Source organism: Pannus brasiliensis CCIBt3594 (assembly GCF_036688125.1).
Taxonomy (GTDB): Bacteria; Cyanobacteriota; Cyanobacteriia; order Cyanobacteriales; family Microcystaceae; genus Pannus; species Pannus brasiliensis.
In genome coordinates, this window is the sequence record NZ_JBAFSM010000010.1 from 57,672 (window position 1) to 115,342 (window position 57,671).

51 protein-coding genes, 1 tRNA gene and 1 pseudogene (1 of these 53 only partly in view) are annotated in these 57,671 nt (G+C 52.8%); 27 read left to right on the plus strand and 26 right to left on the minus strand.

Features of this window, described 5'->3' with window-relative positions; translation table 11 throughout:
* The first annotated feature begins 568 nt into the window (after positions 1-568).
* Positions 569-2,425, plus strand: a complete 1,857-nt coding sequence (locus tag V0288_RS06710; protein WP_332864280.1) for a polysaccharide deacetylase family protein — start codon at positions 569-571, stop codon at positions 2,423-2,425.
* A 7-nt stretch (positions 2,426-2,432) separates the two neighbouring features.
* Here the strand turns inward: V0288_RS06710 and V0288_RS06715 are convergent, their stop codons facing one another.
* The 5 genes and pseudogenes from V0288_RS06715 to V0288_RS06735 form a co-directional block, all read right to left on the minus strand.
* The gene (locus V0288_RS06715; protein WP_332864281.1) at positions 2,433-2,843 is read right to left on the minus strand and encodes a type II toxin-antitoxin system VapC family toxin; all 411 of its coding nucleotides are present in this window, start codon (positions 2,841-2,843) and stop codon (positions 2,433-2,435) included.
* Positions 2,840-3,049, minus strand: a complete 210-nt coding sequence (locus V0288_RS06720; RefSeq protein ID WP_332864282.1) for a hypothetical protein — start codon at positions 3,047-3,049, stop codon at positions 2,840-2,842. Before V0288_RS06720 ends, V0288_RS06715 begins: the two co-directional genes overlap by 4 nt.
* A gap of 87 nt (positions 3,050-3,136) precedes the next feature.
* Positions 3,137-3,349, minus strand: a pseudogene (locus V0288_RS06725) (anhydro-N-acetylmuramic acid kinase); the annotation flags it as partial.
* A gap of 14 nt (positions 3,350-3,363) precedes the next feature.
* Entirely contained in the window at positions 3,364-4,512 is a 1,149-nt protein-coding gene (locus V0288_RS06730) for an anhydro-N-acetylmuramic acid kinase (RefSeq protein WP_332864283.1), read from the minus strand.
* A 402-nt stretch (positions 4,513-4,914) separates the two neighbouring features.
* A complete protein-coding gene (locus V0288_RS06735; protein WP_332864285.1) occupies positions 4,915-5,319 on the minus strand; it encodes a response regulator in 405 nt (134 codons plus the stop codon).
* An 82-nt stretch (positions 5,320-5,401) separates the two neighbouring features.
* On the opposite strand from V0288_RS06735, the gene V0288_RS06740 reads away from it, so the two are divergent.
* Genes V0288_RS06740 through V0288_RS06750 form a run of 3 tightly spaced genes read left to right on the plus strand, consistent with a single transcriptional unit; the run spans position 5,402 to position 10,299 of the window.
* Positions 5,402-8,113 carry a DNA gyrase/topoisomerase IV subunit A gene (locus tag V0288_RS06740; RefSeq protein ID WP_332864286.1) on the plus strand — a complete coding sequence of 904 codons (2,712 nt, stop codon included), beginning with the start codon at positions 5,402-5,404 and terminating at the stop codon, positions 8,111-8,113.
* A gap of 49 nt (positions 8,114-8,162) precedes the next feature.
* Positions 8,163-8,870 (plus strand): YdcF family protein, encoded by a 708-nt coding sequence (locus V0288_RS06745; protein WP_332864287.1) that lies wholly within the window; start codon positions 8,163-8,165, stop codon positions 8,868-8,870.
* 16 nt (positions 8,871-8,886) lie between these two features.
* Positions 8,887-10,299, plus strand: coding sequence for a carotenoid oxygenase family protein (locus V0288_RS06750; RefSeq protein WP_332864288.1), 1,413 nt, complete (start codon positions 8,887-8,889; stop codon positions 10,297-10,299).
* 107 nt (positions 10,300-10,406) lie between these two features.
* Here the strand turns inward: V0288_RS06750 and V0288_RS06755 are convergent, their stop codons facing one another.
* Positions 10,407-13,673, minus strand: a complete 3,267-nt coding sequence (locus tag V0288_RS06755; protein WP_332864289.1) for a PAS domain S-box protein — start codon at positions 13,671-13,673, stop codon at positions 10,407-10,409.
* A gap of 242 nt (positions 13,674-13,915) precedes the next feature.
* On the opposite strand from V0288_RS06755, the gene V0288_RS06760 reads away from it, so the two are divergent.
* Positions 13,916-14,425 (plus strand): MAPEG family protein, encoded by a 510-nt coding sequence (locus tag V0288_RS06760; RefSeq protein WP_332864290.1) that lies wholly within the window; start codon positions 13,916-13,918, stop codon positions 14,423-14,425.
* 10 nt (positions 14,426-14,435) lie between these two features.
* Positions 14,436-15,269, plus strand: a complete 834-nt coding sequence (locus tag V0288_RS06765) for a class I SAM-dependent methyltransferase (protein ID WP_332864291.1) — start codon at positions 14,436-14,438, stop codon at positions 15,267-15,269.
* A gap of 72 nt (positions 15,270-15,341) precedes the next feature.
* Here the strand turns inward: V0288_RS06765 and V0288_RS06770 are convergent, their stop codons facing one another.
* Positions 15,342-16,118: a DUF1350 family protein gene (locus V0288_RS06770; RefSeq protein ID WP_332864292.1), complete on the minus strand. Its 777-nt coding sequence runs from the start codon at positions 16,116-16,118 to the stop codon at positions 15,342-15,344.
* A 194-nt stretch (positions 16,119-16,312) separates the two neighbouring features.
* Between V0288_RS06770 and V0288_RS06775 the strand changes: the two genes are divergently transcribed.
* Positions 16,313-17,527, plus strand: coding sequence for an ABC transporter permease (locus V0288_RS06775; RefSeq protein ID WP_422661922.1), 1,215 nt, complete (start codon positions 16,313-16,315; stop codon positions 17,525-17,527).
* Between the two features lie 27 nt (positions 17,528-17,554).
* Here V0288_RS06775 and V0288_RS06780 read toward each other — a convergent pair whose 3' ends face one another.
* Positions 17,555-20,185, minus strand: coding sequence for a replicative DNA helicase (locus tag V0288_RS06780; protein ID WP_332864294.1), 2,631 nt, complete (start codon positions 20,183-20,185; stop codon positions 17,555-17,557).
* A gap of 374 nt (positions 20,186-20,559) precedes the next feature.
* Here V0288_RS06780 and V0288_RS06785 point away from each other — a divergent pair, with 374 nt between their 5' ends.
* Genes V0288_RS06785 through V0288_RS06800 form a run of 4 tightly spaced genes read left to right on the plus strand, consistent with a single transcriptional unit; the run spans position 20,560 to position 26,758 of the window.
* A complete protein-coding gene (locus tag V0288_RS06785; RefSeq protein ID WP_332864295.1) occupies positions 20,560-23,802 on the plus strand; it encodes an ATP-binding protein in 3,243 nt (1,080 codons plus the stop codon).
* Between the two features lie 44 nt (positions 23,803-23,846).
* On the plus strand, positions 23,847-25,301 hold the full coding sequence (locus V0288_RS06790) for a hybrid sensor histidine kinase/response regulator (RefSeq protein WP_332864296.1): 1,455 nt from the start codon (positions 23,847-23,849) through the stop codon (positions 25,299-25,301).
* Positions 25,298-25,690 (plus strand): response regulator, encoded by a 393-nt coding sequence (locus V0288_RS06795; RefSeq protein WP_332864297.1) that lies wholly within the window; start codon positions 25,298-25,300, stop codon positions 25,688-25,690. Before V0288_RS06790 ends, V0288_RS06795 begins: the two co-directional genes overlap by 4 nt.
* Positions 25,691-25,696: 6 nt before the next feature.
* Entirely contained in the window at positions 25,697-26,758 is a 1,062-nt protein-coding gene (locus tag V0288_RS06800; protein ID WP_332864298.1) for a diguanylate cyclase domain-containing protein, read from the plus strand.
* Here the strand turns inward: V0288_RS06800 and V0288_RS06805 are convergent.
* The gene (locus V0288_RS06805; protein ID WP_332864299.1) at positions 26,747-28,666 is read right to left on the minus strand and encodes a S9 family peptidase; all 1,920 of its coding nucleotides are present in this window, start codon (positions 28,664-28,666) and stop codon (positions 26,747-26,749) included. The two genes, V0288_RS06800 and V0288_RS06805, sit on opposite strands and share 12 nt — an antisense overlap.
* A gap of 288 nt (positions 28,667-28,954) precedes the next feature.
* On the opposite strand from V0288_RS06805, the gene V0288_RS06810 reads away from it, so the two are divergent.
* Positions 28,955-32,110, plus strand: coding sequence for a PAS domain S-box protein (locus V0288_RS06810; RefSeq protein WP_332864300.1), 3,156 nt, complete (start codon positions 28,955-28,957; stop codon positions 32,108-32,110).
* On the opposite strand, the gene alr is transcribed toward V0288_RS06810, so the two are convergent.
* On the minus strand, positions 32,084-33,274 hold the full coding sequence (alr, locus tag V0288_RS06815) for an alanine racemase (protein ID WP_332864301.1): 1,191 nt from the start codon (positions 33,272-33,274) through the stop codon (positions 32,084-32,086). The two genes, V0288_RS06810 and alr, sit on opposite strands and share 27 nt — an antisense overlap.
* A gap of 280 nt (positions 33,275-33,554) precedes the next feature.
* Between alr and V0288_RS06820 the strand changes: the two genes are divergently transcribed.
* On the plus strand, positions 33,555-34,052 hold the full coding sequence (locus V0288_RS06820; RefSeq protein ID WP_332864302.1) for an HNH endonuclease: 498 nt from the start codon (positions 33,555-33,557) through the stop codon (positions 34,050-34,052).
* Here the strand turns inward: V0288_RS06820 and V0288_RS06825 are convergent.
* Both V0288_RS06825 and V0288_RS06830 read right to left on the minus strand, forming a co-directional pair.
* Positions 34,049-34,378 carry a hypothetical protein gene (locus V0288_RS06825; RefSeq protein WP_332864303.1) on the minus strand — a complete coding sequence of 110 codons (330 nt, stop codon included), beginning with the start codon at positions 34,376-34,378 and terminating at the stop codon, positions 34,049-34,051. The two genes, V0288_RS06820 and V0288_RS06825, sit on opposite strands and share 4 nt — an antisense overlap.
* Before the next feature lie 119 nt (positions 34,379-34,497).
* A complete protein-coding gene (locus tag V0288_RS06830; protein ID WP_332864304.1) occupies positions 34,498-36,807 on the minus strand; it encodes a transglutaminase TgpA family protein in 2,310 nt (769 codons plus the stop codon).
* A 105-nt stretch (positions 36,808-36,912) separates the two neighbouring features.
* Here V0288_RS06830 and V0288_RS06835 point away from each other — a divergent pair, with 105 nt between their 5' ends.
* Positions 36,913-37,650 (plus strand): phycocyanobilin:ferredoxin oxidoreductase, encoded by a 738-nt coding sequence (locus tag V0288_RS06835; protein WP_332864305.1) that lies wholly within the window; start codon positions 36,913-36,915, stop codon positions 37,648-37,650.
* Between the two features lie 145 nt (positions 37,651-37,795).
* Positions 37,796-38,023: a type II toxin-antitoxin system HicB family antitoxin gene (locus V0288_RS06840; RefSeq protein WP_332864306.1), complete on the plus strand. Its 228-nt coding sequence runs from the start codon at positions 37,796-37,798 to the stop codon at positions 38,021-38,023.
* A gap of 44 nt (positions 38,024-38,067) precedes the next feature.
* On the opposite strand, the gene V0288_RS06845 is transcribed toward V0288_RS06840, so the two are convergent.
* Together V0288_RS06845 and V0288_RS06850 are read right to left on the minus strand one after the other, a co-directional pair.
* Positions 38,068-38,472, minus strand: a complete 405-nt coding sequence (locus V0288_RS06845) for a DUF1622 domain-containing protein (protein WP_332864307.1) — start codon at positions 38,470-38,472, stop codon at positions 38,068-38,070.
* Between the two features lie 2 nt (positions 38,473-38,474).
* The gene (locus tag V0288_RS06850) at positions 38,475-39,062 is read right to left on the minus strand and encodes a Uma2 family endonuclease (protein ID WP_332864308.1); all 588 of its coding nucleotides are present in this window, start codon (positions 39,060-39,062) and stop codon (positions 38,475-38,477) included.
* Between the two features lie 161 nt (positions 39,063-39,223).
* On the opposite strand from V0288_RS06850, the gene ftsY reads away from it, so the two are divergent.
* Positions 39,224-40,642, plus strand: a complete 1,419-nt coding sequence (ftsY, locus tag V0288_RS06855; RefSeq protein ID WP_332864309.1) for a signal recognition particle-docking protein FtsY — start codon at positions 39,224-39,226, stop codon at positions 40,640-40,642.
* 247 nt (positions 40,643-40,889) lie between these two features.
* A complete protein-coding gene (locus V0288_RS06860; protein WP_332864310.1) occupies positions 40,890-41,639 on the plus strand; it encodes a metal ABC transporter ATP-binding protein in 750 nt (249 codons plus the stop codon).
* Positions 41,640-41,676: 37 nt separating this feature from the next.
* On the opposite strand, the gene V0288_RS06865 is transcribed toward V0288_RS06860, so the two are convergent.
* Positions 41,677-41,856: a BrnA antitoxin family protein gene (locus V0288_RS06865; RefSeq protein WP_332864311.1), complete on the minus strand. Its 180-nt coding sequence runs from the start codon at positions 41,854-41,856 to the stop codon at positions 41,677-41,679.
* Positions 41,857-42,238: 382 nt separating this feature from the next.
* Here V0288_RS06865 and V0288_RS06870 point away from each other — a divergent pair, with 382 nt between their 5' ends.
* Positions 42,239-42,679, plus strand: coding sequence for a hypothetical protein (locus V0288_RS06870; protein ID WP_332864312.1), 441 nt, complete (start codon positions 42,239-42,241; stop codon positions 42,677-42,679).
* A 266-nt stretch (positions 42,680-42,945) separates the two neighbouring features.
* Here the strand turns inward: V0288_RS06870 and V0288_RS06875 are convergent, their stop codons facing one another.
* Positions 42,946-43,113, minus strand: coding sequence for a hypothetical protein (locus tag V0288_RS06875; RefSeq protein WP_332864313.1), 168 nt, complete (start codon positions 43,111-43,113; stop codon positions 42,946-42,948).
* A gap of 105 nt (positions 43,114-43,218) precedes the next feature.
* Here V0288_RS06875 and V0288_RS06880 point away from each other — a divergent pair, with 105 nt between their 5' ends.
* The 3 genes from V0288_RS06880 (at position 43,219) to V0288_RS06890 (ending at position 45,620) form a co-directional block, all read left to right on the plus strand.
* The gene (locus V0288_RS06880; RefSeq protein ID WP_332864314.1) at positions 43,219-43,632 is read left to right on the plus strand and encodes a papain fold toxin domain-containing protein; all 414 of its coding nucleotides are present in this window, start codon (positions 43,219-43,221) and stop codon (positions 43,630-43,632) included.
* A gap of 31 nt (positions 43,633-43,663) precedes the next feature.
* The gene (locus V0288_RS06885) at positions 43,664-44,008 is read left to right on the plus strand and encodes a hypothetical protein (protein ID WP_332864315.1); all 345 of its coding nucleotides are present in this window, start codon (positions 43,664-43,666) and stop codon (positions 44,006-44,008) included.
* A 340-nt stretch (positions 44,009-44,348) separates the two neighbouring features.
* Positions 44,349-45,620 carry an HhoA/HhoB/HtrA family serine endopeptidase gene (locus V0288_RS06890; protein WP_332864316.1) on the plus strand — a complete coding sequence of 424 codons (1,272 nt, stop codon included), beginning with the start codon at positions 44,349-44,351 and terminating at the stop codon, positions 45,618-45,620.
* A gap of 174 nt (positions 45,621-45,794) precedes the next feature.
* Here V0288_RS06890 and rplA read toward each other — a convergent pair whose 3' ends face one another.
* The 6 genes from rplA to rplS all read right to left on the minus strand — a co-directional run bounded on the left by rplA (position 45,795) and on the right by rplS (position 48,493).
* The gene (rplA, locus tag V0288_RS06895) at positions 45,795-46,505 is read right to left on the minus strand and encodes a 50S ribosomal protein L1 (RefSeq protein WP_332864317.1); all 711 of its coding nucleotides are present in this window, start codon (positions 46,503-46,505) and stop codon (positions 45,795-45,797) included.
* Positions 46,506-46,558: 53 nt separating this feature from the next.
* Positions 46,559-46,984 carry a 50S ribosomal protein L11 gene (rplK, locus tag V0288_RS06900; RefSeq protein ID WP_332864318.1) on the minus strand — a complete coding sequence of 142 codons (426 nt, stop codon included), beginning with the start codon at positions 46,982-46,984 and terminating at the stop codon, positions 46,559-46,561.
* Positions 46,985-46,994: 10 nt separating this feature from the next.
* On the minus strand, positions 46,995-47,627 hold the full coding sequence (gene nusG, locus V0288_RS06905) for a transcription termination/antitermination protein NusG (protein ID WP_332864319.1): 633 nt from the start codon (positions 47,625-47,627) through the stop codon (positions 46,995-46,997).
* Entirely contained in the window at positions 47,624-47,866 is a 243-nt protein-coding gene (gene secE, locus V0288_RS06910) for a preprotein translocase subunit SecE (protein WP_332864320.1), read from the minus strand. Before secE ends, nusG begins: the two co-directional genes overlap by 4 nt.
* Before the next feature lie 113 nt (positions 47,867-47,979).
* Positions 47,980-48,052: transfer RNA gene (locus V0288_RS06915), tRNA-Trp, on the minus strand.
* A gap of 78 nt (positions 48,053-48,130) precedes the next feature.
* Positions 48,131-48,493 carry a 50S ribosomal protein L19 gene (gene rplS / locus V0288_RS06920; protein WP_332864321.1) on the minus strand — a complete coding sequence of 121 codons (363 nt, stop codon included), beginning with the start codon at positions 48,491-48,493 and terminating at the stop codon, positions 48,131-48,133.
* Between the two features lie 288 nt (positions 48,494-48,781).
* Between rplS and glgA the strand changes: the two genes are divergently transcribed.
* The 6 genes from glgA (at position 48,782) to V0288_RS06950 (ending at position 54,850) form a co-directional block, all read left to right on the plus strand.
* Positions 48,782-50,260, plus strand: coding sequence for a glycogen synthase GlgA (gene glgA / locus V0288_RS06925; RefSeq protein WP_332864322.1), 1,479 nt, complete (start codon positions 48,782-48,784; stop codon positions 50,258-50,260).
* A gap of 79 nt (positions 50,261-50,339) precedes the next feature.
* On the plus strand, positions 50,340-50,468 hold the full coding sequence (locus V0288_RS06930) for a hypothetical protein (RefSeq protein ID WP_332864323.1): 129 nt from the start codon (positions 50,340-50,342) through the stop codon (positions 50,466-50,468).
* Positions 50,469-50,510: 42 nt separating this feature from the next.
* Complete coding sequence (locus V0288_RS06935; protein WP_332864324.1) at positions 50,511-50,984, plus strand: hypothetical protein; 474 nt, start codon at positions 50,511-50,513, stop codon at positions 50,982-50,984.
* A gap of 435 nt (positions 50,985-51,419) precedes the next feature.
* The gene (locus V0288_RS06940) at positions 51,420-52,238 is read left to right on the plus strand and encodes an alpha/beta fold hydrolase (protein ID WP_332864325.1); all 819 of its coding nucleotides are present in this window, start codon (positions 51,420-51,422) and stop codon (positions 52,236-52,238) included.
* Positions 52,235-53,149, plus strand: a complete 915-nt coding sequence (locus tag V0288_RS06945) for an alpha/beta hydrolase (protein ID WP_332864326.1) — start codon at positions 52,235-52,237, stop codon at positions 53,147-53,149. Before V0288_RS06940 ends, V0288_RS06945 begins: the two co-directional genes overlap by 4 nt.
* A gap of 30 nt (positions 53,150-53,179) precedes the next feature.
* Positions 53,180-54,850: a phosphatidylglycerol lysyltransferase domain-containing protein gene (locus V0288_RS06950; protein ID WP_332864327.1), complete on the plus strand. Its 1,671-nt coding sequence runs from the start codon at positions 53,180-53,182 to the stop codon at positions 54,848-54,850.
* Positions 54,851-54,904: 54 nt separating this feature from the next.
* Here the strand turns inward: V0288_RS06950 and V0288_RS06955 are convergent, their stop codons facing one another.
* The 4 genes from V0288_RS06955 to V0288_RS06970 form a co-directional block, all read right to left on the minus strand.
* Positions 54,905-55,318 carry a nuclear transport factor 2 family protein gene (locus V0288_RS06955; protein WP_332864328.1) on the minus strand — a complete coding sequence of 138 codons (414 nt, stop codon included), beginning with the start codon at positions 55,316-55,318 and terminating at the stop codon, positions 54,905-54,907.
* Between the two features lie 143 nt (positions 55,319-55,461).
* On the minus strand, positions 55,462-56,112 hold the full coding sequence (locus V0288_RS06960) for a cupin domain-containing protein (RefSeq protein WP_332864329.1): 651 nt from the start codon (positions 56,110-56,112) through the stop codon (positions 55,462-55,464).
* 63 nt (positions 56,113-56,175) lie between these two features.
* Positions 56,176-57,183 (minus strand): pyridoxamine 5'-phosphate oxidase family protein, encoded by a 1,008-nt coding sequence (locus tag V0288_RS06965; protein ID WP_332864330.1) that lies wholly within the window; start codon positions 57,181-57,183, stop codon positions 56,176-56,178.
* Positions 57,184-57,329: 146 nt separating this feature from the next.
* Positions 57,330-57,671: the 3' portion of a glutathione S-transferase family protein gene (locus tag V0288_RS06970; protein ID WP_332864331.1), read on the minus strand. It continues 258 nt past the right edge of the window; 342 of the gene's 600 nt are visible here — the last part of the coding sequence; its start codon lies beyond the right edge, outside the window — the gene reads right to left on this strand; its stop codon occupies positions 57,330-57,332.

Consider the following 57,671-nt stretch of genomic DNA (forward strand, 5'->3'; position numbering starts at 1 on the left):
AAGTCCGAAAATGTCTTTCCCGTAAAAGATCCTTAAAATCACTCCCGTTCCTATCATAAAGGATAGTGTCCGTAGAGAGAAATTAAAATCAAATTCGTTAGCTTGTGTAAGAATTTTTTCCTGAAAAATTATCGTCATCGATCGCTAGGAAGAGAAAGTTTAGTGAGAAGAAAAATTTTCCGATAAGCGCGGTAGATGAGAGAAGCGATGACGGCGATCGAGAGATTATAGAGGGGTATAGAGCCAAGAAAAACGAGATCGATCGCCAACCTTTTCTAGAATAATGAAAAAAATTTTATCCGGTATCGTGGGTTGGGTTGACGCTAGAAAACCCAACCAACCGAGGTTTCGTCGATCGACCGAAAAATCTTCTCGCGGTTTTCGCGGGGAAAGAAGTGAAACCCAACAGCCAAGGGGTGTCGTAGTGGGTTTCGCCACCTCGACCCAACCTACCCTTTTACTCCCTCACCTCCCCATCTCGCGCTTTCTCGAATCGAGATCTTGACAAGTGAGCGGATCGCGGAGACACTCAGCTTTGGTAGCTTTTGTGAGGTTTTGAATTTTTGGTATGCGTAAGCACGTTCGACAGAAATCTCCCCTTCTTTCCCTACCCGTTTTGAGCGCCCTGGTATTGTTCGTCGGCTGTCTGCTGATCGTGGCGAACTCGGGGTTATGGATAGGGAATCAAGGGAACGAGCTAGAGCTTCCACGAGCTTTTTCTAAAATTTCTCTAGAATGTGCCGATCCCGTCCGAGAAGATCGTTCTTTTAAAGATATATCTACAGTTTTCGATTGTAAACAGTATAAAAATCTCTCGAATCGGGTGATTCCCTCCCTGGGGCTGAAAAAAGAGGATATTAGTCTCGATAGTCTGGAAAATACCGATATTCCCCCGATCGAACTCGCTCCCTGGCCGGAAATCCACCCGCGCGCGACGGTCGCGAGAGTTCCCGTGATGATGTATCACGATATAGTAGCTGAAAAGGAAGTTTTCTTCGATGTCACCCCGGAAGAACTCGAAGCCCATTTTCAACTGATCCGAGAACAGGGCGCGACCCCCATCAGCCTCGACTGGCTGATCTCTCACCTGCGGACGGGAATCCCGCTACCGGATAAACCCGTTTTACTGACGTTCGATGATGGGTACGGGGGCCATTACGAGTATGTTTACCCTTTATTGAAAAAGTACGAGTATCCCGCCGTTTTCTCGATTTATGTTAATAAAATGGCTCAAAAGACGGGCAGAACGAGCGTTACCTGGGATCAACTGAAAGAAATGGCCGCCGATCCCCTCGTCTCGATCGTCTCCCATAGTGTCAGTCACCCGCGGGATTTACGTCTTCTATCCGACGAGGATTTAAAACGGGAAGTCGAGGAGTCGAAACAGATTTTAGAAAGGGAACTCGGTATCCCGATTACCTATTTCACCTATCCGGAGGGGAAAGCGGACGATCGGGTGAAAGAAGCGGTCAAAAAAGCCGGTTATCGGGCGGCTATATCCATGAACGATGCCGATGAACATTTCGCGGGACAATCCCCCGATTTACTCACGATCGGACGTTTCGGCCAATCCCGTACCGCCGAGATCGTTCCACAAGCCTGGGGAGGCGAACCCCTACCCCGTACCGATGGCGGTTTCACCTTCGCCACCGCGATTGTGAAGCGAGAGGTCGAATTTCCCAATAATAAGCTGATTTTAATCAGTGGCGGTATCCCGAAAACGATTCACGCGCCCAAACGCGGACAGGTTCCCGATATTATCGAGGGAACGGGGGCGATCGCGGCGGTAGACGGGGGCTTTTTCTCCCTCAAGGATTTAGACTCGAATACGATGATCGGCCCGGTTTTCAGTCAGAACGGCGAATTTATTCCAGGATATCGGGGAGATACGGTTAGATTAACGAATCGGCCGCTGGTGGTGATCACCGATCGCTGGGTGAAGTTTATTCCCTTCGATCCCGATCTCCACAATACTCTAGAAGGAATTAAAGCCGAAGCGATCGACGGTTCGACCGTTAGCGACGCGTTCGTGGCGGCCGCGTGGTTAGTCCGGGACAATCAACCGCAACCGACGGAATCCTTCGGCGATCTCTACGGTTTTGACGCGTACCGTCACCGCGCTTTCTGGGGCATCAATCAGGCAGGACAACCGGTGATCGGGGTAACGCGCGAACCCGTTGATTCGGTGGGATTGGGGGAACTTCTCGTCGAGGCGGGATTCCGCGACGCGGTGATGCTGGACTCCGGCGCGAGTACGTCCCTAGCCTACGAAGGAGAATCCCAAGTCGCGTACACCCCGCGGCCGGTTCCCCACGTTGTCGCCCTTTTTCCGGCGCCCCCTCCCTATCCCGTCCCCTTCTCTCACGTCGGCCTTCCCTGCGTGATCTTCCAAGATACCTGCGATCCGGCGGGAGTGGGTAGTTAGGAAAAGGTTACGGTCGCTTCTGAAAGCCCGCTTGCAGGAAATGATGGTCTAGGGTTAGCGCGACGGCGATCGCTCGTTGTTCCATGACGATAAAAGACAAACAATCGGTAAAAGAGTAGGATTTATCGTCATATTTCTGGAAATATTGCCAGCCGAGATCGAACAGATCTCGATCGATCTCGATTAGTTCTATATCGGGGCTATTCAGTAATCGATCGCCGATTTCCACCGCTTTTCTCTGTAAACCCCGGCTGTTGAAAAACGTGACCACTTCATCGAAGATGTAGGTCGTGGTGACTAAAAAAGGTCTCGATCGAGATAGCGTTAACCAGTTCGCTAGAACGGATTGATGTCTATCTTCGTTAACGATTTCCAACGCGATAATATAGCTAGTATCGAGAAAATAAATCTCGTTCATTGTCCGTAAAGATAGCGATCGGGATCGCTGGCCGCGCCGGTAACATCGCATTCGACGGGATTTTTTCCTAGATCCCAGATCGAGGGAGTATCGCCGGTCGGAGTAATAATAATTCGATCGCCCTGAAAGGAAAGTTCAACCTCGTGGCTTTTGCCGAGTAATTCTTTCGGAATTAGCAGTCCTCGGTCGGTAACTTGTAACTTCATAACCCGTATCGATCGAATACTAAGAATAGGTTAATTATAGTCGATCGCTAAAAGATACCTAACCGTGAGCGTTCGCGAAAACACCCCTCACACCGCGGGAAAAGCGTGAATTTCCCCCAACAATACCGGCCCCGGCGCGCCCGTGACCGAGGGTAAATTCCCCGAAAACCCGTTAATTCGCCAGTACGCCAAGACCGCGAAGGCGATCGCCTCTTTAAAATCCCCGTTTAATCCTACCTCGTCGGTCGTTAATATCTTGACTTTTTCACCTAGGTATGATAATAGGCGTTGGCGTAAATAGCCGAAAACACCCCTCACACCGCGGGAAAAGCGTGAATTTCCCCCAACAATACCGGCCCCGGCGCGCCCGTGACCGAGGGTAAATTCCCCGAAAACCCGTTAATTCGCCAGTACGCCAAGACCGCGAAGGCGATCGCCTCTTTAAAATCCCCGTTTAAACCTACCTCGTCGGTAGTTAATATCTTGACATTTTTGCCCAAATATGATAAAAGGCGTTGACGTAAATAATCGTTGCGCGCGCCGCCCCCGCAGAGTAACACCTCGTCCGGGAGTCGCGGTAAGAAGGTTCGGTAACTGTGGGCGATCGAGGCGGCGGTCAGATCGGTTAAGGTCGCCAACCAGTCCGCCGCGCTTAAATCGTATCCCCGCGCGTCTTCCCTCGATCGCTCTAGATACGCGGGACTAAATAACTCTCTACCCGTCGATTTCGGCGGCGATAGGTGAAAATAGGGATCTTCCAGCCATCGATCGACCAATTCCCGACAGGGGGTTCCCGTGGCCGCCCATTCCCCGTTTCGATCGAATGTTCTCTCCCCGTCGGTTAACAACTGTACGGCTAAATCGATCAGCACGTTTCCCGGCCCCGTATCCCAACCGAATACCCGCGATTCCCAGTCCTCACCTTGACGGGGAGGGAGATACGCCACGTTACCGATACCGCCGAGATTCTGCACGCAACGGGTTTTCGTCGGGTGAGAGAGAAGATACGCGTCGATTTTCGGCACTAACGGCGCGCCATGCCCGCCGATGGCGATATCCGCCGCGCGAAAGTTACTGACGGTTTCAATTCCCGTAATTCTGGCGATCGATTCCCCGCGTCCCAACTGTACGCTATAGCCCAACTTTTCCCCGTCCGGCGGCCGGTGGAATACCGTCTGTCCGTGGGAACCGATGATTTCCGCGCGCGGTTGTCCCTGTTGGATTGCCATCGCGGCGCGGGCGAACGAGAGGGCGATCGCGTCGTCGAGATCCGCCAATTCTTCCACCGATAACGCCTTTCCCGCACAGATCTCCAGAATTCTCTCCCGTAGTTCCTCGGGATAGGGATAGGTTTCCCCCGCGAGTAATTGCACCCGCGGATGATTCACATCCCCATCGATCTCGACAAAAGCGGCATCGATACCATCTACAGACGTACCACTGATTAGGCCGATCGCTAACATAAGACCTCTTGCGGAATTCAAAAATTGTCGTGTGGTTAGGGAGACAGGAGACAGGAGACAGGAGTTAGAAGTCAGAATAAAGAATTTTATAGATAAAAATCGCAAAAAATCCCTATTTAACTTGTAAAATTTTAGTTTTTGAAGTTTTTAGCCCGATAAGAACGAATTGTGCAAGAGATCTATCTAGATTAGATTTCCTCGTGACGTGGGGAGATGGGGGGATGGGGCTGTAGGGGTGGAGTTTAAGCGCCCGGAGGGGGGAGTGGGAAATCAATTTAGAGAAGATATAGTTTCGGGAAAAAATGGAGGGTTTCGAGAAATTTATTCCTCTACTCCCCACTCCCTACTCCCTACTCCTAACTCCTGTAAATACTGATATACTAGCCACAGGATTCTCAACGCCTACACCGTCCCGCTACCGGCGACTTCGAGGACTTGATTGACGAAGGCCTGATGATCGACGACGGGTTTGGAGATGTAACCGTCCGCCCCGCTTTGTTTAAGGAAATTCTCTCGATCGCCTTCCATCGCGTGCGCGGTCACGAGAATTACCGGTAGAGTGGCGGTTTCCGGGCTAGATTTGAGGATTTGGGTGATCTTGATACCATCGACCGATTTTCCCTGATAGACGCTCCGGGAGAGGGAAACATCCATCAGGATCACGTCCGCCTCGCGGGTACGGGCGACGCGAAGCACTTCCTCCACGTCTTCCGTCCCTTTGACCTCCAGGCCCCCCCGTTTGGTCAAAATTTTAGCGAACACGCGAAAATTAATCGGGTCGTCTTCTACAATCAGAACGGTTGTCATAGGGATCGATAAGCGGTAAGAGGATTATAACGATCGAGGCACCCCATCGTTTACGATTAGATCGACTTAAAACGGGAGACTCATGGCAAAACAACTCGATTTTTTGGCGCGCGGTCAAATTATCCCCACGGCTTTACATCAAGAGATGGAACGCTCCTATCTAGAATATGCCATGAGTGTCATCGTGGGGAGGGCGTTACCGGATGTGCGGGACGGGTTAAAACCGGTTCACCGACGCATTCTCTACGCCATGCACGAACTCGGTTTAACGCCCGATCGACCGTTCCGGAAATGCGCGAGAGTGGTGGGGGACGTGTTGGGGAAATACCATCCCCACGGCGATCAATCCGTGTACGAGGCGTTAGTTCGCATGGTACAGGATTTTTCTAGCCGTTATCCCCTATTATCGGGTCACGGGAACTTCGGTTCGATCGATAACGATCCCCCCGCGGCGATGCGCTACACGGAAACGCGCCTGGCGGAAATCGGCGATCGCTCTCTCCTCGCGGGGATTAGCGATACGATTGTCGATTTTACGGGGAATTTTGACAACTCCCAGCAGGAACCCGTCGTTTTACCCGCCCAACTGCCGATTTTAGTTCTCAACGGTTGTTCGGGAATCGCCGTGGGGATGGCGACGAATATTCCCCCGCATAATTTAGGGGAAGTGGTGGACGGGTTAATCGCGCTGATCGATCGACCCGATCTCGATGACGAGAAATTACTGGAAATTATCCCCGGCCCGGATTTTCCCACCGGGGGCGAAATTCTCGATACCGCGGGGATTCGCGACGCGTACCGTACCGGTCGCGGTTTGATTCCTACGCGGGGGATCGCCCGTATCGAGACGCTACGCATCGAGGCAAAGCGCCGCAAGGAGAGAACGGCGATCATCGTCACGGAACTGCCCTATCAGGTGAATAAAGCGGCGTGGATCGAGAAAACGGCAGAATTAGTCAATCAGGGAAAGATCGAGGGCATCGCCGATATCCGCGACGAAAGCGATCGGGACGGTATCCGCGTGGTGATCGAGTTAAAACGCGAAAGCGATCCGCGGGCGATTTTAAATACTTTATACCAACAAACCGCCCTACAAACGAATTTCGGGGCGATTCTCCTCGCCTTAGTCGATAATATACCCCGTCAGTTATCGTTACGGGAATTATTACAGGAATTTCTCCGGTTTCGCGAGGAAACCTTAACCCGGCAATACACCGACGAGTTAGGACAGGCGAGCGATCGCCTACATTTAGTAGAGGGGTTATTACTGGCGCTGGAAAATATCGATCGGGTCATCGACATTCTACGACACGCGCCGGACGGAACGATCGCGAAATACCGCTTTCAAGAGGAACTCGGCTGTAGCGAAACGCAGGCCGATTCGATCCTCGCCATGCCCCTACGCCGTCTGACGGGGTTAGAACGGGAGAAATTACAGAACGAAGCGGAAGAACTGCGCCAAAAAATCCAAAATTTACAAACTCTCCTCGAAAATCGCCCCGAATTCCTCAAAGCCCTGAAAAAAGAACTCCGGGGATTGAAGAAAAAATTCGGCGACGCGAGACGGACGAAAATTCGCGGACGGGAATCTGTCGGCGATAAGCGGGAAGAAAGCGGTAAAAAAGAGGCGGTAGACGGCAAAAAAGCCGATATTGAACCCCGTAAAGGTAAAGTTTCCCCGTCCCCGGAAAGTCCCGCGGCCGGGAAAGATTCGGGAGAGAAAAAACGGGAAACGACAACCCGTAAAAGTGAGGTTTCTGCGTCCGGGGGAAGTCCCGCGGCTGTAAAAGATTCGGAAGAGAAAAAACCCGAGGGAGAAGTTAAAAAACGGGAAAGAAAGGCGAAACCAGTTGTAGAAGAGACGGAAGCCCCGGTTTTAAGTTTGTTCACCCCGCAGGAACCGCCGGAAAACGCCATTCTCGTCCTAACCGACGACGATCGCATTAGTTGGACGACTCCGGACGATCGATCGCTTGTAAACGAGAATATCCTCTACCGCGAACCGATCCGACAACGGGAAAACTTCATCGTCATCCTCGATACCGGAAAAGCCTACCCCATCCCCGTCCGCGAGGTTCCCCCGAAACTCAGTCAACCGATCTACCTATCCAGCCTCCTCACGAAAACCGCTCAGAAGGAATCAGATCGCGTTTTAAACCAGTTCTTTTTATCCGAGGGTCAAAAAAATCAAGATCTGCTTTTCCTCAGCCAACAGGGTCGAATTAAGCGGCTTCCCCTCGCCGAACTGGAAGGCTTAGGGAACCGGGGATTATCCCTCATCAAACTCAAGGAAGACGATCGACTCGCTTTCGCCGTTTTCACCCGCGAGGGGCAGGATCTGGCGCTCGCCACCAGTAGCGGACGGGTTCTGCGCTATCCCGTCCGCGACGAGATGATCCCGCTTACCGGCCGCGTCACTCAGGGAAATCCCATCATCCGACTCCGCTACGGGGAACAGATCGTCGGTTGCGCGCCGATCGAGCGATCGGGTAATCTCCTCTTACTCTCGCGCGCGGGTTACGGCAAACGAATGGCGATCGATAGCCTCCGACTCTCTCAATTAGGCGATCTCGGTTCTCCCGCTCTACAATTTAGCCAGAAAACCGATTCTCTCGTTACAATGGTCGCCGCGCGTCCGAATAGCTCTATTTCTCTCCGTACCGATCGCGATCGGACACTGATCCTCGCGGTGGAAATGGTGAGACTACAAGGAAAAGATGGAACGGGCGATCGGGTGGTTCCCCTCAAAAACGACGAACGGATCGCGACCGCTAGAGTCCTCTATAATGAATGATTTACAGGGCGCGGATTCGAGATCGATCGCTTATTGACATCTTTCAATCGTGAAGAAAAGAAAAACGAATCATCGGAAACGCGACCCTCTCTGGCAAAGGGGAACCCGTTGGCTGAAATGGTTTCTCCTTGTCATTGGTGGCTGGACGCTCGTTAGTCTCGCGGTCAATCTCGCGATCCGTTTACCCGCGAACGAGAGAGGTCCGGTAGACGCGATCTTCGTTCTCGGTGGCAGTATCCGCCGGGAAATTTACGTCGCCAATCTCGCTGATCGATATCCCGATATTCCCATCCTTATCTCGCAGGGTTCTAAAGATCCCTGTATTCTCCTCCTGTTCCAGCGAGAGAAAGCCCGACAAAGTAACGTTTGGCTGGAAAAATGCGCCAATTCCACTTTCGGTAACTTCTTTTTCGGCGTACCGATCCTACAAGATTGGGGCGCGCGGAAAGTCCGGGTGATCACTTCCCCCACCCATTTACCCCGCGCCGAGTGGTTGGCGAAAATCCATCTCCAATCGCGGGGAATCGCGGTAGAAATGGATATTACCCCGGAAACCGGCGTACCGGGTAATCATGAATCCCGGCGAAAAACCGCGCTAGATGTCGCGCGTAGTCTGATCTGGGCTGTTTTCGGACAGGTGATCCGTCCTCCCTGCTGGAATGTGACCGCACTGGAAGACGTGGATTTAAAGACCTGGCAAGAGGAGGGGTTTGAATGCGAGTATCAAGGAAGGATTAAAATACCGGATTTTCACTAAGCTCTAGGGGGAAGCGATGAAGACTTGGGCGAAAGCGCTCGAAAAACCGGCGATCGAGTTTCCGAAAACCGATCTACCGGTCATATCCGGCTCGATTCCCGACGGTTTGCGGGGAAGTCTCTACCGCAACGGGCCGGGACGATTGGAAAGGGGAGGCCGAAAAGTCGGCCACTGGTTCGATGGCGACGGGACGATTCTCGCGGTACATTTTACCGAAACGGGAGCGAGCGCGGTTTATCGCTACGTGAAGACTTCCGGCTATCAACGCGAAACGGAGGCGGATCGCTATCTCTTCCCGAACTACGGCATGACCGCGCCGGGATTTTTCTGGAACAATTGGGGGAAAGAGGTAAAAAACGCGGCGAATACCTCGGTTCTCGCCCTGGAAGATCGCCTATTAGCCCTCTGGGAAGGCGGTTTCCCCCATCGGTTAGATTTACAGACCCTAGAAACTTTCGGACTCGACGATTTAGAGGGATTACGCGCCGATGAACCGTTCTCGGCCCACCCGAAAATCGACCCGCTAACGGGAGAGATTTTTAATTTCGGGGTTACACCGAGCGCGGCTACGAGGTTGAATCTCTATCGATCGAACGCGAACGGAACAATTCTACAAAAAAACACGTTCCCGCTCGACGGTCTCTCGTTACTACACGATTTCGTCCTCGCGGGGCAATATCTCGTCTTTTTCGTTCCCCCGGTACGGGTGGATCTTCTGCCGATGTTGTTCGGTTTCCGGAGTTATAGCGACGCGATGAAATGGAAACCGAATCTAGGGACGCGGATTCTGATTTTCGATCGATCTACCCTATCCCTAGTCCGGGAAACCATTACCGACCCCTGGTTTCAATGGCATTTCGGCAACGGCCGCGTTACCGGGTCCGGTACGATCGAGATCGCTTTCGTCCGGTACGAGGATTTTCAAACCAATCAGTACCTGAAAGAAGTGGCTACCGGAGAGACGCGAACCCCCGCGAGAGGAACCTTATGGCGGATCGAGATCGACCCTCGATCGGGCGAGGTCGTTAGTACGGAAAAACTACACGATCTCGGTTGTGATTTTCCCGTGGTGTCCCCCGCTCTCGTCGGTCGATCCTGGCGATATACCGCCTTAGCCGTCCACCGTCCCGACGCAATCGATACCACCTCGGAAATTCTCGGTTTACCCGCGGTTTACGATCATCAAACGGGCGATCTCTCGATCGTGGAGTTAGAACCCGACGAGTACGCGTCCGAACCGATTTTCGTGTCCGACGGTTCCGATCCCGAACGCGGCTGGCTGATCGCGGTGGTTTACAACGGGAACCGTCATAGTAGCGAGGTGAGAATCTATAACAGTCCGCGGCCGGGGGAAGCTCTCTGCCGTTTACAATTACCGAGTGTCATTCCCCCCGGATTCCACGGCACTTGGAAAGGGGAAAAAGCATAACTCCTTGTTAGAGGAGGCGGGAGGGTAAAGGTGAAAAGCGTAAGAAAGCTCTTTTCCCTTTCCCCCTTCCCCATTTCCCCAAAAACTCCCCCATCTCCCTCACCCTCTCACACGCAATACTGATTCCGTCCCTGTTGTTTCGCCCGATAGAGGGCCCGATCGGCCGCGTCGATGAGAGAGGCGGGGGTGACATCCGCGGTCGGGATCACGGTGGCGACCCCGATACTCAAGGTAATGCACGGGGCGATCGGCGAGGCGGCATGGGGATAGCGAAGCTGGCGTAGAGCTTGCTGGAGGTTGCGGGCGACCCGGATCGCGCCGTAACTATCGGTATTGGGGAGAACCACGGCGAATTCCTCTCCGCCGTACCGGGCGACGAGATCGGTGGCGCGTCGGGTGGTTTGTTTCAGGATACGCGCGACCTCCTGTAAACAGCGATCGCCGGCGGGATGACCGTAGGTATCGTTATATTGTTTGAAATAATCGATGTCACAGAGCAGGAGAGAGATGGGGGCGCGCTCGCGACCGAGGTGGGGCCATTTATAGTCGAGATAACCGTCAAAACAGCGCCGATTGGCGATATCGGTCAGTTCGTCCACGAGAACTAGGTCTTGTAGATCCTCGTTGATCTGTTGTAGGTGGTGGTAGAGTTCCGATTGTTGGATAGCGATCGCTAACTGGGCGGCCAGTCGATCGAGCGAGTCCGCCTCCAAATCCTGCCAGTGCCGCGGCCCGCGACAATGATGGGCGATCAACAGCCCCCAAACCCGTTCCTGTTGGAAAATGGGAACCACCAGCACCGCGCGCACCTGTAGTTGTTCCAGTAATTCCAAATGGTACGCCGCTAGATCCGCCTCGCGAATATCGGGAATCGTCTCGACTTTTCCTTCCCGGTAGTTCCCGTCGTCGGTTCGGACGAAATCCGCGGACGGGATCTGTCGATCGAGAATCGTCATCTGACCCGGCGCGACCGATTCCGCCACCACCAGACCGCCCCCGCTCGCTTGAAAACGGTAAATAATCACCCGATCGGTTCGCAGGAAATCCCGCACTTCCGAGACGGTGGTATCGAGAACGGTTTGCAGGTCGAGGGATTGACGTAGGTGTTGAATGATGGTATTGAGTCGCCGTTCCCGTTCGGTCTGTTGCTGGCGCAGACTCTCGGCCCGTTTCCTCCGGGAAATATCGACGACCACCTTGAGAACGTATTGTAAGTTCCCCCGATCGTCATAGATCGGCGAGGCCGTCACGTTCACCCATTGCACTCTCCCGTCCGCGCGCGAATAGCGTTTCTCGCTGGATACCGTCCCGATCTCTCCCCGCCACAGTCGCTCGTTAGCCATCTGGCTCGCGGGCCGATCGTCCGGGTGGGTCAGGTCGAGATAGGTCATGTTCTGAAGTTTCGCCTCGCTATAACCGACTAGCTCCTGAAATCGCTGATTAATCTTAATAAATCGCCCCGAAACGTCTAGAACCCCGATTCCCGCCGTAGACTGCTCGAATAACCCCCGGAACATGGCCTCGCTACTCTGTAATTCCAGTTCCAAACGTTTTCGGGCGGTAATATCGGTAAAGGAGGTGACGGCCGCGTGGGGCCGATCGAAGTCGGCGGTTAACAACGGCTGGGAGTTAATCGAGATCCAGGTTAGATGACCGTCCGGTTTATACACTCCCATAATGACGTTCGAGAGCGGTTGGCCGGTTCGCAGGGTGACGATCGCCGGATGCTCCTCCGGGGGGAAGGGGGAACCGTCCTCGCGGATCGATCGCCAATGGGGATCGAGGGAACCGCGTCCCATCATCTGCTCGCGCGTGAGTCCGAGAATTCTTTCCGCGCTGGGATTACAGGCGATAATTTTCCCGTCCGCGTCCTGAAAGACGATTCCCTCGGCCATCGCCGCGATCAGCGATCGATAGCGTTCCTCGCTCTCTAATAGGGCTTCCTCGACCCGCTTGCGTTCGGTAATATCGAGAATATACCCGTGCCAGAGAATACTGCCGTCGTCGAGGGGTTCCGGTTTCGAGTTCACTTCCAACCACCGTAACCCCCGTCGCGGCAGGATCACCCGGTACTCGTCCCGATAAAGTTCTAGGGTTTTGGCGGATTGTTGGATACTGGCGATCACGCGGGGTAAATCGTCCGGGTGTAACCGTTGTAGGACGATATCCGCGTCTTTCTTCAGTTGGTCGGGGGTATACTCGTAAATCGCGTCGATTCCCTCGCTCGCGTAGGGGATCGTCTTGTGACCGTCCGGATGGATACGGAATTGACAGATCGCGCCGGGAACTTGCTCGGTGAGTTTCCGCAAAACCCTTTCGTACTCCTGTAGTTCCCGGTTCACGCGTTCGCGTTCGGTAATATCTTCAAAAATATACAGCCGACCGAAGTAGCGATCGTCCGCTTCCCGGATCTGGCAGGAGAAGCGACGGATGATCCGACCGTCGGTAAAGGGGATCTTATCCTCGACGATCACCCGATTCTCTTCACTCTGCAAGGGTTTACAGGATTCGACAAAGGCGGGAAGATCGGCGAGTCGGGGAATACAATCGGGGATAACGTCGTTATTTTTTAATTCTCCCAGTTTCATGCGGGCTTCCAGATGTTCTAATCCCCAGATCTCGCAAAAACGATGATTGAAGTACAGGATCTCGTCGGTACGGTTATCGACGACAAAAAACGCCAGCGGGGAGGTATCCGTCATCGATCGCAGGAGCGCTTCTTTCCAGCGTAATTCCTCGCTCTCCCGATAACAGGAGCGTTCTAAAAAATCCTGACGCTCCCGCATCTCCCGCTCGCGCTCGCGGGTTTCGCGTTCGAGGCGCTCTTGCCAGAGGGATCGATCGAGGACGATACCGGCCTGAACGGCGATATGATTCGCGAGTTGCTTCTCTTCCTCCGTCCACTGTCGGGGGGAGCGGCACTGGTGCGCGATCAGCAGACCCCACAGCAACGGTTCCCGAGAATTATCGACCAGAACGGGAACGACGAGATTGGCTTTTACCTGAAGGGGTTCGAGTAATTCCCGATAACAGGGGTGAATCGGATTGGTTTCCAGGTCTTCGATCGCCCCGATCCGTCCATCACGGTAATATTCTTCGCATTTCTCCTGAAAACAGGGATCGTGAATCGATCGGCCCGATAGGGAACTCCATTCGCTATCGACGGACTCGGCCGCGATCACCCCGTCTCCTTCGGGTAGGAATCGATAGACGATCGCGCGATCGCACGACAGGATTTCCCGCGTCGCGCTCGCGGTTCGATCGAGAATTTCCACTACATCCGTAGCTCGATGTAGTTGGATCGCGAGTTCCGTCACCCGTTCCAACCCGGTTTTCGCGGTCGATCCGGAATCCCTCGGCGATAGTTTTTCCATAGATTTACCGAAAGATTCCGACCGTAACTCGCGCTGGCGAGAATTCTTCAAATCTCTTCATATATTTGTAGGATATCCCCCTCCCGTCACCCGATCGCTTACTATTTAGAATACCCTTAATGCCCTCTCGGAATTGCCACGCGAACCGCGAAATTCCCCGTCGAAGAAAAAAATCGCTCTCTCGATCGAGATACACGATCGCCATTCCCCAACCTATCCCCCGAAAAGACGAGTAAACGTTCATGAACGCTATCGTACCGATCTCCACATTATTTATCGGAATTAATGGCTTTATCGCCTTCTTTCTCTCCTATCTCGTCGTGATGGAGCGATCGAGTACCCGAGTCTGGCACGGCGAATCGAGCGCGGACGTGGCGAAACAGCCGGATTATCGGGAAAATCCCAATCCCGTGGCCGCTGTTGTCGAGAGTTTCCTAGAAAAGTCCGTCCCGAAAAAATCGATCGATGACGGTATCCTCCAGCGAAAGGTTCGAGCGTTCGGCAATTTTATCGAATTCGTACCGATCGCCCTACTTATCATCCTCGTTCTAGAATTCGCCAACGCTCCCGCGGCTTTACTCTGGTTATTAGGGAGTGCCTTAACGAGCGGTCGCGTCGCGCACGCGTGGGGACTGATTACAACTTACGGCCCCTCTCCGGGACGCGCCATAGGTTTTTTCCTAACTTGGTTCGTGTATCTACTGGGTTCCGGCGCTTGCGTTTACTATGGACTTACGGGAGTTTTAGGGTAACGAGTCGATTATGTCCGCTCTGGAGAATTCGATCGCCGAGTACGCGAAAACCGCCCTAGAGCGGCGGAAAACTTGGTATTCTTCCGTAGCGGGGGATTATCACCAGGTAAGACCCCGTTACCCGCGGGAAATTATCCGTCAGGTCATCGAGATAACGGGATTGTCCGATCGATCGAACGTTTTAGAGATCGGCTGTGGGCCGGGTACCGCGACGCTAGACTTCGCGAAATCGGGTTGTTCGATGACTTGTTTGGAACCCAACCCGGATTTTTATCGATTCGCGAGCGAGAATTGTCAACCCTATCCGCGGGTGAAAATTCTCAATACTTCTCTAGAGGAATGGCCGATCGAAGTCGGAGCTTTTTCCGCGGTGATCGCGGCGAGTTCCTTTCACTGGATACCGAAAGAGATCGCCTATCCGAAATCCGCGGACGCGTTAGAAGAAAACGGTTTTTTAATCCTTTTATGGAATACACAATTACAACCGAAATACGAGATCTATCAACGTTTAGCGGCGGTTTATCAACAGTACGCGCCCTCGCTCGATCGCTACGAGGATAACGCCACGCGAGCGGGGATCTTTCGGGAATTCGGGGAAGCGATCGAGAACTCCGGACGATTTCAAAAAGCGATTTACGGGCAAATAGAATCGACCGTTACCTACTCGATCGAGGATTATATCACCCTTTTAAAAACGTACTCGCCGTATATGAAATTAGAGGAGCGATCGAGAGAGGATTTATTTGACGGGATAAGGGATTGTCTCGATCGAGAGTTCGAAAAAAATCTAGAACTCTCCTTTATTTCCGCTTTTCAAATCGCCCGAAAAAGTGAGAACGATTAGCGGGAAGATAATCGGTTACTCATGGCAAACTACCGCTTCGATTTTGCCTCCCGCCTCCCGCCTCCTGAACCGTTAACGATTCGATCGAACGGGATTCAACCAGTGTAAGATCTCCTCTTTCAAGCGGGAATTATCGCGCGATAAACCCTGCTTAATCCACTGGCCGAGCGCGTCGAGAGGGGTAAAAATCTCGCCGGTTTGCCACTCGATATCTTGACTCAGAGGGGTGAGATGATTTCCCGGTAGGGTACGCAGGGCGATCAGGTCGTTAAAGCGTTTTTTCAATAAAGGATTTAATACCAGCGTCTGATCGATCGAGTCATCTTGAAAACGGATTAAAAGATTCCGACGGATCGCGTAATCCTGATAGATAATCTCGTTGGTTTCTTCCGGGGAAGGGGTGAATTCTAGATTAAACGTCGTATCGATCTGTAGGGGTTCGAGAAAAGGAATCGCGCGACGGACGGGATAATTATTAAAAGAAATCAGAATATTTCCCGCTCGATCGACCTCGTACAAACTGCCGATCAACAGGTGTAACTTACAGCCCATACTGTGGCCGATACCGTACACCGGGAGATATCCCCCCGGCAGGAGATGACGCGCGCGCAGACGTTCCAGTAAATTCTCGAATCGGTTCAGAACGCTTCTGGCGATCGAGCGGTGGTCGAGAGTATTGACAAAAGGGGTGGCGACGATCGCGTAACCGGCCGAGCCGAGATTTTCCAATAACCAGCGATAGGTGACATTCGGGGCCGTGGCCACGAAAGCCCCCCCTAAAAAGTGGATAATACCGATCGGTTGCCGGGGAATCCAGACCCAATTTCCCGAAATCTCTTGCCAGTTCATGCCCGGTGAATCTCTTACAATTAATACATATTCAATTATCTCGCGGTTTTTTCGGACCCGGTTATGACCTTACTCGATTCTGGCCAAATTAGCGCGGTAGCTTTCGCGGTGGGAACCCTGGTTTTCACCGGAGTCCTTGCCTGGGCGGTCTGGTTCGCGCTTAGAATGAAGTAGCCGATCGGGAAAAAACAACTATGGAGCTTGGCGAAAACCTAAAAATGGCTTTTTCGGCCTTGATGGCCAATAAACTTCGCAGTAGCCTGACGATGTTGGGAATCGCTATCGGTAACGCTTCGGTGATCGCGATGGTCGGGGTCGGTGAGGGGGCGCGAGATCTGGCGGCCCGGCAATTCGAGTCCCTCGGCCCCAACGTTTTATTCGTCTCCACCACGCCTCGGAATCTCCGTCGGACGATTCCCAATTCCCGGCCGTTAACCTACGACGACGCGCGGGCGATCGCCACTCAAGTTCCCTCGATCGAGGCGGTTTCTTCGGAAATTCACCGACAATACGTTTTATCCTCTCCAGAAAAAACAAGTTTTAACACGATAATCGGAGTTAGCCCGCAATATCTAGCCGTTCGGAACTATAAATTATCCAGAGGTCGATTCATCCTGGAATCCGACCTTCGGCGGGATAATCGGGTGATCGTGCTGGGAGCGGAACTCGCACGGGATCTCTTCGGCCGTCGCGATCCCGTCGGGGAGATCGTGCGCGTTCGCAACCTAAGTTTTCAGGTAATCGGCGTTTTAAAGGCGAAAGGGTCGTTATTCGAGGCGAATCAGGACGATCGGGCTATAATCCCCCTGACCACGATGGCCAATCAGGTGATCGGACGAAAATCGATTTACGGTATCGCGCTCACCCAGATCGCGGTTCTGGCTAGAGATCGTCAGAGTATGAACGCGGCCCGGTTTCAGGTGGATAATCTGCTGAGAATGCGCCATCAGGTGAAAGAGGGGGGATACGTGCGAGTTATCCCGCAAACCGCCATTTTAGAGATGACAGAAGAAACGAATAACGGATTAACGAGAATGTTGGCCTCGATCGCCAGTATTTCCCTATTGGTCGGGGGGATCGGGGTGATGAATATCATGCTCGTCTCGGTGACGGAGAGAACCCGAGAGATCGGGTTACGAAAAGCCCTAGGCGCGAGAGAGAGCGATATTCAAGGGCAGTTTCTCATCGAATCGGTGATTTTAGCTACCAGTGGCGGGATTATAGGGATAGTGATCGGAATTCAAGGGATGTGGCTGGCGGGAATTTTCGCGACGCTGACGACCGGTATTTCGATCCCGGCGATCGTCGTGGCGATCGGGGTTTCCAGCACCATCGGTCTGATTTTCGGGGTGATTCCGGCCCGACGCGCCGCGAAGTTAGATCCGATCGTCGCCTTGCGAGAAATGTAGGGACGGTGGGGGAAAAAGAGCGGCGATTTAATAATTAGAATGACTTTGTTTCATATTCAGAAACTTGGTAAATTCCGGCTGGAATAGTAGTTTTACCGTTCCCGTCGGGCCGTTGCGGTGTTTGGTGATGATCGCTTCGGCAACGCCCCGATCGGGGCTATCCGGATTGTAATACTCATCTCGGTATAACATAATAATTAAATCCGCGTCCTGCTCGATACTATTGTGAACGATAATATTATTGGCGATAAAATTGTGATGAGTATCGACCGTTAAATCATAGACCTCGGTTTCTCCATCCGGCTCGATGGAGATAATTTCATCCCAGTAAACATCACTGGTGGCTAGGGATTGAATTTCGGGAGAGCGAACCAGTTGACCTACTCGCGCGGCCCTCTCGCGACTTACATTCGATCGATAAAGAGACGTACCACAATATTGAGTTTCTAAGTTCGCTTGCATTTGTCGCGATGTTAACCCGTATTTTTGCATAGAAGGAACGACATAAAGCCGCCAAATATCGTTGGGAATTACATCTCGATTAGGATTGCTTTGAGAAATTTGAATATAATCGGAAATTTCTTGTAGAGATTGTTTTTTGTAATTGCCAACCGCACCGACGAGGGTAATAAATCTTTCAATGTCTGGTTTCCCGGTTATTGTTACATGATACTGATCTCGTCCTTTTCCGATTTGTGGCGATACGGATAAGCGCGCGTTAATTTCCAATCGAAGCAAAAGGGATTGTACATCTTTAGCTAATCGTATACTACTACTGCTGTAGTAAGCGATCGGTCGAAAAGATTTACTTTGAGATTTACCTTTCAGTAATTTGAGACAACCATCGGTACTCCAAAGATGACGTAAGAAAACAGCGATCGTGTCTTTAGACTGCTCGAAAACTCGATCGGGGATAAATTTTTCATACGATCGTAATCCAAAAATCCCCAATTCTTCTAACCAATTTGTAATCGGATTTTTGATTTTGTGAGTCAGGGGATAATTCGCAGTTAAATACACCTGATACCATTGACGCTCGCTATTAATCCGAGGGATCAGTCGTTCACCGAACACTTGAATAGCTAAATCAGACACTAACTCTGCTAGATCTAATTCTCTAGTCGTGTACTGAATAGTATGATGGGGTAACGTACATCCATCCCCGATTAAATGACCTAATAAAGCCACCTCCGCATTGTTCATAGTCGATGATCCTGTACTCGGTAAACAACGAGGTAAGGCGATAGCTTCTCGAATCGCTAACTCGTCCAATCGTTTCCAACCGTGAAGGGTTAAAAATTGATGGTTTGCCGTCGCTCGGATCTCGCGTCCCAATCGAGTGATTAAACGGAAAACCGGTTTCACTCCCGTGGAAAATGCCTTGGTAATGATCGCTCGTTCTAATTTCATCGTTTCTAAATTGAGAGCGAAGACCTCAAAATTCGATCGGCCGACTAAATCGCGGATCTGGACTTTCGCGCGCGTGTCGGCTAGTTCGATCAAACTATCCCCGCATAAACAACCCGATTCTCTTAAATCCGACATCATCGGTCGTTTATTATTGCGCGATTCCACGGTACGACTTAACTGGGACAGCGCGATCACCGGGGCGTGAATTTCTCTGGCTAAACCTTTCAGACTCCGGGTGATTTTCGAGAGTTCCTGAACCCGATTATCTCCTCCCCCTTCCATTAACTGCAAGTAATCGATTAAGACTAACCCTACCTGTCCCTTTTTCTCCGCTTGTAGACGACGTACCTGGGAACGCATTTGCATCACGCTAGAGTTCGAGTTATCATCGATATAAATCGGTAAACTCGATAATTTCTCCAATCCGTTGAGGAGCTTTTCCATATCGTTTTGGGGGATTCTTCCCGAACGGATTAAGTTGCTGGCGATATTCGTCTCGCTCGATAATAATCTCTGGGCTAACTGCTCTTTCGACATCTCTAGACTAAAGATAGCCACGGGCATATTTTGGCGGGCGATATTGTGAGCGATATTGATCGCGAAAGAGGTTTTTCCCATCGAGGGACGACCCGCGATAATAATCAGATCCGAGGGTTGAAAACCGCTGGTCATCGCGTCGAGATCGTAAAAATTGGTGGCGATCCCCGGAAGCGTTGTTTGCTCCTGTAATTTCTCGATTTCATTAAACGTGTCGATTAACGTGTCGCCGAGAAAAATTAATCCATCCTGCGGTCTTTTTTGGGTGAGACGGAAGATCTTTTGTTCCGATTCGTCGAAAATGTTTTCTAACTCCATCGTGGTGTCCCGCGCCAATTCGATAATCTCGCCTCCCGTGGAGATTAACTGACGGCGGACGTACTTATCCATCACCAATTCCGCGTAGCGATCGATATTCGCCGCCGATACCGTTCGATCGACCAATTGTAATAATCTCGGAATCCCCCCCACCTCGTCGAGCAGGTGATGATCCTGTAACCAACTACTCACCGTCATTAAATCCGCGGGCTTCCCCCGCGTTACCAGCGCGATCGCGGCCCGGTAAATTTCCTGATGGGAACGCACGTAAAACGCGTCGGGAACGAGAAAGTCCACGATCCGCCCCATCGCTTTCGGATCGAGTAAAATACCACCTAGGATAGATTCTTCCGCTTCGATATTCTGCGGGGGGAGAGACGGATCGCTAATCATTAGACATCTGCCCGGAATTCAAAAATGGTCGTGTGGTTACGGAGTCAGGAGTCAGGAGGGAAAGAATTTTATCGCTAAAAAGCTCGAAAAATCCTTATTTATCTCGTATAATCTTAGTTTTTGAAGTTTTTGCCCCTAAAAACGGATCGTGCTAGAGGTCTATTAAACCTCGAACGATAAACAATAACGGAAATCGATCGAGCGAAGGACGGAGCAAAGATAAGAGAGGCGGGAAAGATGGGAAAGATGGGAGAGACGGGATGATGGGGGAGGTGAGGAAAGAATTTCTAGAGATATATCCTCCTGGCTCCCGCTTCCTGCCTCCTGACTCCTACCTCACCTCTCGGCGTTTATTTGTACTTATCTATTCTAGTATGTTCGGGAAATCTCTCCAGTTACTGTTCGCCCGCTCGATCGGGAAAATGCCCCTCGCCGCGATCTTATCCCTCTGTTTTCTGGCGCAGTTGGTCGCCATCGTCGGTGTGGTGGGCTATCTTTCCTACCAGAACAACCGATCGACGATCGAGCGGTTCGCGAATAAAGTCAGCGGGGAAACGAGCCGGCGCGTGCGCGATCATTTAGATAATTTCCTGATAAGTTCCGTGAAAATCGCCCAGAACAACGCCGAGGCGGCACAAATCGGACTCTTACCGCTGGACGATTTTTCCCGAACGGGAAAGTATTTTTGGAAACAACTCCAGTCTTTCCCGTTCGGTTATATCAATTACGGTAGCGTCGAGGGCGAATTTCTCGGGGTCGAACGTCTCGATGACGGCCGGATCGTGATTAACGAGGTCACGAAAACCAAAGGATTAAGTAAACGGCACGTTTACGAAACCGATGCCGAGGGGAACCGAACCCGCAGGATCACCACGAAAAACGCCGATTTCCAGCAGGAAGCCTGGTATTTTGAAACCGTGAACGCTCGAAAACCGATCTGGAGTTCGATCTATCAGCGGGCCGATCGACCGGATGTGCTGTCGGTCTCGATTAATTATCCCCTGTTCGATCGGGAGGGGGAAATTATCGGCGTATTAGGGGCCGATCGGGTTCTCTCCCAAATCAGCGATTACTTACACCGGCTAGATCTGAGCCGGCGGGGGCGAGCGTTTATCGTCGAGCGGAACGCGCTACTGGTCGCCAGTTCCGTCCCCGAACCCCTGATGGGCCGTCGGGACGGGAAAAACGTTCGGGTTAACGCCGCCCTGGCCGACGATCCCGACATCCGGGCGATCACCCGCGCCCTGATCCACCAGTTTACGGGACTCGGATCGATCCGTTTCCCCATGCTCGGGAAATTTCAGATCGGTGGAGAGACAATTTTCGTGGAGGTGACTCCGTGGCAAGACCCGATGGGTTTGGATTGGCTGATCGTGGTCGCGATTCCCCAATCGGACTTCACGGAGGAGGTGAACCAAAATACCCGGAACGTGATCTTACTGTCCCTCGCCTTTCTCGGTTTGGCGATCCTGACCACCACCCTCACGGCCCGTTGGCTGATCCATCCCATCTCCAAGTTAAGCGAGGCCAGTCAGCACTTACAAACGGGCGATTTTCAAGCCGTGACCGTTTCCGGCAGTCGGGAAACCCGCGAACTGGCCCGCGCTTTTAACGAGATGGCCCGGGAAATGTCTTTCTCGCGCGAGCAGTTGGAATATTATTCCCGATCGCTAGAAGCGAAAGTCCGACAGAGGACGCGGGAACTAGAACGGGAAATCCAGGAAAAAGCGCTGGCCGAAACCCGATATCGGGGGATTTTCGATAACGCGGTCGAGGGCATTTTTCAAACCACCCCCGACGGCCGCTACCTACGCGTCAATCCCGCCCTGGCGCGGATGTACGGCTACAATTCCCCCGCGGAACTCCTGCGGGTACAACCCAACGCGAACGGCCGTCTCTACGTCGATCCCGATCGCCGGCAAGCCTTTCAAGCCGCGTTCGGCGAGCGGGAAACGATCGCGAATTTCGAGTCGCGCATCTATCGCAAGGATGAAAGTATTATCTGGATCGCCGAACACGCCCGCGCCGTTCGGGACGAGCAGGGCAATATCCGGTATTACGAGGGATTCGTCGAGGACATCACCACCCGCAAGACCGCGGAAGAAACCTTACGACAGGCGAAAGAAGCCGCCGAAGCCGCGAACCGGGCTAAAAGCACCTTTATCGCCAATATGAGCCACGAATTCCGCACCCCCCTCAACGCGATTCTAGGATTCTCGCGCTTGATGTTGCGGAACGCTCGACTGGGCGAAGAGGAGCGGGAAAATGTACAGACCATCGTTCGGGGCGGCGAGCATCTGCTCGCCCTGATCAACCAAGTGCTCGATCTCTCGAAAATCGAGTCCGGCAAGGTTTCCGTCGATCCCCGGAATTTCGACCTCGATCGACTCCTGAGCGACCTAGAGGATATGTTCGCCCTCAAAGCCGTTGAAAAAGGCTTACAGCTATCGATCGAAACCTTAGACCGCGTTCCCCGCTACCTGCGCGCCGACGAGATCAAACTCCGCCAGATCCTAATCAACCTCCTCAACAACGCGATCAAATTCACCGAACGCGGCGGTGTATCGCTCGTGATCGGGAGGCGGGAGGTACAGGAGGCGGGAGACAAGGGGCGGGAGCGGGAGAATACCGAGGAAACCATCTCTCCCCTATCCCCCCCGTCCGCCCCCCTCCTCACCTTCCGCGTCGAGGACACGGGGGCGGGCATCTCCGAGGAAGAGATCGCCAATCTATTCCAGGCTTTCGTGCAGACGGGTTCCGGGAAAAACGCCGGGGAGGGAACCGGGTTAGGACTGGCGATCTCGCGGAAATTCGCCCGGGTGATGGGGGGCGATCTCCGGGTCGAGAGCGTTTTAGGACGGGGAAGTGTTTTTTCCCTCACTATCCCGATCGCGGCGGTGGACGAGAGCGAGGTCGAGCGACCGCGGATCGAGCGCCGGATCGTCGGGATCGCCAACGATCGCCCCCCCTATCGCATTCTCGTCGTGGACGATCGGGCGGAGAATCGTCAAATTATCCAGAAGCTCTTGACACCGATAGGGTTCTGTGTGATGGACGTGGCGAACGGTTTGGAGGCGATCGATCTCTGGCGCGACTGGCAACCCGACCTGATCTGGATGGATCTGCGGATGCCGGTTCTCGACGGTTACGAGGCGACCCGAAGGATCAAAGCGCTCGATCGAGACCGGAAAACGGTGATTATCGCCCTAACCGCCAGCGTTTTCGAGGAAGAAAAAGCGAGCGTTCTGAGCGCCGGGTGCGATGGTTTCCTCCGGAAACCGTTTCGGGAATCGGAGATTTTCGAGATCCTGGGACAGTACCTAGACATCGAGTACCGCTACGAGGACAATTCCCCGGACAAGGCCGTAACCCATCCCGGAGAAAGTGATACATTGAGGGAAGAATCCTTAGCGGACTTATCCCGCGAACGGATCGAAGCGTTAATTCGAGCGGTGCGTCACGCGGATCTGCGATCGATCGAGCGGTCGATCGAGGAAATCCGGGCAGAAAACGCCCCATTAGCGGCAACCTTACAAAATCACGTTCATAATTTCGAGTACGAGTTACTACTAACCTTTTTATCCTCCGGTCTCTCCCTAGAGGAAAAAAACCTGTAGCGAGCGATCCCCACTCCGGCCTCCCGGCCCACTCCGCGAAAAGAATGAATTCCCCAGTTCTTGAAACCAACCAAAGCAATATCCTGATCGTCGATGATAATCCCGCGAATTTACGTCTATTAATCGATATTCTCGGACGCGAGGGCTACCAAGTCCGCCCCGTCCCCTCGGGAAAACTCGCGCTCGCCGCCGCCCGCGGTCTCCCCCCCGATTTAATTCTTCTCGATATCATGATGCCCGACCTCGATGGCTATCAGGTCTGTCGGGAACTCAAAGCCGACCCGAGTACACGGGATATCCCGGTCATTTTTGTCAGCGCTATCAACGAGGTGATCGATAAGGTAAAAGCCTTTCAAGTCGGGGCGGTCGATTACATTACCAAACCCTTCCAGATCGAGGAAGTCCTCGCGCGCGTCGATACCCATTTAAAAATCTGTTCCCTCCAGAAAAATTTAGCCCGACAGGCCGAACATTTAACCGACGCGATTCAAGAGTTAGAACGAACCCGCGATCAGTTAATTCACAGCGAGAAAATGGCGGCCCTCGGTCAATTGATCGCGGGGATCGCCCACGAGATCAACACGCCGATGGGCGCGATCCGATCGTCCGTGGAAAATTTAACCGTTTTCTTCGAGGAAAATCTCGTCCGGTTACCGACTTTCTTTCAAGATATCTCGATCGAGGAGCGCGATTATATTACCCGTTTGATCGAGAATTACGCCGCCGTCCCGCAAAACTATTCCACCCGAGAGAAACGTCAGTTTAAACGCGCGATTATCGGGGAGTTAGAAACGTTAGGAGTGGAGAAGGCCGAGGCGATCGCCGATACCCTCGTCGATCTGGGCGTGTACGATCGAGAGAGATTAGAACCCTTTATCCCGCTCGTTACCCGTGAATCGGCGGAAAAAATTATCGATACCGCCTATCAATTAACCACCTTACAAACCAGTGCCAAAACCATTAAAATCGCCGCCGAAAAAGCGACAAAAATTGTTTTCGCCCTCCGCAACTATACCCGCTACGAACAAAAAGGGGAGCCGCTCCTCTCCAATCTCGTCGAGGGGATCGAAACCGTTTTAACCCTCTATCACAATCAACTCAAACAGGGCGTAGAAATCAATCGGGAGTATCGGGACACTCCGAATATTTTATGCTATCCCGACGAGTTAAATCAAGTCTGGACGAACTTAATTAGTAACGCTTTACAGGCGATGAAAAATAAAGGAGTATTAACGCTCGGGGTCGAACGGCTCGATCGAGAAATTCAGGTCACGATCGCCGACAACGGCGCGGGAATTCCGCTCGAAATCCAATCGCGGGTTTTCGATCCGTTTTTCACGACGAAACCCGTGGGAGAAGGCACGGGATTAGGCTTAGACATCGCGCGCAAAATTGTCGAGAAACACCGGGGGAAAATGACCCTAGACTCGATTCCGGGACGAACCACCTTTACCGTCTCTCTACCGATCGATAGCGGGGAGGCAAGGATAAACCAATGACAACCAAAGCGGTGATTCTCTGCGTCGATGACGAACGCGTGATTTTAGAAAGCCTCAAGATCCAGATCAAACAGGCCTTTCACGATCGCTACAGCTACGAGGTGGCGGAAAGCGCCGATGAAGCCCTAGAAATTTTAGAGGAACTGCGCGGGGAAAACATCCCGATCCTCGTGATCGTCTCCGATTGGTTGATGCCGGGCATGAAAGGAGATGAATTTTTAATTAAAGTCCACCACCAATTTCCCGAGATCGTTAAAATCATGTTAACGGGACAGGCGGACGAAACGGCGATCGAACGCGCGAAACAGGAGGCCAATCTATTTAAGTGCCTATCGAAACCCTGGGACAGTGAAAGCTTGATCGAGATTATCAAATCCGGATTACCGTAAGAGTTTATGGAGAAACCCGTTATTATTTGTATTGACGATGAGGTCACGGTCATCGATAGCCTGAAAATCGAACTGAAACGGGCGATCGGCGATCGCTGTATCGTGGAAACCGCGGAAGGGGGAGAAGACGCGATCGCCCTCGTGGAAGAACTATTAGAGGAGGGAACCGAAATCGCCGTCGTCCTCTCCGATTACATCATGCCCGATATCAGAGGGGACGAGGTACTGAAACGGATTCACACCATCTCCCCCGATACCCTGACGATCCTGTTAACCGGACAGGCCGATCTAGAGGCGATCGGCAACGCGATCAAATACGCTAAACTCTATCGCTATATCGCCAAACCCTGGCAGGCCGACGATCTCAAACTCACCGTCGTCGAGGCCCTTCACAGTTACTTACAAACGAAAAAACTCACCGAACAGAATTTAAAATTACAACAACTCAATCGAGAACTCGAACGACTCAACGAGGAACAATCGCGGATTATCGCCGCGCGGACGGCCGCCCTAGAACAAGCCAATCGCGAACTACAACGACTGGCTAACTCGGACGGACTCACCCAACTGGCTAACCGTCGCCGTTTCGATGAATATCTCGGCCAGGAATGGTATAGCGCGGCCCGAGAGCAACAGACTCTAGCATTGATTCTCTTCGATATCGACGCTTTTAAACAATATAACGATTATTACGGGCATCTTCAGGGGGATGACTGCTTAAAACAGGTCGCTAGGGCGATTCAGGAGGTTCTCGAACGCCCCGGCGATCTGGCCGCGCGCTACGGGGGCGAGGAATTCGCCGTCATTCTGCCGAATACTCCCGTATCCGGGGCGATCGCCGTGGCCGAGGCTATCCGAAGGACGATCGAATCCCTCGCCATCGTCCACGAATCCTCTCCCATCGCCGCGCGGGTGACGATCAGCGCGGGGGTAGCCGCCACGCTCCCCGTTCCTTCCCGCTCCCCGCTAGTCCTGATCGACGCCGCCGATGCCGCCCTCTACCGAGCGAAAAAACAGGGGCGCGACCGGGTGATCGTCGCGGAAAACGTCCGGGAGTTACCCGTTTAGAATCTCGATCGCTTCGATGTCGTCCGCGGGAGTAAACCCGAAAACGCGGGAGTAAAAATAAAACTCCCCGTCTAGCGCGCGTTTAATCGTCTCGGCGCGCCGGAAACCGTGTTGTTCTCCCTCGAAAGGAACGTAGGCCACCGGTAAACCCTTCGTTTTCAGAACTTCCACCATCATTTCCGCCTGATTGGGGGGAACGACTTTATCCTCCAATCCCTGAAAGAAAATCACCGGGACCGAAAGGCGATCGGTAAAATGGATCGGCGATCGCCGGATATAGATCTCTTTCTCCTCCGGGTAACGTCCCACCAATCGATCGAGGTAACGCGCCTCGAATTTATGGGTATCCGCGGCCAGCGCCTCTAGATCGCTAATCCCGTAATAACTCGCCCCGGCTTTAAAGGTATCGTGAAAGGTTAACGCCGCTAGGGTCGTGTAACCCCCCGCGCTTCCCCCGGAAATCGCCAATCTCTCCCCATCGACGCATCCCCCTTCCGAGAGATATTTTGCCCCGTTAATACAGTCCTCCACGTCCACGATGCCCCAATTCCCGTCCAAACGCTGACGGTACTCGCGTCCGTAGCCCGTACTACCGCCGTAGTTCACGTCGAGATAGCCGAAACCGCGACTCGTCCAGTATTGTACCCGGAGGCTAAGGCTAGAGGAAGCGGCCGCGGTCGGCCCCCCGTGACTTTTCACCAGTAACGGCGGTAATTCTCCGGACGGCGCGCTGTAATCGGGATTTTTCGGCGGGTAGTACCACGCGTGGGCGATTTGACCGTTCCCCGTCGGGAAGGCGATCGCCGTCGGAACGGATAGATAAGCCCCGTCTATCTCTAGATTGCTAGAGGATTTGAGAACTTCTGTCTCTCCCGTCGCCAGATCCAGGGAAATTACCCCCGTTTCCTCGGTAAAAGAACCGCCGATAAAAACCGCTTTCTCCCCGTTCACCTGCAAGGAAGAGATCGCTGTATACGGGGTCTCGATATCTTGTAAGGTTTTCTCCGACGTATCGATCCGCGCGAGATACCAACGTCCGTCACGGGTATAGGTGGTGATGATTTCCGTCTCCGAGGCGAAAGCGTAGGTAGAGAGACCGAAAACCCAATGAGGGTAGGCGAATTCCGCGTCGGTTTCGTAGACCGGTTCGATCAGTTCCTCGTAGGTAAAACAGTAGAGATTCCACCAATTTTCGCGATCGCTGGAAAAATATAACTGTTCGTCCGGGGACCATCGCGGTTCACACACCGATTCACTCTCTCCCCCCGCGATAACGCGCGCGTTACTGAGAGAGAACTCGTTCGTCACGTCCGCCAACCAGAGAAAAGACCCGTCCCAGGGCATATTGGGATGATTCCAGCTAATCCACGCCAATCGCGACCCGTCGGGACTCAAACGGGGACTCGAATAAAAATCCTCTCCGGATACGAGGGTTCGCGCTTCTCCCGTGGCAAGATTCACCCCGACGATCGAGTTAACCGGTTCGCGTTCCGGATTACTATGATCTTCACAGATACAGATCAATCGATCCCGTTCTCGATCGAGAATCAGATCCGCGTAGCGTCGCGATCCGGCCGGGGTTAACGCGATCGGTTCCTCTCCGGGTTCCTGTCGGTAAATCCGTTGATCGGGAAAGTGGCAGAAATAGATCGTTCCGTCGGCAACGAGATAGGAACCCCCCCCGTACTCGTGAACGCGGGTACGGACGTTAAACGGGGCCGGGGTAATATCCGTTACCTGTCCGTCGGCAGTTAAGCGAACGAGAACGTTTCTTCCTCCCTCTCCCGGTCGTCCCTCTAACCAGTAAATATCTTCCCCGTCTAACGTGACCGCGCCGAGGGCGATCGATTCCGCGACAATTCGATCGGCGGTGATCGGCGATTTCCAAGAACCGTAGGACGAGATCATAGTTAACCTAAAAAGTCAAGAGTTTTTGGGCAAAAAAATAACGAGACATCCCCGACAGATTCGGCGCTCGGGGGCGAAGCGCCGGCTTTGCCAGGTCGATTTTTTCCCATCCTAGCGCCGCGTCCCGCGGGCGGATTGGAAGAGATCTCGATCGACGGTCGCGGGGAGGATCGTTTCTATACCTTTTGATAGACCTGTGGTTTCATCCCGTAAGATAGATTGAAAATCATCGGGATTACCCCGATCGATACACTGTCGAGATCTCGGTGAACGCGGGAACGGGAAACCATGCAGGCGAGCGACCAGAATTTTCTCAATAATCACCACTATTGTCCCTGTTATGCCGAGGACGCGGGGACGATATCGGCCGGCGAGGCGATCGATCTGTTTAATCTCGCGGGAAGTCTTTTGAGCGTGGTGGGTTTAGACGGTTATTTCAAACGGATTAACCCCGCTTTCGAGAAAGTTCTAGGATACGATCGGGCGACCCTGCTGAATACTCCCTTCATGGATTTCGTCCATCCCGACGATCGCGCCAAGACCGGGGCGGAAATGGAGAAATTACAGACCGGACAACCGACCCTTTATTTCGAGAATCGCTACCGTTGTCCGGACGGAATTTACAAGTGGTTAGCCTGGACGGTCACGCCGATCGTGCGGTCGCGGCTGATGTACGCCGTCGCCCAGGATATCAGCGATCGCAAGGCCCTAGAAACCTCCGCGCGCCAGCACCAGGAACGCTTACAGTTCGCCCTACAGGGAAGTAACGACGGGATCTGGGACTGGAATCTCCTCACCGACCAAGTGTACTTTTCCCCCCGTTGGAAATCGATGCTCGGATTCGCGGAAGACGAGATCGGCGACAATCTAGAGGAATGGTCGGCGCGGGTGCATCCGGACGATCTAGAAAGAGTATTGACGACCGTTCGCGACCATCTCGCCGGGGAAACGCCGTTTTATGTCAGCGAGCATCGGGCGCGATGCAAGGACGGAACCTATAAATGGATACTCGATCGGGGTCGGGTTCTGTACGACGCGACCGGACGGGCGATCCGCATGGTGGGAACCCACACGGACATCAGCGATCGCAAGGAACTCGAACAACAACTGAAAACCGCGCGCGCGGAACTCGAACGCCGGGTACAAGAGCGAACCGAGCAACTACAGGAAACGAACGCCATCCTCGCGGAGCGGGAAACCCTCTATCGCACCCTGGCGCGCCATATTCCCAACGGTTCGGTCGTTCTGTTCGATCGAGATCTCCGCTATTTCCTGTGCGAGGGCGAGGAATTAAAACCGTGCGGTCTCGACCCGGAAGAGATGGTGGGCAAAAGCCTCGCGGAAGTGTTCCCCGAAGAAGTCTGCCGGACCCTCGAACCCCAGTATCGGGACGCGTTAGACGGATTGCCGAGCGAGCGGGAAATCTTCTACCGGGGACAGATGTACGAGACCCGCGCGGTTCCGGTGCGCGACGAACGGGGCGAGATTTTCGCGGGAATGGTACTCACCCAGAATATTACCGGCCGCAAAATGATCGAACTGGAACTGCAAGAGAGCGAGCGCCGCACCCGATCGATCCTCGATCGCTCCGAGGCCGTGATCTACCTCAAGGATTTACAGGGGCGCTATCTCTTCGTCAACCGTCAATACGAGAAACTCTGCGGGATAACGAACGAGGAAATTCCCGGTCGAACCGACTACGACATTTTCCCGGCAACGGTAGCGGATCGATTCGTGGAGAACGATCGAGAGGTGATCGCCAAGGGAACCGCCTGTCGGTTCGAGGAAATCATTCCCCTCCCCGAGGGCGCTCGAACCTATCTCGCCATTAAATTTCTCCTGACCGATAATAACGGGCGACCCTACGCCATCTGCGGCATCTCCACGGACATTACCGAACGTAAACAGGCCGAGGAAATTCTCCGGGGGAACGAACAACGCCTGCGGGAGATTATCGAGCGGATGCCCGTGTTGATCAACGCGCTCGACGAGCGGGGCAACTTCGTCATGTGGAACGACGAGTGCGAGCGGGTGACGGGTTACACTCGCGACGAGGTGATCGGTCGCTCCGAACTCTTCGATAAACTCTATCCCGACCCCGAGTACCTGCGGGAAAAACTACACGAGTGGCGGGATCGGGGTGATAACTATCGCGATTGGGAATGGAAGATCGTCTGTAAGGACGGCGCGACGAAAACGATCGCCTGGTCGAATATTAGCGCCGACTACCCGATCGCCGGTTGGGCCAGTTGGGGGATCGGCGTGGACGTGACCGAACGGGAGAGAACCGCCGCGATCCTCCGCCGGAGCGAGGAAAAATACCGGGAACTCTCCGAGGCGATCGAGCAGTTCATCTGGATTTCCGGCCCGGACGGTTCGATCGACTACTGCAACCGCTATTTCTATACCTACACGGGATTAACCCCCGAGCGGATACTGGGGGGAACGGCGATCGAAACGGTTCATCCCGCCGAGCGCGACCGCGTGATCGAGGGCTGGAATCGCGCGCGCGATCGTCGGGAACCTTACGAGTTCGAGTATCGCTGTCGCCGGGGGAGCGATGGAACCTATCGCTGGTTTCTCGGACGGGTTAACCCCACCTTCGACGACGGGGGGCGGATCGTTCGCTGGTTGGGACGGGCGATCGACGTGGACGATCGCAAGCGCGCGGAAATGCGACTACAAAAACAAACTCTAGAATTAGAAAGACTCAATACCGCCCTACAAAACGCCGCCGAAGAACTGACGCGACGCAATCAGGAACTCGATCGCTTCGCCTACGTCGTCTCCCACGATTTAAAAGCCCCCTTAAGGGCGATCGCCAATCTCTCGGAATGGATCGAGGAGGATTTAACCGGGGAACTGTCCGCGGATACCCGTCGCAATCTCGATCTTCTCCGGGGTCGCGTCTACCGTCTCGACGCGATGATCGACGGTCTGCTGGCCTATTCCCGCGTCGGTCGGATTAAAACTCGCCCGGAAACGGTCGATATTCGCCGACTCATCACCGAGGTACTGGACTCCCTCGATCCCCCGGCCGCCTTCACCCTCGATACCCGCGTCGATGTCCCCCCCCTCCAAGCGAGGCGATTACTGCTCTTTCAAGTGTTATCCAACCTGATCGATAACGCGATCAAACACCACCATCGATCGGACGGACACATCGAGGTCGTCGCGATCGATACCGGGGAAGAGTACGAATTTAGCGTCCGCGATGACGGGCCCGGTATTTCCCCGGAATTTCACGAGAAAATCTTCGAGATCTTCCAGGTTCTCAAACCCCGCGACAAAAGCGAGAGTACCGGCATCGGTCTCTCGCTGGTCAAGAAAATTATCGATACCGAGGGGGGTCATCTCTCGATCGACTCCCGCGAGGGCGAGGGAACGACCTTTACCTTTACCTGGCCGAAAGCTCCCCTATTCCCCGACACTGACGCGCGGTAGACGGTGTTTGAACCCGCAGAGAATCTCCCAGGAAATCGTTCCCAGTTCCCGCGCCCAATCCTCGGCGGTAATTTCCCGCCCCCCGTCGCGACCGATCAGCGTCACCACGTCCCCCGGTTTCAGGTCGGGGATGGCGCTCGCGTCGATCATCAACTGATCCATCGTGATCGCCCCGATCTGCGGCGCGACCCGCCCGCGAACGAGGACTTTTAACCGGTTGGAGAGATTGCGTGGTACCCCGTCCGCGTAACCGATCCCGACGACCGCGATCTTCGTTTCCCGATCGCAGACATACTGATGACCGTAACTGACTCCCGAACCCGCCGGAATCGTCTTCACCTGCGAAACCCGCGCTTTGACCTGTAAAACCGGTTGCAGGGCGATTTTCTCGCTTAAATGTGTCGCCGGATAGAGGCCGTACAGCGCCAATCCCACCCGCACCCGATCGAGATGCAAGGAGCGATCGGCCAGCGTGGCGGCGGAATTGGCGATATGTAAGCAAGGTGGACGGTAGCCCCCGGCCCGTAAACGGGCGATCGCCTCTTGAAAACGCCGCCGCTGTAATTCCATGATCGTCGGGTCGGGATCGTCCGCGGTGGCGAAATGCGAGTAAATACTGGCGATTTTTAAACTCGGACGCGAGAGCGCCGTTTCCACCAGATCCGCCGCCCGATTCCAGAGCGTACCCAGGCGGGACATCCCCGTGTCCAACTTCAGATGTACCGGTAAAACCTGTTCTAAACGTTCCATCACCGACGCGAACACCTCCACCTGTTCCGCGTTACCCAGCGTCGGTTGTAAATTCCAATGGGCGAGCGCGGCCACCTCTGCCGGGGTGTTCACCGCGCCGAGAATCAGGATCGGGGCGGCGATTCCCGCCTCCCGCAGTTCGATCCCCTCGCCGATCGTGGCGATCGCCAGCGACCGCGCCCCCGACTCCAACACCGTCCCCGCCACCTTGATCGCCCCGTGGCCGTAAGCGTCGGCTTTAATCACCGCCATCAGTTCCGTGTCCGGGGCGAGGAGCGATCGGATCTGTCGAACATTATTTCTCAGGGCGGCTCGATCGATCTCCACCCAGGCGCGATGTCGGATCACTTCCGATAATTGATAGGTATAGCGACCTCTGGTGATTACCCCCGTCACGGGTTCTTGGCTCAACATCCGGCACTCCTCAACACTCACACCTAAAACTGTAACCTGACTTTTCTCGATCGGGTTACGTTTTAGATGACGGAAATATCGAGAAGTTCCTTCCGGGAGGCGGGAGGTTAGGGAGAAAAAAGGGGAAAGGGGAAAGGGTAAAGGTGAAAAGATTCCGAAAGCTTTTTTCCCTGTTCCCCTTCCCCTTTTCCCGATCGTCTCCCGACACCCGACACCCCACCTCCCCAACCGGAGATCTGTGCTAGTATTCGGGATAAATTCAAGCGATCCTGAAATACTGATGAGTAAGGTTCTCGTGTTGAACGCCTCCTACGAGCCACTGAATATTACCAGTTGGCGGAGGGCGATCGTTTTACTGCTCAAAGGAAAAGCCGAGCAGTTAGAACACAACGGACAGGTTATCAATCGCGATCTTCCCCTGCCTTCCGTCATCCGTCTTAGGCAATACGTTCGCGTCCCGTACAAGGAAATCCCGTTAACCCGCCGTAATATCTTGGAACGAGATCATCACACCTGTCAATACTGTCATTACAAGGGGGAACAGTTAACCCTCGATCATGTCATTCCCCGATCGCGCGGGGGGGGAGATACGTGGGAGAATCTCGTCGCCGCCTGTGTGCGTTGTAACGTTAAAAAAGGGAGTCGCACCCCGAAAGAAGCGGGGATGACCCTCCGATCGCAACCCCGCCAACCTTACAGTAGTCTTCACTTTGAATTGCTCAAACACACGCGCGAGAACGAGGATCACGAGTGGCGCAAGTACGTGATCGGCATCTAGCGCGAGAGGGGTAGGGTGAATCCCACCCCCAGATTAACGCCCAGATTGTTATCGCGCGCGGTGCGGGGGTTGGCGACTCCCGTTCCCAGATAAACGGAACAGCCGCTACAGGGCGCGCCGACGCGATAACGGAGAGCCATCGGATCGCTCGGATCGGCGATCGAGATTCCCTGTTTTTGTAGTCCGTCAATCATATCGCTGACGGGCTTGAAAAAATCGTTAGCCGGCGGTTGGGTTGGCTGTATTTGTAGGGTTTGTGCCTCGTTGGCGAGGACACCCGGCGAGGTTAGGGCGATCGCCAGGGAAGCCAGAAAAACACGATTCATAAGTCCGCTTTTTATTCCAGATGAGAGAGAAACGTTTTACTCCCGATCGTATCGCTATCGATCGGGAAAAAGCAACGCCGCTCGGGATTATTCGAGCGACGTATACCGTCGATCGCCGCTCATTTCCTCACCGACTTGGACAACTGGGCGAAACGTCCGCGGAGATAGTTCACGTCGGCCGATCGATCGCCGTAACGCCAATCCACGTAAGCGCGGGAAATCTCCTCGACGATCGCCGCGACCGGTTCCGGATAGATCGAGCGGATCGCGGCCGCGTACTCTAGCGGGGTTTGGGCGGGATGTTTGCCCTGTCCCTTTTCCCGGAGCGTGTCGAGCAGTTGCCGGTAGAGACGCTCGATCGGCGGGTATTTCGCCAGTTGTCGCCCCCGAACCCAGCGGGAAAGCGGTTTCCACGCCAACCAGCCCAAAAAGCCCAGCCCAACGCCGAAAATCGCCGCGATAATCCCCCCGATCAAACTCTCGGTCATAAAACGCCAGAGCCATCCGACAACCGTACCGATCGCCCCGATCGCCGTTTCCCATACCCAACCCAAGAAACCCGTCACCGGCGAGGGCAACCATCCCGCCACCCAATGCCAGAATTGTTTGAGAACGCCAAACGTTTCCGCCTCCTCGAAGGACGGGGGAATCAGATCGTGGCCGGGGATCGGATCGAACGCGAACCAGCCGTACTCGGGGAAATACACCTCCGTGAGCGCGTGAGCGTCCGTGTTCTTGACCACGTAGAAGCCGGTGAAAGGATTGAACTGACCGGGAGCGAATCCGACGGTTAATCGGGCGGGAATGCCGATCGAGCGCGCCATGATCGTTAACGCCGTCGCGAAATGATCGCCGTACCCTCCCTCGAACCGGAACAGGAACGCCTCGACCAGATCCTCGCCATCTTTCAAAAAGGGCAGGTCGGTTTTTAACTGGTAATTCTGTTTGAGGGCCTGCGCGAGAAATAGAACCTTCTCGTAATCGGAAGTGAGCGGTTTCGGGGACTTGGCTAACATCTCCTCGGTTTTTTGCCGGACTTTCGCCTCGATCGCCTCGGGAACTTGCCGGTAATATTTTTGAATCGATCGGGGGGATTGTTTCGGGGCCGCGCCGAGGGCCGTCCGATCCCGTTCGGGAACCTGCGAGATCACCGTGTACGTCAGTCCGTCCGTTAACCCGGCCGGCGATCGCAAGCTATTTTCCGCGTCGATCGACACCTGACGCGTCGGGAAAAAGAGAAACTGCGGGGAAGCCAGCGCGGGAATCAGGTTCGGGAGTTGGGAGACGGCGGTATAACTTTGAACGATCTGACGGGTTTTCGCTCTCGTCGACGGTAGGGGAACGAAAAAGCGGAACGACCAACGGGACCGATCGAGATCCTGGGCCTGTTGCTCGCGGGAAACCTCCCACCCCTGCCCGGTGTAGCGATCGAACGCCAGCACGCGCCAGAATCCCGGCGCCTGGGAACGTACCCGCAAAACCACTTTCGGGGTCATCTGCCCCCGCAAATTCTGATTGATTTTCGAGTTAAAACCGTAATAAAAGGTGCTATCCATCTTCCCCGCGCCCGAGGTGGGACTTTGGCCCGGATTGGTTCCCGTTCCCTGTCCCTCGCGAACGTAGCCCGGATTCACGATCTGCCGTTCCCCCCGTTGGAAATCCTGATTTTCCATCCCCTCCGGGCCGCTGACCGGGAACGATTGGATCTGATACCCTGGAAATCTCGGCAATAAGGCGAAAATTGCCAACCCGAACAAAAGGATCGCCAGGAAAAAAATACCGAGTTTTTTCGGGGCGAGGAGAGAACCGGACAACGGGGAAACAGAACGGGAGCGATTAGCGTTATTTTTCCGAGAAAAAGACAGATTCAGACGGTTATCGATTCTTTCTAGCCCTAATCGGGAGCGGTAATCTAAAACGAGCGTGGGAATGGCGAGGAGGAGAAACAGGATGAGCCAGGGAGCGAAAGCGATCGTTTGCGAGATGGTTCCCGCGACCCCGATCAGGATCAGCCCGATCATCATCGAGTAACCCAGATCCTTGCGACGGGGCAGATCGAAACTATGGAGAACCTGTAATTGAATCAGTAATCGGGCTAGAGACACCCGGCTATCTTGCATCGAGACGATATTACCGAGGAAAACGGCGAGAACGACTAACATCCCGATCGCGATGACGAATTTCGCGCCCACGTTCCGCTTTTTCCGCCGGTACCAACTCCAGATCCCGCCGATAATACTCAGGGGAACCGCCCAGAAACTCGTGGTACTCTCGGTGGCGATATCGGTGGCGATAATCCCGACGATCACGAGCGTCTGCACGAGAATCCGAAACAGCGGGGATTCCTCGGTTTCCAGGGAGGAATCGCTCCCCCTCGGTTTCGATAGTTTTTGCCAAAAGGACGATTGATGGAGACGATTACTGATCATAAAAACGCGCGAGGTAACGATCGCTTCACACTTAGTCTGCCCCGGACTCGCCCCGATCGCTCCACGCGGTAGAGTAGATCTTGCCGTACCTTTACTACCGCGCCCATGATTCCCGTCGTCCAACCCACGATCCGATCGCTCCTCCATCCCCTCATCGGTCAATTAGCCACCTCGATCCTCGCTAGTTGGGAAACCTATCTCGACCTCTCCCCGTTCGAGTTACCGGAGGGATTGGGCTACGTGGAGGGACGTTTAGAGGGCGAGAGACTGGTCATCGAGAATCGCTGTTATCAAACGCCCCAATTTCGCAAAATGCACCTAGAATTGGCGAAAGTTGGCAGTGGGCTAGATATTCTTCACTGTGTCATGTTCCCGCGCTCGGAATACCCCCTACCGATGTTCGGGTGCGATATCGTCGCCGGAAAAGCGGGCATCAGCGCGGCGATCGCCGATCTCTCCCCCACTTCCCCCGATAAATCTCTCTCGATCGAGTACCGGCAAGCTTTAGAAGCTTTACCCGTAGTTTCCTACGCCCAACAACGAGATTTACCCCCCTGGGGCGATATTTTCTCGGAATTCTGTCTCTTTATCCGTCCCGACAATCCCGAAGAAGAACGCCAATTTTTACAGCGGGTCGAGGATTTCTTGACAATTCACTGCAAATATGCTAAAAACTGTCCGCCCGTTGACGCGGACGAGCAAAAACACTATCTCGACGGACAGCGCAACTACTGCGCCAAACAGCAGGAAAACGACAAAACCCGTCGCGTTCTCGAAAAAGCTTTCGGTTTAGAGTGGGCCGATCGCTATATGACCACGGTACTCTTCGATATTCCAGAGTAAATAAATACCAAATTTCCGAGAGCGATCGAGCGTTTTCCTATCCCTTCTACCGGTCTGTTTTTACCGATACGAGAGTATAAAAAAACTCGTGTTATACTGTAGAGTGGTTACGGGGAAAGCGTTCTCGCTTTTTCAGCGAACAGATATGAACTCTATACAAGACTATATCACGGTGATCCGTTCGGACGATAACGGAACTTTTGTCGCGTATATTCCCGCTATTCCTGGCTGTCACGCGTGGGGGAAAACCCCTGACGAAGCCCGAATCGAACTGGCTAACGTATTCGCCACGATCCGCGAAGAATACGAGGAAGAGAAACGAGAGTTCCCGAAAAATGTCGAACCGATCGCCCACCATGCCGACGAAAGCTAGAAGGCGATCGAGTAAATTGAATAGGTGAGAAACTGACCGCTATGTTATAAAGGAATTTCTGGCGATAGATCGCCCTCTTTCTCCCGTTTTTCCACGAGTTTTTGTTCGGTTTCCAGTTCTTTCGCGAGGAAATAATTTAGGAAAGTTCGGATCGCGGCGATGATGGCTAATTGCGCTAATTCTTCCAGGGTCGGGCTAACCGTCGTCGCGACAATATCGGCCCCTAATTGAAATTCTAAGGCCAGCGCTAACCAACTCCCGAAACGGATACGGATAGGATTAAAAGAAAAGACCCGATCGCGATTCCGTCTCGGATTCAGGGTGAGCGCGAGTTTAATCGTCTGAACCAATCCGATCATCACGCAAACAACCGAAATCGTTTCCAGACAGAATTTAACGATCGCCACCAAATGAGTTAAGCTAATTTCCAACGGTTCAAACCATTCCATCGCTATTCTTCCGTCTCTTCAAAATCTACCCGTTGATACAGATCCGTTAGAGAAATCTGCCACTCGACGGATGCGAGCGATAAAACCGCGTTTTCGCCTTCATAGAAACTCAAAGACCATTGACTCTCGGACTGTTTTTGATAACGCTCGATCGAGTAACTATATTGATCGATGAGAATATATTCTTCAAAAGAGGGAATCGATCGATAGAATTTAAACTTCTCCACTCGATCGTATCCTCGCATCGATCGGGATAAAACCTCCACGATAATCAGGGGATTGAGAACATTAGATTTCCCTCGATCGTGATAGATCGGTTTTCCCCGAACGACCATCACATCCGGATAGGTATAAAATTGATATTCGGGCAACCAGAGACGCACCCCCTCCATATAGGTGTAATATTCTTGAGAATTAATACTAAAAGGAAAAGCCCGACAGAAATTCAGACAGATCTGATTATGATTCGTCGTTCCCCCTACCATCGGAATGATCTCCCCGTTTCGATATTCATTTTTATATTCGGCGGTCTCTTCTTGTTCTAGGTACTCTTCCGCGGTATAGAACCGTTTTTCGGTTTCGGTTAACACGATCGTCCTCTCCCGTTTTGCTATTCGGCTTCCACTTCTTTCCCAAGGATACCGTGATTTTTCCGGCGGACGGGAATCGATCGATCCCGATCGCCCGCTCGAAACCCGCGCCGCGAGCGTTAAGATAAATTTACGAATTATTTTTTATCTCCTTTCTCATTATGTTTAACTGGTTCCGTCGTCAGCGCGTCAACCCCGATCGACCCGAAGAAGAAAAACCGCCAACGGTAGAAACCCCTCCCGTCGAGACTTCCAGCCCCGCGGAGACAAAAACCGACGCGACGACCGGAACCAGTCAGGAAGAATATCTAGAATGGGCGAAAACGGCGTTTAAAAACATCCAACAGAAAAAAGCGGCCGCCGAAGCCGTTGAAATTAAGGAAGAACCCGTTCCCGTCGAGGAACCCGTCACAACCGAAGAACCCGTTACCGCGGTAGAAGAACCGATTACGGAAGAGGAAACAACGGAAATCGAGGAAGAAACGCCCGTAGCCGTCCCCGCGTGGATGAAAAAATCCGATCGATTGGAAATCCTCAAAGAAACGGCGATCGAGACTCCCGAAGAAACCGAACCCGACGAAGAATTCATCTGGTCGGCAAAAGTCCTCGCGGCCCAGGGACGGAACGCGGAGGACATTTCCGAGGAAGAGATCAACTGGTTAAAACGACTGCGGCAGGGATTGGGCAAAACGCGGCGGAGTTTGGTCAATCAGTTAAAAGCGATCGTCGGGCAGGGGCCGCTAAATCAGGACGCGGTAGAGGAAATCGAAGCTTTATTACTACAGGCGGATGTAGGAGTAGAGGCGACCGATTATATCATCACCACCCTCCAAAACAAGCTAAAACAGGAAGCCCTCCCCCCGGAAAAAGCGATCGAGTACCTCAAGGAAATTCTCCGCGAGATTTTAGACAATCCCCTCAAAAATTATCAAACTCCCGCGTTTGAACCCGAAAAAGGTCAATTAAATATCTGGATGCTCACGGGAGTCAACGGGGTCGGTAAAACCACCACGATCGGCAAATTAGCCCACCTCGCGCGACAATCCGGCTATAGCTGTATTATCGCCGCCGCCGATACCTTCCGGGCCGCCGCGGTGGAACAGGTGAAAGTGTGGGGAGATCGATCGAAAACGGAAGTAATCGCCAACCCCGGCAAGAATACCGATCCCGCCGCGGTCGTTTACGATGGCATCGAGGCGGCGCGGGCGCGGGACGTGGATCTATTATTGGTAGATACCGCGGGACGCTTGCAGAATAAAAAGAACCTCATGGACGAATTAAACAAGATTCGCCGCATTATCGACAAAAAAGCGTCAAACGCCACCGTGGAATCTCTCCTAGTCCTCGACGCGACATTAGGGCAAAACGGTCTCCGTCAAGCGCAAGTATTCTCGGAAGCGGCGAATTTAAGTGGCGTGATCTTGACAAAAATCGACGGAACTGCTAAAGGAGGGGTCGCCCTAGCGGTGACGAGACAGCTAAACCTACCCATCCGTTTCGTCGGCGCCGGCGAAGGCATCGAGGATTTACGTCCTTTTTCCAGCTACGAATTCGTAGAAGCCCTTTTAAGCGGCGATTAGAGGAGTCAGGAGCCAAAAATCAAACCGTAGGGTGGATTACGCCTCGCTAATCCACCATCCACCGGGAGACAGGAGGCAGGAGAATATTAAAAATAGCTTTCCCCTTTCCCCCTTCCCCTTTTCCCCAAAAACTTCCCTATCTCCCCACTCCCCCTCTCCCGATTGATTTCATAATCCTCTCATAGTTAGTTCATAATCGTCTCACTTTCAGGCTATGCTGTAGCTAGAGACTAGGGGCGAGAAAACTATGAGCGCTGAAATCACGGTTAGTCATTTAGGGGTGTATTACCGCTCGATCGAGGCCTTGCACGATATCACCTTGAAGGTTCGATCGGGACGGTTAACGGGCATTATCGGCCCTAATGGCGCGGGAAAAAGTACGCTGATCAAGGCATTGCTAGGTCTGATTCCCGTGACGGGGGGATCGGTGATGTATCGGGGTGAGACGCTACAGAAACAATTGGATAAGGTCGCTTACGTTCCCCAGCGATCGGGCATCGATTGGACGTATCCCGTGACCGCGTGGGACGTGGTGATGATGGGACGCGTCCGCAAAACGGGATGGTTCCGCCCTTTCTCCACGATAAGCCGTCAGCGCGCCCTAGAAGCCCTGCGCCGGGTAGAAATGGAGTCATTACGCCATCGTCCGATCGGTCAACTTTCCGGGGGACAACAGCAGAGAGTATTTTTAGCGCGATCCCTCGCGGCAGAGGCCGATATTTACTGTTTCGACGAACCTTTTGTCGGGGTCGATGGAAAAACGGAAGCGATTCTTTTCGAGATTTTCCACGAGTTAGCGGCGGATAATAAGATTGTAATGGTAGTCAATCACGATTTAGGGGAATCTATTACCCATTTCGATGATTTAATCCTATTAAATAAAGAAATAATCGCCGCCGATCGCCGTCAAACCGTCCTCACCGATTTCAATCTCCGTCGCGCCTACGGGGGTAAGGTTTCTTTCCACGACGAGGGATACCACCCGATCGCCGTTTAAATCTCGATTTCCGAGTTCCCCCTTCCGAAACGGGGGATTATTCTTTTTCCGACCGGATTTCCGCCTCTCGATCGAGCATATATTTTTCGAGTACGGCATTGATTAAAGTCTGGTATCCCCGCGGGACTTGCCGTTTATACCAAGCGAGAACCGCGGGATCGAGTCGTATCGTCACGGGAACTTTAACCAGGGAACGTGAACCGTCGCCTCCTGCCAAAATTCCGACGAAGTAGCGGGAATATCCGAATAATCAATCTCGGAGTCCTTCATCTGACCAAGGATCTTCAATTGTTCCTCTCTCGATATAGCCATAGTAAACCTTCCCCTCGATCGGTATTATGTCTACATTTTAATAGCGTAGATAATGACCGATAACCGCTCTCCGTTCCCAAAAAAATTGTGAGCTATAAAAGGCTTGTAGCAATGCTTTTCAATGATGAGTGTGTAAAAAAGATCGGATAGAGAACACTACAGATACCGGCCGGATACGAAAAAAGACTTTAGAGACATCTTGGATAGAAAAGAAGACTACACCGACTTGCAAGATACTGGCGGGGTGTAATATGATAGAGATATGTAGACAAACGGAACACACCTCCATGAACGTAAAACCCAAACAGCCCCGATCGGGAGCACAGCGAACCTTGTGGGAAAAACTCGATCCCGATCACGGTTATCTATCGAGAGATATTTATGAAATCGCTAGAGATTGCAATTTGAGTCCTCATACCGCCAAAAATATGCTAACTCACGGCCTCGCTCGTGGATACTTGATTCAAGACCCGATATCGGATCTTTTCTATCGAAGTGACTCGACAATGAATCGCCCGGGAAGTTCTTCTGAAACGCCAGGTACCGTCGAAATCGATCTGGACAATAAAAGGAATGACGAAACAATAATGGAAGATCTAACCAAAACAATCCTAGGGGATCTTGCCAAGTTAAAGAACCTAAAGCTGAGAAAAGAAGCTATCGAGCGAGAATTAAAGGATATAGATACTAAAATCTCTGAACTCAATAATTTAGAAAGATTTCTCTAAAATCGAAAGGATAACGATGATGAAACGAATGCAAGCCTTGAATGAACTCGAATTCGAGTCCGCGGGATCGGGAGAGGAGGTTTTTGGAAAATATAGAGGGGTGTACGTCTGTATAAAACTGGGTATAGAGGTAGACTACAGAGAACACCCTAAAGACGACCCGAGAACACAGTATCGATTCTTTCGACAGTGTAGAGTAGAATACTCGGAAACGGAAGAACAGTCAGAGCGAGGTATCTACGAATATCACGAGACGAATGTAGATATTATCTGGTACTGGTAGAAGAAGGGGTAGATGAGATAGGTCGTTTAATCGCTCTTTTTCGGGGCGATTGACGCTCTTGGATTAAATCTCGGTTCTCCTCTAGGAAAGAAAGTAACTCTTCATCGGGAACTTCCTTGAATTCGCCGGTTTTTAGTAAAACGGTGGGCATAAGCCATCGACCTCCCGGAAAGTAATCTCGATCGAGATCGTAACATATTCCCCCGCTCCTACTCCATCTCGACTTTTCACTTCCCTTGACCCCAGGTTCGAGAAAATGAATCAACTATTACTAAAATCACTAGATATAGATGTCAATATGGTTGGACGAAATGATGATATTTATCGAAATATAACAAGAATAGCCAAGAAATACGGTATTTTTGACTGTATACCCTGTTCTAGAAAGATTAAAGCCTATCTAATCGCTCGGAACATACGGGGAAAACAAATTATCGTTAAGACCGGTTCGCAAGATCCCCTCTACGGACGTATCTACGATGATAGTATCGGTGAACTGATCTCGACAACGGGGTATCACGAAGGCATCGTTCTCGTTATCGACGGAGAAGAAACCGTCTTCGATAATTGTCATCCGAACGGGATCTCGAAAACTCTATGGCTACAGAACCTAGATTCCCCTATTCTAGAAATTGATAGAGCTTTTCAGATCGAGGAAATCGAATTTTAACAACCAAACTTTGAGGGAGGTCGGCAAGTTTATGGATAATTTTGACGAATTATTGCAAAAAATCCGCAAAAGACCGGCCATGTACCTAGGCCGTCACTCCATCTATAGTTTACAAGCTTTTTTAGACGGCTACTACTTCGCCCGGCGAGAATCGGGCTTTCCCATAACTCAACAGGAAGAAGATTTTCAAAACTTTCTTCAGTGGTTACGGAAGCATTTTAAGGTCGAGACCGGGCAGTTGTGGTCGAGTATTGTCTGTTTTCACAGCGCGGACGAACGAACAGCCGTCGATTATTTCTTCACGCTCCTAGATGAGTTCCGTCAAGAAAAAGATTCGACGAGACAAGAAATCGCCCCTTTCCCTGTGGAGCGATAATTATCGAGAGAATCACCCCCGCATTTCCCCCGAGGACTATAACCTACTCGGGAAAGCTGGAACGCTCGTGTTAACATTAGCGGGGAATTCGCCGGTGTTTTTCGTCTAGGATAAAGTACATCGATCGAACCCCCGACACATCCATCGATCATCGTAGCCCGATCGAACCTCCCGGCCCTGTAACGCGAAATTCATATCCCCGTCATCGTAACTTCACATCCCACCCCTACAGTATAGATAGTCAGTCCTAAGCCGTTTTCCACGACGCTCCTCACACTCACACCAGAGCGAATTCAGGACTGACTTTTATCCTCCCACCGGGACGATGGAAGTAAAGATCATGACCAGAAATTTTGTGACCGAAGACAGCCTACACTCGATCGACCGCCCGAATAGAAGAGCGAAATCCCCCTTGAACAAAATCCTCGCCTACTCCTCCCTCCTCGCGCTGGGAGCCGGTTTAGGAGTCGGCGGAACCTACGCCTACCGTCACGATCTCGCCTCGCTGACGAACCCGGTGGCCGTAGCCCCCGCGACCGCCCGCGAACAGCCACCCGCGACCACCTCCCGCATTACCGCGCCGACGAATTTCGTCGCGCAAGTCGTCCAGGAAGTCGGGCCGGCAGTGGTCAGAATTAACGCCTCGCGTACCGTAAATAACGATAATAACGATTTTTCCCAGTTTTCTAACGATCCCGCTTTCCGTCGCTTCTTCGGTTCGCAAATTCCCGAGGGCGCGGAGAAACAGATCCAGCGCGGTACGGGTTCCGGATTTATCATTAACCAAGACGGTAGGATTATCACCAACGCGCACGTAGTCGATGGTGCGGATAGAGTGACCGTTACCCTCAAAGACGGCCGCACCCTAGAAGGCAAAGTATTAGGAACCGACCCCCTGACCGATGTGGCGGTCGTGAAGGTAGACGCGAAAGACTTGCCCACCGTTAAATTAGGCGATTCCGAGAGTTTACAGGTCGGGGAATGGGCGATCGCTATCGGCAACCCGCTAGGCTTAGATAATACCGTGACCACGGGGATTATCAGCGCCAAAGACCGCAACGGCTCCCAAATCGGCGCGAACGATAAACGGGTCGAGTTCCTACAAACCGACGCGGCGATTAACCCCGGTAACTCCGGCGGCCCGTTACTCAACGACAAAGGCGAGGTGATCGGTGTGAATACCGCCATCATCCAAAACGCGCAGGGATTAGGGTTCGCCATCCCCATCAACACCGCGCGAAATATCGCCGAACAGTTAATCGCCAACGGGAAAGTAGAACATCCCTATCTAGGGGTTCAGATGGTTCAACTGAATCAAGAGGTGAAAGATCAGTTAGCCGACAGTCCGATCGCCGATAACTGGACGATTCCCGACAATAACGGGGTGTTAGTGGTGCGCGTGATGCGCGATTCCCCCGCCGCGTCAGCTGGACTTCGATCGGGCGACGTACTGAAAGCGATCGACGGTCAGGAAGTGACCGATCCCGATACCGTTCAAAAATTAGTCGAGAGCGCGAAAATCGGTGAGAAACTACCCGTCGAAATCAGCCGCGGCGGTCAGCGCTTAAATCTCGATATTCAGGTCGGTCGCCTGAACACCGCGAGTAAATAACCGGAATCGGGAGGAAAAATCCGCGCGCTCCTCGCTATTCCTCCCACCTCGCTCTCTGAATCTAGATTTCTCGATTGACATAAAGCGATCGCCCGTCGGACTTTCCCCGCGGGCGATTTTCTTCAGAATTCAACGGGGAAAAGACTCGAAATCTTTCCCCGAAATAGCGATCGATTATTCCGCGAGTTTCAGATCGCGGAGGGCGTTAATATCCACCTGGATCGACGGCCCCATCGAGGAGGAAACGTACACCGTGCGCCAGTAACGACCCTTCGCTCCCGACGGACGATTCCGATCGACCGTTTCCTGTAAAGCCTTCAGGTTCGCTAACAGATCGTCGGGACTGAAGGAAACCTTACCGAACTGAACGTGAACGATCCCCGTTCGATCGGCCCGGAATTCCAATTTCCCGGCTTTAAACTCCCGGATCGCGCCGGTTAAATCCGTCGTCACCGTACCCCCTTTCGGCGAGGGCATCAAGCCGCGAGGCCCCAATTGACGACCCAATCTCGCCACCTTCGGCATCATATCGGGAGTCGCGATCAACACCTCGAAATCCATCATTCCCTTCGAGATCTCTTCGATTAACTCCTCCGAACCGACGATATCCGCGCCCGCGTTCGTCGCTTCCGCGACCTGTTCCCCGCGGGTGATGACAGCCACCCGAACCGTTCTCCCGGTTCCCTTGGGTAAACTCACCGTCGTTCTCAATTGCTGGTCGGTATATTTTGGATCTATCCCTAGACGGATGTGCGCTTCCGCCGTTTCATCGAATTTCGCCGTCGCGATGTCTTTGAGTAAAGTCAGCGCCTCTAAGGGTTCGTAGGCCCGATCTTCCACTTTCGCCCGCGCGTCGCGCAGACGGCGGGAAACTTTTTTCGCCATGTTTGTCTCTCCTTGGGTACTAGCGAAGCCACGCTTCTCCCCGAAATGAATAATTAGTCTTTAACCTGAATTCCCATGTTTTTCGCCGTTCCCGCCACGATTTTCATCGCCGCGTCGATATCGTTGGCGTTGAGGTCGGGCATTTTCGTTTGGGCGATCTCCCGTAATTGGTCGCGGGTGATGCTGGCGACGATTTTCTTGTTCGGTTCGTTCGATCCCCGTTCCACGCCGGCCGCTTTGCGAATCAGAACGGAAGCCGGGGGGGTTTTGAGAATAAAGGTGAAACTCCGATCCTCGAATACCGAGATCTCGACCGGGATGATCATCCCCGCTTGATCGGCGGTTTTGGCGTTGTAATCCTTACAGAACGCCATAATATTGACCCCGTGTTGACCCAGCGCGGGGCCGACGGGAGGGGCCGGGTTCGCTTTCCCCGCGGGCAAAGCGAGTTTGATAATCGCGACGATTTTTTTGGCCATGATGTAGCTCTTAGCTTTGTTTTTCTACTTGATTGAACTCCAGTTCGACTGGCGTATCCCGCCCGAAAATGGAGAGGAGGGCTTTGAGTTTTCCCCGTTCCGGGCTAACCTCGATCACGTCACCCTCGAAGTCTTTGAACGGCCCGGACAGGACGAGGACTCGATCGCCGACCTCCATGTCGATCTTGACCACCGGCTCCTGTATCTGTGCCTGTTTAAAGATCCGTTCCACTTCCGAGGGACTCAGAGGCAGGGGTTTGACGTGTCCCCGACCCCGACCGTAGTGGCGCTTCTGCTCGGCTCCCACGAAGTTAATGACGTGGGGCGTGTTTTTCACCACCTGCCAAGCGTCATCGTCCATGATCATGCGGATGAGGACGTAGCCGGGAAAGACCTTTTCTTCCCCGTGTTGCCGCGATCCGTCCTTGCGGACTTTGACCGTCGCTGATTGGGGGATCTGAACCTGTAAGATCCGATCGGCCACGTCCAGCGTGTGGATACGCTGTTCCAAGTTGGTCTTGACGCGTTTCTCGCATCCAGAAGCGACCTGTACCGCGTACCAGCGGGCTTTTTTCGCGTTTTCCGCCGCGTTTTCCGCGCCGAGATCGGGATCTTCGGTTAACCGCTCTTCTTCTAGACTCATAGGAACACCTTGCTCGCACCCCAAGTAAAGAATTTATCGATGAGATAGATGAGGGTGGCCACGAGAGTCACCATCAACATTACCGCCGCCGATTCACTCAACAATTGCTGGCGGGAAGGCCAGACAATTTTAGCGAGTTCTTCTTTGGTCTCGTTGACAAATTCGTTGACTTGAAAGGGTTTTCCCGCCTCTTTCTTCTCGCTAGTGTCTTTTTTCTCGAGGGTTTCTTTTTTGGCCACGATCGATAGTCCTTCTGTTGATGATAAAGCTATTAATAACTTATCACTCGCGCCCCAATCGCGGACACCATCCCTATTCCGAGGATTCGAGCTATTGGTTGGGTTTGCCCAAACGCGCCCTGGAGGACTTGAACCCCCGACATCAGGTTTTGGAGACCTGCGTTCTACCAACTGAACTAAGAGCGCACGTTCGCTACTTTCATTTTAGTATAGCGTGGTTTGTGACCACTTAGCTCGAAAGGGGAGGATACCGCTCTCGGAACATTACAGGGGACGATCGAAACGTTCTTGAACCCGCGTGGCTTTGCCGACCCGATCGCGGAGGTAGTACAGTTTGGCCCTGCGTACCTTACCCCGACGGATGACTTTGATACTGGCGATCCGGGGCGAGTGGAGGAGGAAAACCCTCTCGACTCCTACCCCTTGAAAGATTTTCCGGACGGTGATCGTCTCGTTGATGCCGCCGTTGCGTTTGGCGATGACGATCCCCTCGTAGGGCTGAATCCGTTCTTTATCTCCCTCGACGATCCGCACCCCGACCTTCACCGTGTCACCGACATGGATCGTGGGCAGATCGCTTTTGAGAAACTCGGATTCGATCGATCTGATAATCTCTTCCGCGTTCATCGTTTCTCGTAAAACTCACAATTTTTTACTATACCGTATTAACCGATCGATGAATAGGGGGGAGGGGAATTTTTTTTCGGGGGCGGGAGGCGAGGGAGGTGAAAGGGTAATAGGGTAAAGGTGAAAGGATGAAGAAAGCTTTTTTCCCTTACCCCCGCACGATCTCCCCGTCTCCCTATCCCCCCATCTCCCCATCCCCGCCGGCGGGCAACAATTCCGGGGCGGAAAACTGTATACTCGTGTGAAAAACCGTTAACCTGACTTGTCGATCGAACGCGTGGAGTAGTTATGTACATTGTCCAGATTGCCTCGGAATGCGCCCCCGTGATTAAAGCCGGGGGGCTAGGGGACGTGGTTTACGGACTGAGTAGAGAGTTAGAGATCCGGGGGCATTGCGTCGAGATCATCCTGCCGATGTACGATTGTATGCGCTACGACCAGATCTGGGGTCTACACGAGGCCTATCGCGATCTCTGGGTTCCCTGGTACGGTGGGGCGATTCATTGTAACGTGTTCTGCGGGTGGGTACACGGTCGTCTGTGTTTCTTTATCCAGCCGAATTCCGGGGATAATTTCTTTAATCGCGGGGTTTATTACGGTTGTAACGACGATAATATGCGTTTCGCCTTTTTTAGCAAGGCGGCTTTAGAATTTTTACTGAAAAGCAATAAACGTCCCGATGTGATTCACTGCCACGACTGGCAGACCGGTCTCGTCGCCCCCCTTCTTTTCGAGATCTACAAACATCACGGGATGTGGGCCCAGCGACTCCTGTACACGATTCACAATTTCAAACACCAGGGATTCGGCGGCCCGGAAATTTTGCACGCGACGGGATTGTATAACGAGGGATATTACTTCAGTTATTCCCGAATGCGGGATAATTTCAATCCTTTCGTGCTGAATTTCATGAAAGGGGGCATCGTTTTCTCGAATTATTTCAATACGGTATCGCCCCATCACGCGTGGGAGGCCCATCACACCGATGTTAGCTACGGGTTAGGTCACACCATCCACCAGCACCAGCACAAATTCACGGGGATTCTCAACGGTCTCGATTATAATGTCTGGAATCCGGAGAGCGATCGCTTTATTCCCGCGCCTTACGGGGTCGATAGTTTCTCGGAAAAAGCCCGCGATAAAAAAGCCCTGCGGGAAAGACTCTGGTTACGCGACGCTCCCGAAAAACCCCTCGTTTGTTACGTGGGACGTTTGGACGACCAGAAAGGGGTGCATCTCGTCCATCACGCTATCTACTACACGCTCGCGCGCGGCGGTCAGTTCGTCCTGTTGGGTTCGGCGACGGAAGCGCTGATTAATACTTGGTTCTGGCACGAGAAAAACCATCTCAATAGTAATCCCGACGTACATATCGAGTTGGGCTTTAACGAGGAGTTATCCCACCTGATCTACGCGGGTTCGGATATGATCGTCGTGCCGAGTAATTTCGAGCCTTGCGGACTGACGCAGATGATCGGTTTACGCTACGGGACGGTTCCGATCGTGCGCGGGGTTGGCGGTCTGGTGAACACGGTGTTCGATTACGATTACGACCAGAATCACGCCCCCGAAGACCGTAACGGTTTTGTTTTCTACGAGACGGATACTAACGCGCTAGAATCGGCCATGGGACGCGCCTTCGAGCTTTGGTACACCCAGCCCGAAAAATTCCAAAAACTCGCCATCCGCTGCATGGAATACGATTATTCTTGGCACGACCCCGGCGAAGAGTACGTGAAATTGTACGATTTAATCCGCCACAAGTAGAAATTGTGACGGGCGGCCGCGCTATTTCTCGCTCCGGCCGCTAGAATTGCGCTCGAAACCGTTTTTCGAGAAGTTCAGGATGTCAATGCAACGCTCGATCGCCGCTTCGGGAATCTGTCTCGCTCTCGGCCTGTCCGGGGGGTCTCTCGCGAGTTCGGCGAATGCGGCAGTTATTGACCTGAATGTTAACGGCGAGTATACCGGTTGAGGGGTCGCTCCCGACCCGATCGCTAACACGTTCTGGAACAACGTGGGTTTAGGTTCCGTTAGCGATTTACGATTCTCTAACGGGACGACCTCTCCCGCGAGTATCTCGTCGAGTGGCTTCACGGGAACGTTCAGTAATCTGGTGCCGAAGAATAATCCCCTACCGAACGCGCTATTAGGAACCCGACCGATTAAAAATGAGGGTGATACCACGGCCGCGACCGTCACCCTCGCGGGATTAACTCCCAACGGCAGATACGACCTCTACGCGTACACGGGTTACTATAGCGCTCTCTTTTCTGTCGGTTCGATTAGCGGGACGGCAACGGGCGAAGGATTTGCGGAAAATAACCCGTTGAACTGGATTGAAGGGAGGCAATACGCTAAACTATCCTCGATCGCCGCCGATAATAGCGGTTCTCTAACTCTGACGGTAGCGGGCATTACTCCTAATCCTATAGGAATCGGGACTGTAGGGCTGTTCTTAACCGGGAAACGCCGGGGGAGAAAGAGATAAACGGCCCGATCGGCCTGGAGACATTGCCGAACCTCCCGCGCGATCGCCGTCAGTACCTCGTCAAGATCCGGGGATTGCCGTACCCGTAGGGCGATTTCCGCGACGATCGAGGCCCGTTGTTTCGATCGCGAGAGTTGTCGCGCGATCTCTTATCTATCGAATGCCGGCACACGGGGAAACCGACGTTAGGTCGCCCTTCACGAGATAGTCGGCCGCTCCCGATTTCAGGTCCCGTACCGCCTCCCGTTCGTCTCCCCGTCCCGTGACGACGATGACCCCTCTTTTTTCCGATCGAAGTTCTGTATTCCCGGTTACACGAGCTTTTTGGCTCGCTGGTCCGCCTATCCGATCCCCCTGCCAACGATCGACATCGAAAAAACACGCGTTCGTCATATCGGTAAAGTACCCTGAGCGTATGGATAAGAGACGCGATCCATGAGCCGACTACCCAAAGATCTACTCATCGGTAGATTCGTTCAATTACGAGCGAATGTTCGATTAAAAGTTTGCCATCACGGGGGAACCGATCCCGCGATGGTCTTTCTGCACGGGGGACTGGGAAATCGCTTTAACTGGCGCGATCAGTACGAGTATTTCGCCGATCGAGGGCGGGAGGTTCTCGTGTACGATCTCGCGGGTCACGGCGATTCTACCCCTTACCATCGCTATTCCCTGGGGCGACACTGCCGGGATCTCACCCGTCTCCTCCAAAAATACGGCATCCGCGAACCCATTCTCTGCTGTCATAGCTACGGGGTTCCCTTGGGCTTGGAGTGGGCGAATCGCAACGAGGTCAAGGGGATGGTATTGGTCGCGGGGGGAACCCACGATCTCGACCCGTGGTGGGAGATTCCCATGATGAAGGCGCTGAAGTGGGTGGGACGACATCTTTTTCATCTGCCGGGCCTGCAATCTCTGAGTAATGCCGTCTCGACCACCTATCGCGACCCGCGCCTCGATCGCTTTTTCCGAGAGAGTCCGATCCCGAAAGACATTCACGCGTATGACGCGCTGGAAATTTTCCAGGGTTATAATTTTTTCGATCGCTATCCGGACAGCCTTGTTTTTCAAATTCCGGTACTCGCGATCACGGGGGGAAACGATCCCTCTTTCTCGAAAGATATGGGGGACGATCTCGTGAGTCATTTTCAACGGGGGCAACATTTACATTTACCGTCAGCGGGTCATTTACTGATAGCCGAACAAGCCGAACAAGTGAACGCCGCGATCGATCGTTGGGTATCTACTTTATGAAAATTAACTGGAAATCGCTCCTCGGAATCGGCGCGCTGACAGTCACCCTTCTAGCCGGCACGGGCTATTGGTACGTGTTCGTAGCGGGCGCGCCGCAACTCGATCGCCCCGACACGTCCGCGCGGGGGACGGGACTGGATTTTCAAATGAAAAGTTTTTCGAGTGCGGCGATGGGAACGACCCGACAGTACGGCTTGATTCTCCCCCGCGATTACGACAAAAACCCCAAAAAACGTTACCCGGTGATTTTTTTCCTCCACGGGGGACACGACAATCAACGCGCCTGGGTGGATAAATACGGACTGATCCCCGTTTTGAATCAACTGTACGACGAGGGTAAACTGCCCGAAGCGATTATTATCACCCCGGACGGGAACGATAAACGGGGGTCGAGTCCCCTATTCGATCCCGATTATTATGACGGGCCGAACGGGAAAATCGGCACGTTAATCGGCTCGGAGTTGGTAAAAGAAGTAAAATACCGCTATCGTACCTACGACGATCCCCGACTCTGGGCGATCGGTGGTTTATCCTCCGGCGGATGGGGCGCGGTGAATATCGGTTTGAAAAATTTAAATCATTTCTGCGTCCTGTTCAGCCATCTCGGTTATTTTACCGACGATAGCGGCCCCGCCAACAGCCCGATCGATTTCGTGCGGACGATTCCCAAGGCGAAACTACAATGCGCGCGGATCTATATCGACGCGGGACAGGCCGATCCCGATTTCCTCGCCGATAGTCAACGCTTTCATCAGATTCTCGATAAATTAGGGGTGCAGAATGTTTTCTACGCTTTCCCCGGCGGTCACGGGATCAGCGGGCCCGATTACGGGTGGAACTATATACACAAACATTCTTTCGATTCTTTAACCTACGTGGGACGACAATTTAAACAGGCGTTACAACAATAGATAGGAAGTTAACTATTCGTTCCAACCCCCGTGTTATCGAAAAGGACTGTAATCGGCATTCGGGCGACCGCGCTATTAACGGCGATCGTCGGCATTATCAATGTATTTTCGGCGGTCACTCCCGGTTTAGCGGATCGGATCGCCCGGATCGATGGAATTTTCTCGATCGAGGTACGTCATTACGGGCATCTCTTCGCGGCGTTAAGCGGCTTTTTTCTCCTGACCCTCGCGCTCAATTTATCGCGCAGAAAACGACTAGCGTGGTTACTCACGGTTATTCTCCTCATTATCTCGATTCTCTCCCATTTAGTCAAAGGATTGGACGTGGAGGAGGGGCTAATTTCCGGGGTACTGTTAATCCAGTTACTCTTACTGCGAAAAGCGTTCACAGCCCGATCGGACCGTCCCTCGATCGCCCAAGGGGTTCGCGTCTTAATCGGCGCTTTATTCTTTACTATCGCCTACGGGACGGTGGGATTCTACCTTCTCGATACCCACTATCACATCAATTACAATTTTTTCGAGGCGCTACAACAAACCCTCGCCATGTTTTTCACCGAGGATAACGCGGGACTCAGCCCGAAAACCCGTTTCGGACAGTTTTTCGCGGATTCCATCTATATCATCGGCGCGGTTACTTCACTCTACGCTCTTTTTACCCTTTTCCGTCCCGTGATCCTTCACGATTCACCCGCTACGAGAATTCAAAGAGAGAGGGCGAAAGATATCGCGGAAAAATACGGGCGATCTTCCCTCGCTCGATTCACTCTTTTCGAGGATAAATTTTATTTTTTTAGCCCTTCCGGTCAAAGTTTTATCGCCTACGTTCCCAAAGGACGCGGGGCGATCGCCCTCGGCGATCCGATCGGCCCGGATAACGAACGACAAGAAACGATTACCGCGTTCGTTCAATTCTGTCAAGAAAACGATTGGTATCCCGCCTTCTATCAAGTGCTTCCGGACGATCTGGAACTGTACCGGAGGACGGGGTTTCAGACTTTAAAAATCGGCGAGGAAGCGATTATCGATCTAAAAGAATTTAGTTTACAGGGCAAATCGAATAAAAACCAGCGTAACATCATTAACCGCTTTACCAAACAGGGTAACGCGGTTCGATTTTACGATCCCCCGATCGCCGATGAGATCCTATCCCGTTTAAAAGTGGTTAGCGATGAATGGTTACAAACCGTGCGGGGATCGGAAAAAAAATTCTCTCTAGGCTGGTTTAATCATGAATACTTGAAAGATTGTTCGATCGCCACGGTGGAAACAGCGGGAGGGGAAATAATCGCTTTCGCGAACGTGGTTCCCGAATATCAACTGAACGAGATCACGATCGATCTCATGCGATTTAAAAAAGATCTCGAAAGCGGGACGATGGAATTCTTGATTTTGTCGATGTTGCAGAATTTCAAAGAAAAAGGCTACGATAGCTTTAACTTCGGACTGTCCGCGCTCGCGGGAGTCGGCGAAACCCCGAACGCGAACCGATTGGAAAAAGTTCTCGCTTATTTATATAAACATTTAAACCAGTTTTATAACTTTCAAGGATTACATACCTATAAAGCGAAGTTTCATCCCCGTTGGGAACCGCGCTATCTGATCTATCCGAGTCATCGGGTTTTACCGGAAGTGGTCGTCGCGTTAATCCGGGCCGATTCCGGCGATCGACTGCTAGATTATTTTAAACCGGGTTCGTAAATGCCGTCATCGCCTACCGTTTTTTCGATCGATAGACGATAGCCGCTATCCCCTTTACCGAAACTTCCGTTCCGACTCTGGAATCGGCACATCGTTAATACTCGCGAAACGACGCATCATTAAACCGTTTTCCGCGAACTCCCAATTTTCATTGCCGTAGGAACGATACCAGAAACCCGAATCATCGTGCCACTCGTACTCGAACCGCACCGCGATCCGATTCTCCAGAAAACACCACAGTTCTTTTTTCAAACGATAATCCAATTCTTTCGCCCATTTCCGTTTCAAAAACTCTTTAATCGCCGCCCGTCCGCTGAAAAACTCCGCCCGGTTGCGCCACTCGGAATTTTCGGTGTAGGCTAGGGCGACCCGTTCCGGATCGCGGGTATTCCAGGCATCTTCGGCCGCTTGTACCTTCGCTCTAGCGGTTTCTAGCGTGAACGGGGGAAAAGGCGGTTTACTTTCCATAAAAATTCCTCGATTACCGTTTATACCGATTGATTACAGCGCGAATCGCGACCGGGGGGTTCGATCGAAATCCTTAAATTTCCGAAAAGCGTCGCGTTTTTCGGTGGGTTACGCTTTGCTAACTCACCCTACGATAAATTCTCCTACAAATGCCCAGTTTTGACGTAAATTAGGCAACCTTCCCGACTGAAGGGAGTATGACGACTACCGGCCGGATTCCGAATCCAGGTTCCTTTCGGATAGCTACCGAACTCGTCTTCAAAAACTCCCTCTAAAACAAAAATCTCCTCCCCTCCCGGATGTCCGTGAGATTGAAAGTAAGTACCGCTTTCCCAGCGTACTAACGCGATATTCTCCGTTTTATAAGCGTGAAGCGGCAAAACCTCCAATCCCTCCACCAATCCGGGAACCCAAAGCGCCCGCGTGGTGTCGATCGATACCCGTTGGCGATCGTCCGGCGACATCTGCCATAATTTGACCAGTATCGTGCAACCCTCCCGACTAAACGGGCTGTGCGTCGAACCGACCGGATTTCGTATATAGGTTCCCGCGGGATAATCCCCGTTCTCATCGGAAAAAACGCCTTCCAGTACGAAAAATTCCTCGCCTCCCCCGTGCGTGTGCGCCGAGAAATGGCTATTCGCCTCGTAACGCACGATCGAGGTCGCCCGCGCCACTTCCTCCCCGTCCCGTTCCAACATTCGCCGTCGTACCCCCACCAGGGGAGAATCGATCCAGGGGAGTTCCTCGCTAGATACCACGACCCTCTGACTAAAATCCGCATGAAGTTTCATAATTTCCTCTAAAATACTAGAATACAGCGATTTCATTGCCCATAAAAACCTATAGAGGCTTGTTTACCCCCGATTACTGACTCCTGACTCCTGACTCCTGACTCCTGACTCCACGAGCCATCGCTTCGAGTCTAAAAACGGCGAGAATTCGGGTTCCGACCACCGTAGGGGAAGACCGCCCTCGATTCGGTAGCCTTTTTCCAGATGAAAGCGTAGTAACCGTTCCGCGCCCGCGTATTCGCGAATTTCCGCGCCCTCCCATATTACGGTAGCGGTTCCGGTCAGATAAAGAAGATCGCCTCGATCGAAATCGATAAAAATCAGCCCCGCGCGCGGGTTCAATTGCAGGTTCCCGAAGGTATTGAAATGAAAATTGCCAGAAAAGTCGGGAATCGTTAGGGTTCGGGAATCATCGACGCGAACGAAACCAGGATTCCCCCCGCGATGGGAAACGTCCACTCCCCGCGCGGCCGATTCGTTCCGATAAGCGGTCGCGATAAAAAAGGTATCGGCCGCGGTGATCATCGCGCGTTCCCGTTCCCCGAAATTTTCGACCCGATAGACGGGTTTCGGTGATTCCGATTCGTTTTCCCATAACTCGAACGCCCGCGCTTGAATATACTGCGGACAGTTGCCGAAACTTTGCCCGACTTGTACCTCGAATCCATCCGCGGATAGATTTCTGATCGTTCCGTTTAAACGATTCCGGCGACGGGTGTGTAATTCAATGCCGAGAAGGCCGATATCCCCGCCATTTTCCAGATTTTCCGCCAGAGGATCGCCGGAAAGCGGCATCTTCATCACCCGCAACGTTCGATCGTCCGGTGACGAGAGAAAGCCCGGTTTCCCCACCAGAATCGAAGCCCAGGGATGCCCGTCCGCGTCCACCGTCCCCACCAGTATATAGGGCAGTTGAGAATAGAACTGTCGGTGTTGTTCGGGGAGATATTCGCGGATTACCCGTCGTCCTTGCCTATCCATGCGCTCCCGCAGTCCGAAGCGCTCCTGTATCGCCAATTCCCCCGCGTGAAAGGGCGATTCCTCCCGCTCCCATCCCGGATTATTTGCCATAGTTATATGCCTCGCGTGGAAATTCGATATTTTCGTTGATAAAGGAGTCAAGAATCTTTAAATTCGAGTTTTCAGGTATTTTGGACTGTTTATTAACGATTTACTGACTCCTGACTCCTGACTCCTGACTCCTGACTCCCCCGCACTTACAATCCCGCCATCGGCACGTAACCGGGAAGTTGTTTGATCCGATCGATCCAGGCGACTACATTGGGATAGGGAGCGAGATCGATCTTGCCGTCCCCCGAAAGAGCCACGTAGGGAAAAACGGCGATATCGGCGATAGTCGGTCGATCGAACTCTAACCACTCCCGATCGCTAAGATGCTTATCCAGTAACGTCAGAATATACTCGGCTTTCTGGTAGGCCCGATCGATATCGATACCCGTCGCACCGAAAAGATGGTACAGCCGCGCGCTTTCCGGCCCCTGACGGATTTCTCCCGCGGTCGTCGATAACCAACGAACCACGCGCGCGAGGGGTAACGG

Bases quoted from the DNA above. Each gene is read 5' to 3' on its own strand.
- V0288_RS06710 (WP_332864280.1), top strand. From the start codon at position 569: ATGCGTAAGCACGTTCGACAGAAATCTCCCCTTCTTTCCCTACCCGTT.
- V0288_RS06715 (WP_332864281.1), bottom strand. From the start codon at position 2,843: ATGAACGAGATTTATTTTCTCGATACTAGCTATATTATCGCGTTGGAA.
- V0288_RS06720 (WP_332864282.1), bottom strand. From the start codon at position 3,049: ATGAAGTTACAAGTTACCGACCGAGGACTGCTAATTCCGAAAGAATTA.
- V0288_RS06730 (WP_332864283.1), bottom strand. From the start codon at position 4,512: ATGTTAGCGATCGGCCTAATCAGTGGTACGTCTGTAGATGGTATCGAT.
- V0288_RS06735 (WP_332864285.1), bottom strand. From the start codon at position 5,319: ATGACAACCGTTCTGATTGTAGAAGACGACCCGATTAATTTTCGCGTG.
- V0288_RS06740 (WP_332864286.1), top strand. From the start codon at position 5,402: ATGGCAAAACAACTCGATTTTTTGGCGCGCGGTCAAATTATCCCCACG.
- V0288_RS06750 (WP_332864288.1), top strand. From the start codon at position 8,887: ATGAAGACTTGGGCGAAAGCGCTCGAAAAACCGGCGATCGAGTTTCCG.
- V0288_RS06755 (WP_332864289.1), bottom strand. From the start codon at position 13,673: ATGGAAAAACTATCGCCGAGGGATTCCGGATCGACCGCGAAAACCGGG.
- V0288_RS06760 (WP_332864290.1), top strand. From the start codon at position 13,916: ATGAACGCTATCGTACCGATCTCCACATTATTTATCGGAATTAATGGC.
- V0288_RS06765 (WP_332864291.1), top strand. From the start codon at position 14,436: ATGTCCGCTCTGGAGAATTCGATCGCCGAGTACGCGAAAACCGCCCTA.
- V0288_RS06770 (WP_332864292.1), bottom strand. From the start codon at position 16,118: ATGAACTGGCAAGAGATTTCGGGAAATTGGGTCTGGATTCCCCGGCAA.
- V0288_RS06775 (WP_422661922.1), top strand. From the start codon at position 16,313: ATGGAGCTTGGCGAAAACCTAAAAATGGCTTTTTCGGCCTTGATGGCC.
- V0288_RS06780 (WP_332864294.1), bottom strand. From the start codon at position 20,185: ATGATTAGCGATCCGTCTCTCCCCCCGCAGAATATCGAAGCGGAAGAA.
- V0288_RS06785 (WP_332864295.1), top strand. From the start codon at position 20,560: ATGTTCGGGAAATCTCTCCAGTTACTGTTCGCCCGCTCGATCGGGAAA.
- V0288_RS06790 (WP_332864296.1), top strand. From the start codon at position 23,847: ATGAATTCCCCAGTTCTTGAAACCAACCAAAGCAATATCCTGATCGTC.
- V0288_RS06795 (WP_332864297.1), top strand. From the start codon at position 25,298: ATGACAACCAAAGCGGTGATTCTCTGCGTCGATGACGAACGCGTGATT.
- V0288_RS06800 (WP_332864298.1), top strand. From the start codon at position 25,697: ATGGAGAAACCCGTTATTATTTGTATTGACGATGAGGTCACGGTCATC.
- V0288_RS06805 (WP_332864299.1), bottom strand. From the start codon at position 28,666: ATGATCTCGTCCTACGGTTCTTGGAAATCGCCGATCACCGCCGATCGA.
- V0288_RS06810 (WP_332864300.1), top strand. From the start codon at position 28,955: ATGCAGGCGAGCGACCAGAATTTTCTCAATAATCACCACTATTGTCCC.
- alr (WP_332864301.1), bottom strand. From the start codon at position 33,274: ATGTTGAGCCAAGAACCCGTGACGGGGGTAATCACCAGAGGTCGCTAT.
- V0288_RS06820 (WP_332864302.1), top strand. From the start codon at position 33,555: ATGAGTAAGGTTCTCGTGTTGAACGCCTCCTACGAGCCACTGAATATT.
- V0288_RS06825 (WP_332864303.1), bottom strand. From the start codon at position 34,378: ATGAATCGTGTTTTTCTGGCTTCCCTGGCGATCGCCCTAACCTCGCCG.
- V0288_RS06830 (WP_332864304.1), bottom strand. From the start codon at position 36,807: ATGATCAGTAATCGTCTCCATCAATCGTCCTTTTGGCAAAAACTATCG.
- V0288_RS06835 (WP_332864305.1), top strand. From the start codon at position 36,913: ATGATTCCCGTCGTCCAACCCACGATCCGATCGCTCCTCCATCCCCTC.
- V0288_RS06840 (WP_332864306.1), top strand. From the start codon at position 37,796: ATGAACTCTATACAAGACTATATCACGGTGATCCGTTCGGACGATAAC.
- V0288_RS06845 (WP_332864307.1), bottom strand. From the start codon at position 38,472: ATGGAATGGTTTGAACCGTTGGAAATTAGCTTAACTCATTTGGTGGCG.
- ftsY (WP_332864309.1), top strand. From the start codon at position 39,224: ATGTTTAACTGGTTCCGTCGTCAGCGCGTCAACCCCGATCGACCCGAA.
- V0288_RS06860 (WP_332864310.1), top strand. From the start codon at position 40,890: ATGAGCGCTGAAATCACGGTTAGTCATTTAGGGGTGTATTACCGCTCG.
- V0288_RS06870 (WP_332864312.1), top strand. From the start codon at position 42,239: ATGAACGTAAAACCCAAACAGCCCCGATCGGGAGCACAGCGAACCTTG.
- V0288_RS06875 (WP_332864313.1), bottom strand. From the start codon at position 43,113: ATGCCCACCGTTTTACTAAAAACCGGCGAATTCAAGGAAGTTCCCGAT.
- V0288_RS06880 (WP_332864314.1), top strand. From the start codon at position 43,219: ATGAATCAACTATTACTAAAATCACTAGATATAGATGTCAATATGGTT.
- V0288_RS06885 (WP_332864315.1), top strand. From the start codon at position 43,664: ATGGATAATTTTGACGAATTATTGCAAAAAATCCGCAAAAGACCGGCC.
- V0288_RS06890 (WP_332864316.1), top strand. From the start codon at position 44,349: ATGACCAGAAATTTTGTGACCGAAGACAGCCTACACTCGATCGACCGC.
- rplA (WP_332864317.1), bottom strand. From the start codon at position 46,505: ATGGCGAAAAAAGTTTCCCGCCGTCTGCGCGACGCGCGGGCGAAAGTG.
- rplK (WP_332864318.1), bottom strand. From the start codon at position 46,984: ATGGCCAAAAAAATCGTCGCGATTATCAAACTCGCTTTGCCCGCGGGG.
- nusG (WP_332864319.1), bottom strand. From the start codon at position 47,627: ATGAGTCTAGAAGAAGAGCGGTTAACCGAAGATCCCGATCTCGGCGCG.
- rplS (WP_332864321.1), bottom strand. From the start codon at position 48,493: ATGAACGCGGAAGAGATTATCAGATCGATCGAATCCGAGTTTCTCAAA.
- glgA (WP_332864322.1), top strand. From the start codon at position 48,782: ATGTACATTGTCCAGATTGCCTCGGAATGCGCCCCCGTGATTAAAGCC.
- V0288_RS06930 (WP_332864323.1), top strand. From the start codon at position 50,340: ATGTCAATGCAACGCTCGATCGCCGCTTCGGGAATCTGTCTCGCTCTC.
- V0288_RS06940 (WP_332864325.1), top strand. From the start codon at position 51,420: ATGAGCCGACTACCCAAAGATCTACTCATCGGTAGATTCGTTCAATTA.
- V0288_RS06945 (WP_332864326.1), top strand. From the start codon at position 52,235: ATGAAAATTAACTGGAAATCGCTCCTCGGAATCGGCGCGCTGACAGTC.
- V0288_RS06955 (WP_332864328.1), bottom strand. From the start codon at position 55,318: ATGGAAAGTAAACCGCCTTTTCCCCCGTTCACGCTAGAAACCGCTAGA.
- V0288_RS06960 (WP_332864329.1), bottom strand. From the start codon at position 56,112: ATGAAACTTCATGCGGATTTTAGTCAGAGGGTCGTGGTATCTAGCGAG.
- V0288_RS06965 (WP_332864330.1), bottom strand. From the start codon at position 57,183: ATGGCAAATAATCCGGGATGGGAGCGGGAGGAATCGCCCTTTCACGCG.